This is a genomic window from Micromonospora sp. NPDC007220, assembly GCF_040634035.1.
Lineage (GTDB): Bacteria > Actinomycetota > Actinomycetes > Mycobacteriales > Micromonosporaceae > Micromonospora > Micromonospora reichwaldensis.
Map to the genome: position 1 here is coordinate 1 of NZ_JBEYEU010000023.1, position 54,262 is coordinate 54,262.

The window sequence follows — 54,262 nt, forward strand, 5'->3', positions numbered from 1 at the left end:
CGGAAGCTAAGCCCTCCAGCGCCGATGGTACTGCACTCGGGAGGGTGTGGGAGAGTAGGACACCGCCGGACAATCTTTCAGTTCAGGGTCACCCCGCATGGGGTGGCCCTGAACTGCGTTACGGCCCATTTGAGGCATGGCCGAGAGCCGAATCCTGCGGGGACCGGAGGCCGAGAGCCGGATCCCCCGGGACCGGAGCAGGGTCGATCGGGCGGCGGATTCGTTTTCAGGCCCGGGGCCACGGGTTCCCCCGCCAGGCGCCGGGGACACTCCGCCCGCACCACCTGGACTCCACCCGCACCACCTGGACTCCACCCGCACCACCTAGGCTCGGGCCGCGCCACCAGGGCTTCGCCTGCACCACTTGGACTCGGGCCGCGCCACCTGGCCTCGGGCCGGCGGCCAACGCGTCAGCCTCGGGTCTGGATCTCCTCGCGCATGGCGCGGAACAGCCCGCCAGCGTCGTCGACGGAGCGACCCGGGAACATCGCCATCACCACGCTGCCGTGGTCGGCCCACCCGCAGACCGCGAAGTCGCCGCCGTCGCCGCTGGTCGTGCCGCACTTCATCACGCCGCCGAAGCGCCCGGCGGGCATCTTGCGCAGCCCCGTCACCTTGCCGGTCTCGTCGGTCAGCAGGCCGAAGAGACTGTTCAGGTCCCGCTCCGGCTGCCAGAGCAGGGTCGTCCCCCCGAAGACGAGCACCGAGCGCCTGTCGTCGGCAGGATCCCGGTAGACGGTGCCGAAGCTGCTGTCCAGGTCGATGTCGGCGGCGAATCCGCTGCGCAGGTAGTCGGAGGTGCTGCGGGCCCGGTCGCTGTCGTCGCGTACGAGGCCCGCCACCCGGTCCGGGGTGGCCAGATCAGCGTCCTTCTGCTGGGCGACCCGCCAGCCGGCGGTGCCGAGCACCGCGGCTCCCGCGAGTCCGACCACCGCCGCCACGGCCCACGCCACCCGCCGGCGCCCCGACCACGTCCCCCGCCGCTCCGGGGCGCTCTCCGGGTCCCGGTTGCTGAGCTGGATGGGCTCGTCGGTCAGATCGATCGGTTCGGGCCCGTCGGCGACCGGGCGATCGGTGAGATGTGCGTCGGACATAGCCGACACCGTACGCGAACAGCAGGTGGCGCACGTCGGGTCCCGGGAAGCGCTCCGTAGACTTTCAGGGTGACCGAGAGACTGGATGCCCGACGCCCCGACGCCCCGACCCTTGCCGGCCAGTACCAGCCCGGCGAGGTGGAGCAGCGACGGTACGAGCAGTGGGTAGCCGCCGGCCACTTCCGGGCGTCGGCGGACAGCGACAAGCCCCCCTTCACCATCGTCATCCCGCCGCCCAACGTCACCGGCTCCCTGCACATGGGCCACGCGCTGGACCACACCGTCCAGGACGCGCTGGTGCGGCGCAAGAAGATGCAGGGCCACGAGGCGCTGTGGCTGCCGGGCATGGACCACGCCGGGATCGCCACCCAGAACGTGGTCGAGCGGCAGCTCGCCGGCCAGGGCCTGTCCCGGCACGACCTGGGCCGGGAGAAGTTCGTCGAGCGGGTGTGGCAGTGGAAGGCCGAATCCGGCGGCGCGATCCTCGGCCAGATGCGTCGCCTCGGCGACTCCGTCGACTGGGACCGTGAGCGCTTCACCATGGACGAGGGCCTGTCCCGGGCCGTCCAGACCATGTTCAAGAAGCTCTACGACGACGGGCTGATCTACCGGGCCAACCGGATCATCAACTGGTGTCCGCGCTGCCTGACCGCGCTGTCGGACATCGAGGTGGAGCACACCGACGACGACGGCGAGCTGATCTCGATCCGATACAGCGACGACGTCGTGGTCGCCACGACCCGGGCCGAGACGATGCTCGGTGACACCGCGGTCGCCGTGCACCCGGACGACGAGCGCTACCGGCACCTGATCGGCACCGAGGTGGCCGTGCCGTTGACCGACCGGCGGATCCCGATCGTGGCCGACGAGCACGTCGACCCGAGCTTCGGCACCGGCATGGTCAAGGTGACCCCGGCGCACGACCCGAACGACTTCGAGATCGGCCAGCGGCACGACCTGCCGTCGCTGACGATCATGGACGAGCGGGGCGTCATCACCGCGCACGGCCCGTTCCAGGGCCTGGACCGCTACGAGGCCCGCCCCGCGATCGTCGCCGCGCTGCGCGAGCAGGGCCGGATCGTCGCGGAGAAGCGGCCGTACGTGCACGCGGTGGGGCACTGCTCCCGGTGCCGGACGACCGTCGAGCCGCGGCTGTCGCTCCAGTGGTTCGTCAACACCGCCCCGCTGGCCGAGGCCGCCGGCGACGCGGTGCGTGACGGCCGGGTGAAGATCGAGCCGGCGGAGCTGGCCAAGCGGTACTTCGCCTGGGTCGACAACATGCACGACTGGTGCATCTCCCGCCAGCTCTGGTGGGGTCACCGCATCCCCGTCTGGTACGGCCCGGACGGCGAGATCGTCTGCGTCGGCCCGGACGAGGAGCCGCCGAGCGGCGAGGGCTGGCACCAGGACGAGGACGTCCTGGACACCTGGTTCTCCAGCGGCCTGTGGCCGTTCTCCACGCTCGGCTGGCCGGAGCAGACTCCCGACCTGGCGAAGTTCTACCCGACCAGCGTGCTGGTCACCGGCTACGACATCCTCTTCTTCTGGGTCGCCCGGATGATGATGTTCGGCCTGTACGCGATGGACGGCCGGCCGCCGTTCCACACGGTGGCCCTGCACGGCATGGTCCGCGACCAGCACGGCAAGAAGATGTCCAAGTCGTTCGGCAACGTGGTCGACCCGCTGGACTGGATCGACCGGTACGGCGCCGACGCCACCCGGTTCACGCTCGCCCGGGGTGCCAACCCGGGCGGGGACGTGCCGGTCAGCGAGGACTGGTGCCAGGGCTCCCGCAACTTCTGCAACAAGCTGTGGAACGCCACCCGCTTCGCGCTGCTCAACGGCGCGCACACCGAGGGGCCGCTGCCGGCGGCCGACACGCTGTCGACGGTCGACCGGTGGATCCTGTCCCGGCTGGCGCACGTCACCGCCGCCGTCGACGAGCAGTTCGAGGCGTACGAGTTCGCGAAGGTCTGCGACCTGCTCTACCACTTCGCCTGGGACGACGTCTGCGACTGGTACGTGGAGCTGACCAAGCCGGTGCTCGCCGAGGGCGGCCCGGCCGCCGAGGCGACCCGCCGGGTGCTCGGGCACGTGCTGGACCAGCTGCTGCGGCTGCTGCATCCGGTGATCCCGTTCGTCACCGAGGAGCTGTGGACCGCGCTCACCGGCGGCGAGACGGTGCTGACGGCCGCCTGGCCGGTGGCCGACCGTACCGGAGTCGACGACGCCGCGGAGGTCGAGGTCGGCACCCTCCAGCGGGTGGTGACCGAGATCCGGCGGTTCCGCTCGGACCAGGGGCTGCGCCCGACGCAGCGGGTCGCCGCGCGGCTCGACGGCCTGGCCGCCGCCGGCATCTCCGCGCACGAGCCGCTGATCCGGTCGCTGGTGCGCCTCGACGCGGCCGGCGACGGCTTCCAGGCCAGCGCCACGCTCGCCATGCCCGGCGAAGTCAGCGTGGCCCTGGACACCCGGGGGACGATCGACGTGGCCGCCGAGCGGGCCCGGCTGACCAAGGACCGGGCCGCCGCCGAGAAGGAGGCCGCGCAGGCCCGGGCGAAGCTCGGCAACCCGGCGTTCGTCGACAAGGCGCCGGAGCCGGTGGTCGCCAAGATCCGCGATCGGCTCGCCGTCGCCGAGGCCGACCTCGTCCGCATCGACGCCGCTCTGGAGGCGCTGCCCTCGTGACCGACCGCACCGATTTCGCCGCCGTCGAGGCCGAGCTGGCCGAACGCGGGTTCACCCGCATGGCCTTCGAGCTGGACAAGATCGAGTCGCTGCTGGACCTGCTCGGCAGCCCGCAGCGGGCGTACCCGTCGATCCACCTGACCGGCACCAACGGCAAGACCTCGACGGCCCGGATGATCGACTCGCTGCTGCGGGCGTTCGGGCTGCACACCGGCCGCTACACCAGCCCGCACCTGGAGAACGTCCGGGAGCGGATCAGCCTGGACGGCGAGCCGGTGGACGAGGCACGGTTCGTCGCCACGTACCGGGAGATCGAGCCGCTCGCCCGGCTGGTCGACGAGCGCTCGGCGGAGCCGCTGACGTACTTCGACATGACGACCGCCCTGGCCTTCGCCACCTTCGCCGACGCCCCGGTGGACGTGGCGGTGGTCGAGGTGGGTCTCGGCGGCGCCGAGGACGCCACCAACGTGATCCAGGCCGGGGTGTGCGTGCTCACCCCGGTCGGGCTGGACCACACCGAGTGGCTCGGCGACACCATCCAGGACATCGCGCTGGCCAAGGCGGGAATCATCCACAAGGGCGCGACGGTGATCTCCGCGGCGCAGGAGGAGGAGGCCGCCGGGCCGATCCTGGAGCGCTGTGCCGAGGTCGGCGCGACCATCGCCCGGGAGGGCGCCGAGTTCGGGGTGCTGCGGCGGGCCGTCGCCGTCGGCGGGCAGGTGCTCACCCTCCAGGGCCTCGGCGGCGTCTACGAGGAGGTGTTCATCCCGCTGCACGGCGCCCACCAGGCGCAGAACGCGGCGGTGGCGCTGGCGGCGGTGGAGGCGTTCCTCGGCGCCGGGGCGAAGCGGCAGCTCGACGTCGAGGCGGTCCGGGAGGGCTTCGCCACCGCCAGCTCGCCCGGCCGGCTGGAGCGCGTACGCAGCGCGCCGACCATCCTGCTGGACGGGGCGCACAACCCGCACGGGATGGCCGCCACGGTGGCCGCCCTCCAGGAGGAGTTCGCCTTCAGCAAGCTGGTCGCGGTGGTCGGCGTCCTCGCGGAGAAGGACGCGGCCAGCCTGCTGGAGCTGCTGGAGCCGGTGGTCGACCAGGTCGTGGTGACCCGCAACAGCTCGCCCCGGGCACTGCCCGCCCGGGAGTTGGCCGCGCTGGCGGCGGAGGTCTTCGGACCCGAGCGGGTGGAGGTGGCCGAGGAGATGCCGGACGCGATCGAGGCGGCGGTGGCGATGGCCGAGGAGGACGTACCGGGGGAGCTGAGCGGGGTCGGGGTGCTGGTCACCGGGTCGGTGGTGACGGTGGCCGACGCCCGTCGGCTGCTGAAGCGATGACCGGGCCGGAGCGGGCCACCGCGGGCGACGACCGCCCGACCGGGGCACCCGACGGGCTCCCCGGCGACCTCCCCGCCAGTACCTCGGACGGCACCCCGGACGACGGCGCGGTCCGGGCGGCCGACGGCAACCCCGCGGGGCGCCCGCCGCGCCGCTCCGGGCTGCGCAACCCGGAACGGGCGGTCCGTGGCCTCGGCGCGGGCACGCTCAGCCTGGAGGCGCTGGTGCTGGTGCTGGCCATCCAGCCGATCCGGGTGGTCGGCGGCGACCTGGGCGGCGCCGCGATCGGGGCCGTGGTGGCGCTGGCCGTGGCGGCGGTGCTGCTCGCCGGCATGATGCGTCGGCCGTGGGCCTGGCACGCCGGCACCGCCCTGCAGGGACTGCTCATGCTGGCCGGCCTGCTGCACTGGTCGCTGCTGGTGCTGGGCGTCGTCTTCGCCCTGGTGTGGGGCTACGCCCTGCACGTGCGCCGGGTCATCCTGGGCTGACGGTCAGGCCTCGGCGAGCTGGGCTGACGGGTCAGGCCTCGGCGCGTTCCCGCCACTGGGTGAGGGCGATGCCGTGGCCGTCCGGGTCGCGGAACGCCGCCGCCCACACCTCCAGCTTCGTGCCCCGGTTGACCACGCGGGGGGCGTACGTGAACCGGACGCCCGTGCCGCGCAGCCGCTCGTAGGCGGAGCCGATGTCGTCGACCTCGAGGTTGACGTGCACCAGCCGGCGGCTGATCGGCGCCGCCTCGGTCACCTCGCGCAGCACCAGGCGGGTCGTCCCGGAGGAGAGGACCGCGTTGCCGGAGCCCCGGTCGACCTCGGCGAAGCCCAGGTCGCGGTAGAAGTCCAGCGAGCGGGGCAGGTCGGTGACCAGCAGGGTCAGCCCCACGCCGGCGATCGGCGCCCCGAACTCGTCGCCGGCCGCCGCGGTCTCCCCGGCCTCGTCGTCGGCGTCGGTCGCCGGACCGGGGCCGAAGATCGCCTCGTCCAGTTCCTCCGGGCTGATCCGCTCGTCGCGGACCCGCTCGTCGCGGACCCGGTTGCGCGGCGGGGCGGGATCGTCCAGGGGCAGGTCGAGCGGATCCGCCGGCGCGGACGGGTCGAGGCGCTCGCCGGGCGCGTCGAACCGCTCCTCGGCGGGCGGGCGGGGCGTCGGGGTGGCCCGGCGCGGCAGGGTGCCGGTGGTGGGCTGCTCGACGAGCGTGCCCTCCAGCACGACCGGCCCACCCGGACGCTGGTGCATCACGACGGGCTCGCGCTCCTCGGGCCGCCCGACCCGGTCCCCACCGAGCGGATCGCCCAGCGGATCACCGACGGGATCGCCCAGCGGATCGCCCACCGGCGCCCGGAAGTCGTCCCGGAAGTCGTCGCGGTAGTCGTCCCGGAAGTCGTCGTCCGGCGCCCGGTCCGCCCACGGCGGGGCCTCCTGCTGGATCAGCACGTCGTCCAGCGACTCGGAGCCCGCGTACTCGGGCGGCAGGTCGGCCGCGACGGCGGCGGCGGTCTCCGCGTGGGTGGGCACGTCGTCCCAGAGCACCCGGACGTGGCGCTGGTCGTCCAGGGCCACCCGGATCGGCAGCGTCTGGCCCAGCGACGGCCACTTCGCCACCGGCACCCGCGGCTCGATGATCTTCTTGGACCGGGGCGGCAGCCCCGGGGCGTCGATCACCAGCTGGAGTTCGCAGCGGCCGAAGGCGTACTGCGTGGGCGGCTCGGAGGCGCTGTGCACGTGCCCTTCGCCGATCACCCAGGTGCGACCGCCCCCGCGCACCGTGGCCAGCGCGATGGCCAGCACCAGCAGGGCGACGCCGAGTGCCACGATCGCCCAGCTCGTCATGCCCAGGCCGAACAGGACGACGAAGGTGGCCACGGTGCCCAGCACCGCGGCGATCAGCTTGCGTACCGGTGCGATGGGCCGGTTCCCGCCATTCGCCACAGTGGACCTCCCGAGGGTCAAGGGCCAGGCTAGGCCGGATCGGCCGCCGGAGGAAGGACCGGCCGCCGCGCCGGTGCCGGGACCGGGTCGCTAGGCTGACCGTACCCAGCCCGACCGTCTTCCGCGCACAGGAGGAACCCAGCGTGTCCAGCAGCAGCCCCGATGAGCGCACCCTCGTACTGATCAAGCCCGACGCGGTCCGCCGCGGGCTGGTCGGCGAGGTGATCTCCCGCTTCGAGCGCAAGGGGCTGCGGATCGACGCGATGGTGTCCCGGACGATGGACGCCGCGCTGGCCGACGAGCACTACGCCGAGCACGTCGACAAGCCGTTCTACCCGCCGCTGAAGGACTTCATGACCGGCGGCCCGCTGGTGGCGCTGGTGCTCGCCGGCGACCAGGTCATCGACGTGGTGCGCGGGCTCGTCGGCGCGACCGACGGGCGGCGGGCGGCGGCCGGCACGATCCGCGGCGACCTCTCCCTGTCCAACCGTGAGAACCTGGTGCACGCCTCCGACTCGCCGGACAGCGCGAAGCGCGAGATCGCGCTCTGGTTCCCCGAGCTGGTCTGACGCACCCGCCGCCGCGGGGCCGGTGCGCGTCGCGCGCACCGGCGCCTGCGTCGCGTCGCGGACCGTCACACGTCCGTGGGCAGATCGGTGCGGCAGGTCACGGCGATCCGGTTCCACACGTTGATGGTGGCGATCGCCATCAGCAGGTCGGCGAGTTCCTTCTCGGACCACACCTTCGCCGCCGCGTCCCAGACGTCGTCGGGCACGCCGTGCTCGCCGAGCCGGGTCACCGCGTCGGTGAGCGCCAGCGCGGTCCGCTCCCGCTCGTCGAAGAAGGGCGCCTCCCGCCAGGCGGCGACGGCGAAGAGCCGCCGGTCCGACTCGCCCGACGCCAGCGCGTCCCGGCTGTGCATGTCGACGCAGAACGCACAGCCGTTCAGCATCGACGCCCGCAGCTTCACCAGCTCCAGCACGGTGTGCCCGACGTTCGCCCGGACGTACTTCTCCAGCCCCAGCACGGCCTGGTACGCCTGCGGTGCCACCTCGGCCACGTTGATCCGTTGCATGACGGTCCTCCTCGGTCCGGTCTGTGTCGACACCCATCCGACGAAGCGCGCAGGCGCGGCGTGACACCGGCGGACGTGAGCCCGGTCACGCCGCTCGTCACCCTGGGTAACCGGTCACCGGGCGGGTTTACTCGGCGGCGATCTTCGTGCGTGGTCGGGTAACCTTGGCGGTCGTAAGGCGATGACCCGGCCATCACCGGTGAGCCTCCGGAAGAACAGCCGGTTCACCCCGGCCCAGTAGAACCGGACGGGTCCGGCCCGTCACAGCCGGCCAACGAGCGGGCGGTCGATCCTGGCCGCCAAGCGGGGTGGTACCGCGGGCCTGCCCGGGGGCGCCGTCGAGGCGTACCCGAGAAGGCTCGTCCTCGCAGACCCACACGACAGTGAGCTGCGCGAGGAGAGCGACCCCCGATGGTCTATCCGTTGCACGAACCGACCGCCGCCGGCGTCCCGGCGAGCCCGGACCTGCCCGCGGTCGAGCGCCGCGTCCTGGAGCACTGGACGGCCGACAAGACCTTCGAGGCCTCCGTCGAGGCCCGGCCGGCCTCCGGCCGGCGACCGGAGAGCACGGACGCGGCCGGAGGCGGCGTCGCGGGCGACGCCGACAACGAGTACGTGTTCTACGACGGCCCGCCGTTCGCCAACGGCCTGCCGCACTACGGCCACCTCTTCACCGGTTACGTGAAGGACGTCGTGCCGCGCTACCAGACGATGCGCGGTCGGCGGGTGGAGCGGCGCTTCGGCTGGGACTGCCACGGCCTGCCCGCCGAGGTGGTCGCCGAGAAGCAGCTCGGCATCACCAGCAAGGCGGAGATCCTCGACCTCGGCGTGGCCCGGTTCAACGAGGCGTGCCGCACCTCGGTGCTGGAGTTCACCCACGACTGGGAGCGCTACGTCACCCGGCAGGCCCGCTGGGTCGACTTCGCCAACGACTACAAGACCCTCGACCTGGACTACATGGAAAGCGTCATGTGGGCCTTCAAGACCCTGCACGACAAGGGCCTGGTCTACGAGGGCTTCCGGGTGCTGGCGTACTGCTGGCGCTGCGAGACGCCGCTGTCGAACACCGAGACCCGGATGGACGACGTCTACCGGGACCGGCACGACCCGACGCTGTCGGTCTGGTTCGCGCTGACTCCCGACGAGAGCGCGCCGGAGCTGCTGCGCGGGCCGGTGCGCCTCGGCGTCTGGACCACCACGCCGTGGACCCTGCCGTCCAACCTGGCGCTCGCCGTCGGCCCCGACATCGAGTACGCCGTGCTGGAGCGCGACGGCCAGCGGTACGTGGTCGGGGCGGCGCGGCTGGCTGCGTACGCCAAGGAGCTGGAGGGCTACGAGCAGGTCGGCACCGTCTCCGGCCGTGACCTGGCCGGGCGCCGCTACACCCCGCTGTTCGACTTCCTCGTCGAGCAGGCCGGCCCGAACGCCTACCAGGTGCTCGGCGCGGAGTTCGTCACCACCGAGGACGGCACCGGGATCGTCCACCTGGCCCCGGCCTTCGGCGAGGACGACCAGAACGTCTGCAACGCGGCCGGCATCCCCACCATCGTCACGGTCGACGACCACACCCGGTTCACCGCGCTGGTGCCGCCCTACGAGGGCGAGCAGGTCTTCGACGTCAACAAGCCGGTGATCCGGGAGCTGAAGGAGCGGGGGGTCGTCCTCAAGCAGGACACCTACACCCACTCGTACCCGCACTGCTGGCGCTGCGACACCCCGCTGGTCTACAAGGCGGTGTCGTCGTGGTTCGTCGCGGTGACGAAGTTCAAGGACCGGATGGTCGAGCTGAACCAGCAGATCAACTGGACGCCGGGGCACATCAAGGACGGCTCGTTCGGCAAGTGGCTGGCCAACGCCCGCGACTGGTCGATCAGCCGGAACCGGTTCTGGGGCTCGCCGATCCCGGCGTGGAAGTCCGACGACCCGAACTATCCCCGGCTCGACGTCTACGGCTCGCTTGAGGAGATCGAGCGGGACTTCGGCGTACGCCTGAGCGACCTGCACCGGCCGGCGGTGGACGACCTGGTCCGCCCCAACCCGGACGACCCGACGGGGAAGTCGATGATGCGCCGGGTGCCGGAGGTGCTGGACTGCTGGTTCGAGTCCGGCTCGATGCCGTTCGCCCAGGTGCACTACCCGTTCGAGAACCGCGACTGGTTCGAGCACCACTACCCGGGCGACTTCATCGTCGAGTACATCGGGCAGACCCGCGGCTGGTTCTACACCATGCACGTGCTGGCCACCGCGCTGTTCGACCGGCCGGCGTTCCGCAACTGCCTCAGCCACGGCATCCTGCTCGGCTCCGACGGGCGCAAGATGTCCAAGAGCCTGCGCAACTACCCGGACGTCTACCACGTGTTCGACTCGTACGGCTCGGACGCGATGCGCTGGATGCTGATGTCCTCGCCGGTGCTACGCGGCGGCGACATGGCCGTGACCGAGCCGGGCATCCGCGACGCCGTCCGGCAGGTGCTGCTGCCGCTGTGGAACGTCTGGTACTTCTTCTCGCTCTACGCCAACGCCGACGGGTACACCGCGAAGCGGAACACGACAAGCACCCACCTGCTCGACCGGTACGTGCTGGCGAAGACGAACGAGCTGGTGTCGACGGTCCAGGAGCAGATGGACGCGTACGACATCTCGGGCGCCTGCGTCACCGTGCGGTCCTACCTGGACGCGCTGACCAACTGGTACGTGCGGCGCTCCCGGGACCGGTTCTGGTCCGGCGACGCCGACGCGTTCGACACTCTGTGGACGGTGCTGGAGACGCTGTGCCGGGTGGTGGCGCCGCTGGCGCCGCTGACCGCCGAGGAGATCTGGCGCGGCCTCACCGGCGAGCGGTCGGTGCACCTGACCGACTGGCCGTCCGCCGGGGAGTTCCCGGCCGACCACGAGCTGGTCGCCGCGATGGACGCCACCCGGGAGGTCTGCTCGGCGGCGCTATCGCTGCGCAAGGCCAAGGGCCTGCGGGTGCGCCTGCCGCTGTCGACGCTGACCGTGGCCTCGCCCGTCGCGGCGCAGCTGCGGCCCTTCGGCGACCTGGTCGCCGACGAGGTCAACGTGAAGGCGGTGGAGTTCACCGACGAGGTGTCGGCGTACTGCCAGCAGGTGCTGACCGTGGTGCCGCGCGCGCTCGGCCCCCGCGTCGGCAAGCAGGTGCAGCAGGTCATCAGGGCGGTCAAGGCGGGGGAGTGGGAGCTGGTCGACGGCGCCCCGGTCGCCGCCGGCGTCACCCTCGCCGAGGGCGAGTACGAGCTGCGCCTGGTCGCCGCCGACGCCGAGCACTCCGCGCCGCTGCCCGGCGGCGAGGGCGTGGTCGTGCTGGACACCGAGGTCACCCCCGAGCTGGCCGCCGAGGGGCTGGCCCGGGACGTCGTCCGGGTGGTGCAGCAGGCCCGCCGCGACGCCGACCTGGACGTCTCCGACCGGATCGTGGTGGCGTTGTCGGCCGGCGAGGAGGTGCGTGCGGCGGTGGCCGCGTACACCGACTTCGTGGCCCGCGAGGTGCTGGCCGACTCCGTCGACTTCGCCGACGGGGTGGACGGCTTCACCGGGGAGGTCGGCGAGGGCGAGCGGGTGACCGTGGCCGTCCGCAGGGTATGAGTCGGTGAGACGGGGGCGGTCTGGCGGAGTGTCGCCGGACCGCCCCCACTGGCCCCGACAGGCCCGCTCACCAGGCGGTCGACCCGCCACCCGGGCGACGACGGGTGGACCCGTCGGTTACGGTGACACCGCCTGTTCGCACACACTCCGCCGGAGGACCAGTGCCCCTGCTCTACACCATCGGCAAGCTCACCGTGGCGCCCGCGCTCCGGCTGGCCTTCCGTCCGACCGTGGAGGGGTTGGAGCACATTCCGGACGCGGGGGGTGCGATCTTCGCGGGCAACCACCTCTCGGTCGCCGACGAGCTGTTCCTCGGCACCGTGGTCCCCCGGCACCTGGCGTTCTGGGCCAAGTCGGAGTACTTCAAGGGCACCGGCCCGAAGGGCGCCCTCTCCAAGCACGTGCTCACCGGCCTGGGCGCCATCCCGGTCGAGCGGGCCGGCGGTCGGGCGGCGCTGTCCGCATTCGACGCCGCCATCCCGGTGCTCAGGGCCGGCGACCTGGTCGCGGTCTATCCGGAGGGGACCCGGTCGCCGGACGGCCGGCTCTACCGGGGGCGCACCGGGGCGGTCCGGCTGGCCGTGGCGGCCGGTGTGCCGGTCATCCCGGTCGGTATGACCGGCACCGACAAGGCCCAGCCCATCGGCACCCGGGTGCCCCGTCCCGGCCGCGCCAAGATCACCATCCGGTTCGGCAAGCCGCTCGACTTCACCGGCCGGTCGGACGACCGCACGTCGCTGCGCGAGATGACCGACGAGGTCATGGCCGAGATCCAGAAGCTCACCGGCCAGGAGTACGTGCCCCGCTACGCCCCGCCGCGCGGGCACTCCGCCACCCCGGGCGACGCCCCGGCCTGAGCCCGGGCGCGGGGCGGCCGGAGCCGCGCCGCTGCCCCGTCGCGGACGTGGGACCGCAGCGACGCCGTCGACCGGGCCGCCGGGCCCGCTCGACGGCGTCGAGCCGGTGGAGCCGCTACTTCTGGCTGGTCGTGACCATCTGCTCCCGCAGGGTGCCGAGCAGGGTGGCGCTGTCGTCGAGGGAGAGCCGGGTGAAGACCGCGGTGGCGATGCTGCCGTGGTCGACCGAGGTGCACACCACCACGTCCTGGCCGTCGGCGCGCCCCACCGCGCAACGCTGGTGCCGGCCGCGTACGCCGGTGTCGACCACCTGGGCCTCGCCGAGGGAGTACTGCGCGGTGAGCCGGGTGATCTCGTCCTCCGCGTCGGACTCCGGGGTGAACCGGAAGCCGGTGCCGCCGAAGACCGTCACCCGCTTGCCGGCGGGCGTGGCGTAGACGCCGGCGAAGGTCTTCTCGGCCAGCCAGTGCGCCTTGCGCACGTCCGCCTCCAACTGCTTGGCGGTCGCCTTGCTGGTGTTGTCGTCGCGCAGCCGCAGGTCGGCCACCTCGGCCGGCAGGCTGGCCTCGGCCGGGTACTGCGACGCCATCGGCACCCCGTAGTAGGCCGGGCAGCCGCAGCAGCAGGCCAGCATGAGCAGCAGGTACCACGGCCAGCGGCGACGCTTGCGGGCGGGCGTCGGGGCGTACCCCCGGGGGGCCTGCTGGCCGGGTGGCGGCCCGGCCGGCGGCGCCGTCGCCCGACGTTGCCTCGGCGGCGCGGGCGGCGGAGGCGGGGGTGACGCCGGCCGCGCCGGGCCGGGCGCCCGGGAGACCGGCGGCGGGGAGACGGGGTACGCCGACTGCGGCGGGGCGGCCGGGTACGCGACCCGCGGCGGCGCGGGACGCGGTGGCTCCGGCGGCGCGGGGGAGTGCACGGGTGGGGTCGGCGGCGCGGGGGAGTGCACGGGTGGTGCCGGTGGCCCGGAGTACGGCCTGGGCGACGGCGCGGCGGGGTAGGGCAACGTCGGCGAGGGCGGCGGGGGCGGCGGGAGGTCCCACCCGCCGGTGTCCGCGCCCGCCCACGGGTCGACCGGCGTGCGGTGCTCGGCGGACTGCTCGGGCGGGGGCGCCGGCGGAGGCGCCGGCACCGGGGGGATCACGGCCGACTCGCCCCAGGCCCGCTTGCGCGGCTTCGGCGGGGGCACCGCCGCCGAACCGCTCCACCGGGGCGCGGGCGGTTCGGCCGGTAGCTCGTCGGGGGAGAACATCCGGGTGCCCTGCGGTCCCACGGCCGGTCGCTCGTCGCCGGGGAACATCCGGGTGCCCTGCGGTCCCACGGCCGGCGGGCCGTCGTCGGGCAGCAGGCGGGTGCCCTCCGGGCCGGTGCCGGCGACCCGCCCGGGCCCGGCGTCCCGGGTGTCCTCGGCCCCGGCGTCGTCGGCGTCCTGCGGCGCGGTGGCGTCGCCCGGGTCTGGCCGGCCGGCGGCGTCGCCCGAGACGTGCGGCGCGGCGGCGTCGCCCGTGTCCGGCAGCGCGGCGTCGGCCCCGGCGTCGTCCGGGTCCTGCCCGATGTCGGACGTCGCGGTCGGCTCGGGGTCTTCGGTGGGCAGCTCACGGGTGCCCTCCGGGCCCGTGCCGCCGGCGGGGGCGGGCGTTGCGGGGGAGGTCGGGGGCTCCTCGGTGACCGCCGGATCCGGACCCTGGTCCTGACCCGGGGGGCTCCCGTCGGCCGGCCGGTCCGTGCCCGGCTGCGGCTGCGGCATCGCGGCAATCTCCTCTCGCGCCGGTCCGAGGTTAGTACCGATGCGCCAGCGGGGCGATTCCGGCCACCGCCGTCGCCGGTACCGCAAGGCCGGACGGGCGCCGCGACGTGCCGAGGGCGCGGCGACCGGCGCCCCGAGGGCGTGGCGACCGGCGTGCGCGCGGTGGCCGCCGCCGGGCCGCGTACCCTTGGGCATCATGAGCGTCCCGTCCACCACGCCGCGCCCCGCCGCGGCCAATTCCGTCTGGCCCCGGCTGGAGCCGCTGCTGCCCCAGGTGACCAAGCCCATCCAGTACGTCGGTGGCGAGCTGGGCGCGGTGGTCAAGGACTGGGACGCGGCGGCCGTGCGCTGGGCGTTGATGTACCCCGACGCCTACGAGGTCGGCCTGCCCAACCAGGGCGTGCAGATCCTCTACGAGGTGCTCAACGAGCTGCCCGACGTGCTCGCCGAGCGGACCTACGCGGTCTGGCCGGACCTGGAGAAGCTGATGCGCGCCCACGGCGTGCCGCAGTTCACCGTCGACGCGCACCGCTCCGTGCGCGACTTCGACGTCTTCGGCGTCTCCTTCTCCACCGAGCTGGGCTACACCAACCTGCTCACCGCGGTCGACCTGGCCGGCATCCCGCTGCTCGCCGCCGACCGCACCGACGCCGACCCGGTGATCGTGGCCGGCGGCCACGCCGCGTTCAACCCGGAGCCGATCGCCGACTTCGTCGACGCCGCCGTGCTGGGCGACGGCGAGGAGGCGGTCCTGGAGATCACCGGGATCGTGCGGGAGTGGAAGGCCGAGGGCTCCCCGGGCGGGCGCGACGAGCTGCTGCTGCGCCTGGCCCGCACCGAGAGCGTCTACGTGCCGCGCTTCTACGACGTGGACTACCTCCCCGACGGCCGCATCCAGCGGGTCGTGCCGAACCGGGCGGACGTGCCGTTCCGGGTGCACAAGCGCACGACCATGGACCTGGACGCCTGGCCGTACCCGAAGAAGCCCCTGGTCCCGCTGGCCGAGACCGTGCACGAGCGGTACGCCGTGGAGATCTTCCGGGGCTGCACCCGGGGCTGCCGGTTCTGCCAGGCCGGCATGATCACCCGCCCGGTGCGCGAGCGCTCCATCACCACCGTCGGGCAGATGGTGCGGGAGGGGCTGGAGTTCTCCGGCTTCCACGAGGTGGGCCTGCTGTCGCTGTCGTCGGCCGACCACTCCGAGATCGGCGACATGTGCTCCGGCCTGGCCCAGCAGTACGAGGGCACCAACGTGTCGCTCTCGCTGCCGTCGACCCGGGTGGACGCGTTCAACATCGACCTCGCGCAGGAGCTGTCCCGCAACGGGCGGCGCACCGGCCTGACCTTCGCCCCCGAGGGCGGGTCGGAGCGGATCCGCAAGGTCATCAACAAGATGGTGTCGAAGGAAGACCTGATCCGCACCGTCGTCACCGCGTACACGAACGGCTGGCGGCAGGTGAAGCTGTACTTCATGTGCGGCCTGCCCACCGAGACCGACGAGGACGTCCTCGAGATCGCGGACATGGCCCACGAGGTCATCCGGGCCGGCCGGGCCGCCACCGGCTCGAAGGACATCCGCTGCACGGTCTCCATCGGCGGGTTCGTGCCGAAGCCGCACACCCCGTTCCAGTGGGCGTCAATGGAGCGGCCGGAGGTCATCGACGGCCGGCTCAAGATGCTCAAGCAGGCGATCAACGCGGACCGGTCGCTCGGCCGGGCGATCGGCTTCCGCTACCACGACGGCGAGCCGTCGCTGATCGAGGGCCTGCTCAGCCGGGGTGACCGGCGGGTCGGCGCGGTGATCCGGCGGGTGTGGGAGAACGGCGGCCGGTTCGACGGCTGGAGCGAGCACTTCTCCTACCAGCGCTGGGTGGAGGCGGCGACCGAGGTCCTGCCGGCCTTCGGCGTCGACCTCGACTGGTACACCACCCGCCAGCGCGACGAGCTGGAGGTCCTGCCCTGGGACCACCTGGACTCGGGCCTGGACAAGGACTGGCTCTGGCAGGACTGGCAGGACTCGCTCAGCGAGTACGAGCAGGACGACTGCCGGTGGACCCCGTGCTTCGACTGCGGCGTCTGCCCGTCGATGGACACCGAGATCCAGATCGGCCCGACCGGGAAGAAGCTTCTCCCGCTCACCCCGATCAACGGTCTGAAGCTCCCCACCGGCGCCCAGCAGTAGCTCCGGCGCACGGCGGGCACGCCCGCCGTGCGCCGGGTTGATCATGTGGTTATCGTCAGCGGCACGCGAGTCGCGAGCAGTGCCGTCACGATCAACCGGTTCCGACACGAGGAGCACGACGATCAGTAGGAAACCACAGCCAGAGGGCGGCCAGGCACCCGTCGTGCAGCGGGTCCGGATCCGGTACGCCAAGCGCGGCCCGCTGCGCTTCACCTCGCACCGGGACTTTGCCCGGGCGTTCGAGCGGGCGCTGCGCCGGGCGGGCGTGCCGATCGCCTTCTCCCAGGGCTTCACCCCGCACCCCAAGATCTCGTACGCCAGCGCGGCCCCGACGGGCGTGGCGAGCGAGGCGGAATACCTGGAGATCGGCCTCCGCGAGCAGGTCGACCCGGCGGAGCTGCGCGCCGCGCTGGACGCGGCCCTCTCGCCCGGTCTCGACGTGCTCGACGCCGTCGTGGCCGCTGGCGGGAGTCTTGCCGACCGGATCGAGGCGTCGCACTGGCGCATCGAGCTGCCCGAGGTCGACCCAGCCGTCCTGCAACGGGCGGTTTCCGCCTTCACGGCCGCCGAGGAAGTGCTGGTCGAGCGGATGACCAAGCAGGGCCGGCGCACCTTCGACGCCCGGGCAGCGGTGATCCGCATCGATGTGATCGCGTCGCCGGAGACGCCTTCCGGGGCGCCGGCCGTACCGTGTGCGATACTCGAACTGGTCGTGCGGCAGGTCACCCCCTCCGTGCGGCCCGATGACGTCCTTTCCGGCCTCCGCGTGGTGGCCGACCTGGAGCCGCCGGTCTCGCCGAGGGTGATCCGGCTGGCACAGGGCACGCTGACCGCGCAGGATGCGATCGCGGATCCGTTGGAAGCGGACCGCGACGGGGCAACCATCGGTGAACGCTGACCGTCGGTCGACGTTCAGGTAGGCAGACTTCGGCGGTCGCGCACCGTGCGCGCCCGGCGGAAACACTTTTGCGGCGACCCTGCGTGGCAGCGCTCACCCGCGCCCGGGGCAGCCAGAACTGGAGAACGTCCATGCTCGAGAACGAGCCCGAGGGCGGCGAACGGACCGGTTCACAGCCGGCCGACGAGACCGCTGACAGCAGCACCGTCGAGAACACCGCCGGGGCGGAGAACGCCGCCGGCACCGCCGACGCCGACGCTGGCGGGGCCGAGCAGGCCCCGGCCGCGCCGGTCCGAAGGCGTACGACCCGGCGGCGGGCCACGCCGCTGAACCAGCCGGAGCAGACCGAAGTGCCGGTCGAGGCGTCGACGGCGCCCGTGCCGGGCAGCGGCGAGGCGCTCCAGGCCGAGGTGTTCGCCCCCGTCTCCGGCGACCTCGACGCCGCCCCGAAGGCGACGCGCCGCCGCCGCAAGGCCACCACCGCGAAGGCCGCCGAGGAGGCCACCGCGCCGCCCGCCGAGGCCGCCGGGCCGGCCCCCGAGGTCGCCGCGCCGCCCGCCGCGGAGGCTCCGGCCGAGGCGGACCAGGCGCCCGCCGAGCCGGCTGCGCCGCCGGCCAAGGCGACGCGTACCCGTCGGAAGAAGGCGGCCCCCGCCGCGGCCGAGCCGGCCGCGGAGACCCCGAGCGACGCCCTCGGGGCCGACCGGACCGGCGCCGCGCCCACTGAGCAGCCGCCGGCCGCCGCCGGCATCGAGCCGGAGGCCGGCACCGGGTTCGGCGCCGCCGCCCCGCCCGCCGCGGTCAGCGGTGCGGAGAGCCGTTCCGGCGAGGTCCCGCCCGGCGTGGCGGTCACCCCGCCCGCCGAGGAGGAGCCGACCGAGGCCGTCGAGCCCGAGCCGGCCGTCGAGCCGGAGCCGGTCGTCGAGCCCGAGCCGGTTGTCGAGCCCGAGCCGCGCACCCGCCGCCGGCGGGCCGCGCTCTCCGCGCCCACCGTGCTGTTCATGGCCCCGCAGCCGGAGGACGTCCCGGTCGCCCGGGTCGTGGCTCCCGCTCCGGAGCCGGAGCCGGAGGAGCCCGCCGCCGAGGAGCCGGCCGAGCCGGCGCGCCGCCGCCGGCGTGGCCGCCGCGACGTCGAGGCGGTCGAGGTCGTCGAGCCCGAGGAGCCGACCGAGGAGGCCGAGGAAGCCGCCGAGGACGAAGACGAGGACGAGGACGAGAGCGCCGCGGCCCGCCGCCGGCGCCGCCGTGGCCGCCGTGGACGCGGCCGGGGCAAGGGCGGCGCGGAGGACGCCGAGGACGAGGAGTCCGAGGAGGCCGCGCAGGCCGAGGCGGAGGAGTCCGAGGGCGACGAGGACGAGGAGGGTGAGGGCGGTGACGGGCTGACCCGCCGCCGTCGTCGTCGCCGCCGTCGGGGCGCCGGTGACGTCGAGGCGGGCGCCGACGACGGCGTGCCGACCGTCGTCAAGATCCGCGAGCCGCGCAAGACCGTCGACGAGGTGCAGGGCGTCTCCGGCTCCACCCGGCTGGAGGCCAAGCGGCAGCGCCGCCGCGACGGCCGCGAGCAGCGCCGGACCCGGCCGCCGATCCTCAGCGAGTCGGAGTTCCTGGCCCGCCGGGAGGCCGTCGACCGGGTGATGGCGGTACGCCAGCGCGGCGACCGGACCCAGATCGCCGTCCTGGAGGACGGGGTGCTCGTCGAGCACTACGTCACCCGCAACTCCTCCGGCACCATGGCCGGCAACGTCTACCTGGGCAAGGTGCAGAACGTCCTGCCCAGCATGGAGGCGGCGTTCGTCGACATCGGGCGCGGCCGCAACGCCGTCCTCTACGCCGGCGAGGTCAACTGGGACACCACCGGCCTGGAGGGGCGGGCCCGCTCCATCGAGCAGGCGCTGCGCTCCGGCGACTCGGTGCTGGTGCAGGTCACCAAGGACCCGATCGGCCACAAGGGCGCCCGGCTGACCAGCCACATCGCGCTCTCCGGCCGGCACCTGGTCTACGTGCCCCACGGCAACGCCTCCGGCATCAGCCGCAAGCTGCCCGACACCGAGCGCAAGCGGCTGCGGGACGTGCTGAAGAAGCTGGTGCCGGACGGCGCGGGCGTGATCGTCCGGACCGCCGCCGAGGGCGCCAGCGAGGACGAGCTGGCGCGCGACGTCAAGCGGCTCCAGGCGCAGTGGGAGGACATCCAGGCCAAGGCGGCCGAGGGCGGCGCCCCGGTGCTGCTCTACGAGGAGCCGGACCTGGTCATCCGGGTCGTTCGGGACCTGTTCAACGAGGACTTCCGCGAGCTGGTGATCGAGGGCGAGCAGTCGTACGACATCGTCGAGTCGTACCTGTCGCACGTCTCGCCGGACCTGGTCGCCCGGCTGCGCCGGCACGTCGGCACCACGGACGTCTTCGCCGAGTACCGGATCGACGAGCAGATCATCAAGGGGCTGGACCGCAAGGTCTTCCTCCCCTCGGGCGGCTCGCTGGTGATCGACCGGACCGAGGCGATGACGGTCATCGACGTCAACACCGGCAAGTACACCGGCTCCGGGGGCAACCTGGAGGAGACGGTCACCCGGAACAACCTGGAGGCGGCCGAGGAGATCGTCCGCCAGCTCCGGTTGCGCGACCTCGGCGGCATCGTGGTGATCGACTTCATCGACATGGTGCTGGAGTCCAACCGTGAGCTGGTGCTGCGCCGGCTGACCGAGTGCCTGGGCCGGGACCGGACCAAGCACCAGGTCACCGAGATCACCTCGCTCGGGCTGGTGCAGATGACCCGCAAGCGGATCGGCGCGGGCCTGCTGGAGGCGTTCAGCGAGACCTGCGAGTGCTGCAAGGGCCGGGGCCTGATCATGCACACCGAGCCGGTGCCGGAGAAGCCGCGTTCCGGCGGTGGCGGTGCGGGGGAGAAGGTCAAGGCGGTCGCCTCGGCCGTGGCCGCCCCGGCGGCGGCGGAGCAGGGCGCCGGCACCTCCCGGCGGCGGGCGCGCAAGAGCGCGCCGGCCGAGCGCACCGTGGCCGAGGTCACCGAGACCGACGCCGACGCCGCCCCGAACGCCGAGTACCACGACACCATGGGCTACGACCTGTCCCGCTACGAGGCGGACACGGCCGCCGCCGGAGAGGTCGCCGACAGCCAGACGGGCGAGTCGGCGCGGCTGGCCGCCCCGGACGACCCGGACGCGCTCTCCGACGCCGACGGCGACGAGTCGGAGGGGGGCTCCGGCCGGCGCCGGTCCCGCCGCAGCGGCGCGCGGCGGCGTACCCGGCCGTGACCGGCTGACCGACCCGACGTGTGACAGGGCCCCTTCCCGGTGATGTCCGGCGGGAGGGGCCCTGTCGTATGGTCGATCCCCGGCCACGATCGGCCGCCTGCGGTCAGGAGAAGAACGATGCGCCGTATGCTCGCCGTCACCGCGCTCACCGCCGTCCTGCTCTCCGGCACCGGGTGCGCGGCCGAGCGCCCGGAGCGGGCCGGCCCACCCGGCGGCGCACCTAGCGGTGGCGTCACGCCGGGCGGTTCCGTCGGCGGCGGGGCGCCGGGGGCCGGCAGCGGGGCGGCCGGCGGCAACGCGCCCGAGGTGTGTGCCGCGGCACAGCGGGCCGGCGAGACGGCCGTACGGACGTACGTCGAGGAGCTCGGCAAGATGGTCGCGGCGGTCGGGTCGGACGACGCCGCGGCGGCCCGGACCGCCCGGGACCGCATCTCCACCGCGCTGACCGACTGGCGCAGCACGCTGCGGCGCGAGTCGACCCGGGCCGAGGACGCCCAGCTCAAGACCCTCCTCGCGGACATGGCGGCGGAGGTCGGCACGCTGGGCACCGACGTCGACTCGATCGACGAGACCGGGCTCGACCGGCTCCGGCAGCGCCTCGACCAGCTCTGCGCCCGCTGACCGGCGGGGCCCGGTTTGGGTGTGGGCCCTCCGATGGCGTACGCTGGCCGGCGGTGCACTTTGGTGTACCGAGTTCTCGCGTGCCCGCGCCGCCGTGCCTCTGCTACCCGGCGAGCCGCCGCGGGAACACCCGCCAGCAGCCTCAACGACAGGGAGTCCGCCTCCGATGTACGCGATCGTCAAGACCGGCGGCAAGCAGTACAAGGTCGCCGAGGGCGACGTGATCGAGGTCGAGAAGCTCGTCGGTGCCCCCGGCGACGCGGTGAAGCTCACCGCGGTGCTCCTCGTCGACGGTGACGACCTGGTGACCGACGCGGCGAAGCTTGCCAAGGTCGCGGTGTCCGGCGAGATCGCCGCGCACACCAAGGGCCCGAAGATCCGGATCCACAAGTTCAAGAACAAGACCGGCTACCACAAGCGCCAGGGTCACCGCCAGCCGTTGACCCAGGTCAAGGTGACCGGCATCTCCAGCGGGAAGTAGGTCGTCCTCAGATGGCTCACAAAAAGGGTGCGTCCAGCTCGCGCAACGGCCGTGACTCCGCGGCGCAGCGGCTCGGCGTGAAGCGCTTCGGTGGTCAGGTCGTCAGCGCGGGTGAGATCCTCATCCGTCAGCGTGGCACCAAGTTCCACCCCGGTGACCTGGTCGGCCGCGGCGGAGACGACACGCTCTTCGCGCTGGCCGCCGGTTCGGTCCAGTTCGGCACCAAGCGCGGTCGCAAGACCGTCAGCATCGTGCCGCAGCAGTAGTTCGAAGGCGTTGCGGGCCGCGGACCTCGTGTCCCGGCCCGCTTCGCTTTTTTCGTGCGGGGCGTGACCCTCGCTGGAAGGATTGACGCCCGTGGCGACGTTCGTTGACCGGGTCGTCCTGCACCTGCAGGCCGGCGATGGTGGGCACGGTTGTGTCTCGATCCACCGGGAGAAGTTCAAGCCGTTCGGCGGCCCCGACGGCGGCAACGGCGGGCACGGCGGCAGCGTGTCCCTGGTGGTCGACCCGCAGGTGACGACGCTGCTGGACTTCCACTTCCGCCCGCACGTGAAGGCCGAGAACGGCAAGGGTGGCGCCGGGTCGAACCGGGACGGCGCGAACGGCCGCAACCTTGTGCTCAAGGTGCCGAACGGCACCGTGGTGCAGGCCCCCGACGGCACGGTCCTGGCCGACATGGTCGGCACCGGCACGACCTTCGAGGTGGCCCGGGGCGGGCGCGGCGGCCGGGGCAACGCGTCGCTGGCCAACGCCCGGCGCAAGGCCCCCGGCTTCGCCGAGCTGGGCGAGCCCGGCGAGCAGCTCGACGCGGTGCTGGAGCTCAAGAGCGTCGCCGACGTCGGGCTGGTGGGCTTCCCGTCGGCCGGCAAGTCGTCGCTGATCTCGGTGATCTCCGCCGCCAAGCCGAAGATCGCCGACTACCCCTTCACCACCCTGGTGCCCAACCTGGGCGTGGTCCGGCTGGACAACCACACCTTCACCGTCGCCGACGTGCCCGGCCTGATCCCCGGGGCGGCCGCCGGCAAGGGCCTCGGCCTGGAGTTCCTGCGGCACATCGAGCGCTGCGCGGTGCTGGTGCACGTCATCGACACCGCCACCCTGGAGCCCGGCCGGGACCCGGTCGCTGACATCGACACCATTGAGGCCGAGCTGACCGAGTACGGGGGCCTGGCCGACCGTCCCCGGCTGGTGGCGCTCAACAAGGTCGACGTGCCCGACGGCCGGGACCTCGCCGAGATCGTCCGCCCCGACCTGGAGGAGCGCGGTTTCCGGGTGTTCGAGGTCTCCGCGGCGACCCGGGAGGGGCTCAAGGAGCTCATGTACGCCATGGCGGAGCTGGTGGAGCAGGGACGCAAGGCCGCGCCGCCGGCCGAGGCGACCCGGATCGTGATCCGCCCCCGGGCGGTCGACGACGCCGGCTTCACCATCGAGGCCGCGCCGGACGGCGCCTGGGTCGTGCACGGTGTCCGTCCCGAGCGGTGGGTGCGGCAGACGAACTTCGACAACGACGAGGCCGTCGGCTACCTGGCCGACCGGCTGGCCCGCCTGGGTGTCGAGGAGAAGCTGGGCAAGGCCGGCGCGGAACCGGGCGACCTGGTCCGGATCGGCGAGCGGGAGTTCGACTGGCAGCCGACCCTCTACGCCGGGGCCGACTTCATCCCCGGCAACCGGGGCACCGACGTCCGGCTGGAGGAGAAGTCCACCCGGGCGTCCGCCGCGGAGCGGCTGGCGGCCCGCAAGGCCCGCCGGCAGCGCCCGGAGGACGACGTCGAGGGCACCGACGCCGACGTCTCCGACGACGTCGCCCCGGCGGACGGCTTCGGCGACGCCGGGCCGGTCCGGGAGGCTGACCCGTCCGACGGGCCCGGTGCCTCCCAGGGGCCCGGCCCGTCCCGCATCGCGGCGGCGGGCGACGCCGAACAGTCCGCCCAGGCGGGCGACGCCGAACAGTCCGCCCAGGCGGGCGACGCCGAATAGCCCGCCCAGGCGGGCGACGCCGAATAGCCCGCCCAGGCGGGCGACGCCGAATGGCTCGTCGCGCTCCGTGCGTGGGTCGACTGCCGGAAACCTGCCCGAAATCCCCGCCGCCTAGCGTGGCCTGATGCTGATCGAGTCGCGCCCCGCCACCGATGCGGAGATCGACGCCCTGGTCACCGCCCAGCAGCGCGAGCTGCGGGCGGCCGACGGCGGGCTGGACGGCCAGGCGACCGTCACCCACGACGACATCCGCTACCTGGTGGTGGTCGCCGACGGGCGGGCGGTCGCCTGCGGCGGGATCCAGGCGCTCGACGCCGGCACCGGCGAGGTGAAGCGGATGTACGTCCGCCCGGCCCACCGGGGGCGGGGCATCGCCCGGCAGTTGCTGACCGCGCTGGAGGAGTTGGCCTTCCAGCAGGGGTACGCGGTGCTCCGCCTGGAGACCGGCACGTACCTGCCGGCCGCGATCGGGCTCTACACCTCCAGCGGGTACGAGCCGATCCCGGTCTACGGCGAGTACGTCGGCAACCCGTACAGCGTGTGCTTCGCCAAGCGGCTGCGCGTGCCGGCCTGACGGGGCCGGGCGGTCAGTCGCCGGTGTGCGCGTGTACGGCGGTGACCGGCTTCGACTCCGGCGACGCGTGCTGACGCAGGAAGATGCTCAGCACGATCAGCGTGCCGACGGCGAGGAACTCGCTCTGCCAGTTCTGCATCGACTGGAACCAGAAGTCGCTCGTGCCGAGGAACTCCCACACGCCGATCGGCGGCGCGTCGCTCTGCAGCGCCTGCTGCTGGTTGTAGTCGGCGGTCCCGCCGAGCAGGTGGCCGACGAACGAGCCGGCGAAGATCAGCAGCAGCGCGATGGAGAGGCTGTTGCGGTAGACCACCAGGGGCAGCCCGCCGGCGCGTACGGGCCAGGGGGAGTCCGGGGTGGCCCGCCGCTCGTCGTCCTCGGGCCGGTCGGTCTGCCCCACCGGCTTCGACTCCGCCGACCCGCGCTGCACCAGGTAGGCGGTGAGCAGGACGTAGCCGCCCATCTGGAGGAACTCCGACTCCCAGTTCTCGAAGACCGACTCCATGAAGTGCCCGGTGCCCAGGTACGCCGGCCAGCTGGTCGGCGCGGCCCCGAACTCGGCCAGCTCCTGGTTGTACGTCTGCCAACCGAACACGCTCTGCAACACCAGGAAGACGAGAAAAGCGCCGAACATCGCCACGGTCAGCGCGTTGTCACGCAACCACCTCGGCATGACGCCCTCCTCGTCGACGGCCTCCGACCTCCGTGCCCGGAGGGCGCGGCGGGCAAACGCCGCCACGCGGCGCGGGTCAGGGGCGGTCGAAGGGGTCGTCGGCCCGGGTGCCCGTGCCCACCTGGTTGGAGAGCAGCAGCCCGAAGGCGAGCATGCCGAAGCCGAGGACCAGGTGCAGCCAGTTGTCGGCGTCGTTGACCGGGATGAAGTTCGCCGCGCTCTCCCGGTCGATCGCGAAGCCGTACAGCCACAGGCCGAGGTAGAGGGCGCCGCCGCCGGCGAGGAAGACCCGGGCCCCGGCGACGCTGCGGGCCAGCAGCAGACCGGCCAGTCCGAAGCCCAGGTGCAGCGCGTTGTGCAGGATCGACACCTGGAACAGGCCGAGCAGCCGGGCCTCGGAGTGGTGGCCGGCGAACGTCATGTCGGCGTAGTTGATGGTGATGCCGGGGATGAACCCGAGCACTCCGATCAGGGTGAAGACCCCGGCCGCGGCCACGGCGGCGAGCTGCACCTTCGGCTTCGGGCCCGCCGGGCCGCCGCGTGCATGTCGTGCCATCGATTCACCTCCGTGGACCTGCGGAACGCCCTGCCCGCGGCGCCGGCGGCGGGGGAGCGTCGGACACTGTGCGTGACAAGGACGACACGCGATCCGCCGATCCTCCATTTTGTAGCGGCCCGGCGGCGGCCCGCAGGGAAAGTCACGAAGGAGGTATGGAACCGGCAACGCAGGGTAGGTCAAGAGGTGCGACGGCAGTAACGGCCGACGCATCCCCCCAGCACACACCCGCGGAGACTTTCCGAGCGGAAGGGAAATCATGACCTACGATCTGTCACCCACGACTTCCACGTACGGGCAGGAGTCGAGCAACGGCAGCGGCGTCCGCGAGCAGGCCCGTCAGGTCGGCTCGGAGGCCAAGCACGCCGGTGGCGCCGTCGCCGGGACGGCCAAGGAGCAGGGCCGGGAGGTCGTCGGCGAGGCGAAGCTCCAGGCGCGCAACCTCTATGGCGAGGCCCGCAGCCAGCTCGCCAGCCAGGCCGGCGACCAGCAGCGGCGTGCCGCCGGCGGGCTCCGTTCGCTGGCCGACGAGATGCGCTCGATGGCCGAGCAGGGCGGCCAGGCCGGCCCGGTGAGCGAGATCGCCCGCCAGGCCGCCGACCGGGTGCACGGCGTGGCCGGCTGGCTGGAGCAGCGCGAGCCCGGCGACCTCATCGCCGAGGTGCGCGACTACGCGCGTCGCAACCCGGGCACCTTCCTGGTCGGCGCCGCCGTGCTGGGTGTGCTCGCCGGCCGGCTGACCAAGAACATCTCGGCCGCCGGCGACGGCCAGGGTGGCAACGGCTACCCCGCGTACGGCTCGGGCGCCGGCTACGACCCGGAGCGGACCGCGGTCATCCCGACCCCGCCGGCCCCGCGTGCGGTGCCGGACGCCGTACCGCCGGGCGGCTACCTCGACCCGACCCCGGGCGCGTACGCCGACCCGCAGACCACCACCAGCTACGCCGACCCCGCCGGTGGCGTCGGCCAGCCGCTGCCGCCGGTGAGCCAGACCGACCCGCTGCCGGGCGTGCCGTCGACCGGGACCACCCGTCCGTGAGCCCAGGAATCACCCGAAGGGAGGCGGCGGCATGAGCATGCCGACGCAGGGGGCGGGGCTGGACTCCGGCTACCACCCCCACGACGCGGACGAGGTCAGGGGCAGCTCGATCGGTGAGCTGATGCGCCAGGTCACCAGCGACCTGTCGACCCTGATGCGGCAGGAGGTCGAGCTGGCCAAGGCCGAGATCCGCCAGGAGGGCAAGAAGGCGGGCAAGACCGCCGGCTTCTTCGGCGGCGCCGGCTTCGGCGGCTACATGGTGGCCCTCTTCCTGTCGCTGGCCCTCTGGGCCGGGCTGTCCAACGTGATGGACGCCGGCTGGGCGGCCCTGATCGTGGCCGTCATCTGGGGCGCGATCGCCGCGGTCCTCTACACCAAGGCCAAGAAGAGCGCCGAGCACATCCGCGGCCTCAAGCAGACCAACGACAGCGTGCAGCGGATCCCCGACGCGCTCAAGCCCCACCCGCAGGAGGTCGCCCGATGAGCACCGACCCGGACCAGATCCGCCGGGAGATCGAAGCCACCCGGAACAACCTGAGTTCCGACGTGGACGCGCTGGCGTACAAGGTCAGCCCCGCCCGCATCGTCGACGACCGCAAGCAGCGGGCCCGCAACGCACTGCAGAATGTGAGGGACAAGGTGATGGGAAGCGCTTCCGACCTGGGTCACAGCACCAAGCACGGCGCCCACGCGGTGGGCGACCATGCCTCCTCGGCAGCATCGACCGTGAGTGACAAGGCCCACTCGGCCGCCTCGACGGTCAGCGACAAGGCACACTCGGCGGCCTCGACGGTCAGCGACGCCGCGCAGCGGGCGCCGCACGTGATCCGGCAGAAGTCCGAGGGCAACCCGCTGGCCGCCGGCCTGATCGCCTTCGGCGTCGGCTGGCTCGCCTCCTCGCTGATCCCGTCGACCCGCCGCGAGCAGCAGGTGGCGTCGCAGGTCAAGGAGAAGGCCGGCGAGCACGCCGGGGTGGTGAAGGAGAAGCTGGGCGAGGTCGCCAACGAGCTGAAGGAGGAGCTGCGCGAGCCGGCGCAGCACGCCACCCAGTCGGTGCGCTCCACCGCCCAGGACGCGGTGCACGCCGTCAAGGACGACACCCGTTCGGCCGCGCACGACGTGAAGGACCAGGCGCAGCACTCCCGCGAACAGGTGCGGTACTGACCAGCCCGATCACCGTACGCCGCAGCTCGCGGCCACTCCCGGAGCACCGTCCGGGCAGTGGCCGCGAGCTGTCGTGTGCGTCCCGGGCGGGTGACGGTGCGGGAAGTCAGCGCAGGTGGCGGCGGAGGGTGCGTTCGAAGTGGGCGGCGCGACGCACCCGGCCGCCCGCGTATCGGACCCCGCCGAGGAGCAGGCGCCGGCCGACGGCGAGCCAGCCGCACACGCCGCGCTCCAGCAACCAGAGCGGGGCCGCCAGGGCGGTGGCCGGCGGGAAGACCGCAGCGCCCCCGCCCCGGCGCCGGCCCGCCTCGGCGAGCGCCACCGTGGTCACGGCCGCCCCGAACAGCAGCCTCGGCCGCCGGGTCGCGACCGCCGCGGCCAGCGCCGGCAGGACCGCGAGCGAGGTGACCAGGCGGGCCGGCTGGGCCAGGTCGTCGTACGCCTGGCGGACCCGTTGGCCCAGGAAGTGGGCGGTGTCCGGCGGCAGCCGGCGTACGTGCAGCCAGGCGGGTGCCGCCTCGGTCCCCCCGTACGCGCGCACGGTGCGGATCAGCTCCAGGTTCTCGAAGAGCACGTCCGGGTCGTACCCGCCCATGGCGAGGAAGGTGCTCCGGCGTACCGCCAGGGTGCCGGGGTAGTCGGCGCCGAGCGCCCGGTTGAGCAGGGTGCGCCCCGTGTCCCACCACGCGTGCCAGGGCAGCGGGTCGAAGTAGTTCTGCGGCCGGACCAGGTCCACCCGGTCGAGCAGCCGGTGCACGGCGAGCAGCCCCGCCTCGTCGTACCGGACGTCGTCGTCGGCGATCACCACGTGCTCGTGCCGGGCCGCGCCGACGCCGGTGAGCACCCCGGTCACCTTGCCGTTGACGCCGCGCAGGGCGGGATCCGGCCGCAGGTGCCGGACCAGGCCGCGCCAGGCCTCCGCGTGCCGGGCGAACACCTCCGGCGGCGACCCGTCGACCACGGTCACGTCGACCCGGGCGCTCAGCCGCCGCAGGTAGGCGGTCAGTTCGGCCAGCCCGGCGTCGTCGGTCCAGCGCAGCGGCAGCACGTACGCCAGGGGAAGCCGACGCTCGCCGGCGCTCCCGGCCGTCGGCGCGCCGGTGCCGCGGCCGTCGCCGCCGGGAGCGGCACCGGCCGGGCGGGCCGGGGCGCTCACGCCTGCTCCGGGCGGCGGTAGACGGAGACGTGCTCGCGGCTGTGGTCGGTGAACGGCCGGCCGCTCCAGTCCTCCCACCGGTGCTCGCGGCGCAGCCCGGCCAGTTGGGCCATCAGGTCAAGCTCCGCCGGCCAGGCGTAGCGGTGGTTGGCGGGCAGCAGGCGCACCCCGTCGTTGCCGATCCGGACCTTCGTGGTGGTCATCCGCTGCTCGGCGGGGTGCAGCAGGGCCGCCTCCAGCAGCACCACGTCCTCCGCCACCCGCACCGGCCGCAGCGCGCCGCCGGCGCGGAAGGCGCCCGGGTCGGGCACCCACGCCTCGACGACGAACCGGCCGCCGGGGCGCAGGTGGGCGGCGGCGTTGCGGAAGCAGGCCACCTGGGCGGCCTGGTCCGGCAGCGCGAAGATCGTGTTGAACGCGAGCACCACCAGGGCGAACTCGCCGGGCACCCGGGTCTCGGCGAAGTCGCCGACGGCCACCTCGACCGCGTCCCCGCCGGGCTTGGCGCGCAGCCCGGCGGCCATCTCCGGGGAGCCCTCGACACCGGCGACGGTCAGTCCCCGGGCGGCCAGCGGCAGGGCGAGCCGGCCGGTGCCGATGCCGAACTCGCACACCGGGCCGCCGTCGGCGAGCGCGGCGAGCCGCTCCACCGCCGCGTCCGGTGCCAGGTGCGCGTACGTCTCGTCGTAGACGTCCGCGGCGTGCCGGCCGTACTCGCTGGCGTCGAAGGACACGGTGCCTCCCGGTGGCGGTGGGTGCCCGCAGCAGGTGCCCGGTTATCGACCGGGCAAACCGGCCCGTCGTTTCGGTGGGGCGGTCCCGGGTAGCGCAACTGGTGCGGGTGGTCGATTCCCGGGCACCCGGGTGGAGGAGACGAGATGACCAGCAACGGAACGAGGTGGGCGCTGCTCGGCGCCACCACCGTGACCGTGGTCGGCGTCGGCCGGGCGGTGGCCCGTCGACGACGCCGGCACCAGCCCGAGCGCCGCGACGGCTGGTACGTGGTGCGGCGCGGGGTGACGATCGACCGGCCGGCGGCGGCGGTCATCGGCTTCTGGACCGACCGGGAGCGGATGGACCGGGCGCTGGCCGGGTGGGCGACCCTGGAGCGGCTCGACGACGACCGGTGGCGCTGCGTGGCGCGGGACCCGGCCGGCGGGGGCACCGAGTGGCGGGCGGAGATCACCGTCGAGGGACCCGGGCGGCTGCGCTGGCGGGTCACCGACGGGCCGGAGCAGGAGGGCACGGTCCACCTGACGCCGGCGCCCCAGGACCGGGGCACGGAGGTCCGCGCCGAGCTGCGGTGGCGCTCCGGGCCGCTGCGCCGGGCGTTCGGACTCCTCGGCGGCGACGACCCGGACCAGGCCCTGCGGGACGCGCTGCGCCGGGTGAAGGCGCTGGTCGAGTGCGGCCAGGTCATCGACACCCGGCGGGACCCGTCCGGGCGCGGCCCGGCCCAGGAGAAGGCGACAGACAAGGTGCGGGAGAGGCTGAGGACGGGAGGGCGGGCATGAGGGCGCTCTGCTGGGAAGGCGTCGGCAAGCTGGCCGTGCGCGACGTGCCGGAGCCGCGGATCCGCGCCGAGGGCGACATCATCGTCAAGGTCGGCGCCAGCAGCGTGTGCGGCTCCGACCTGCACCTGATCAACGGCTTCCTGCCGGCGATGCGGGAGGGCGACGTCCTCGGCCACGAGTTCATGGGCGAGGTCGTGGAGACCGGTCCCGGCGTACGGCGGCTGCGCGTCGGCGACCGCGTCGTGGTCGGCTCGGTGGTGGCCTGCGGCGGCTGCTGGTACTGCCGCACCGAGCAGTACTCGCTCTGCGACAACTCCAACCCGCAGCCGGTCTTCACCGAGAAGCTCTGGGGCCACTCGCCGGCCGGCATCCTCGGTTACTCGCACGCCGCCGGTGGCTACTCCGGCAGCCACGCCGAGTACGTCCGCGTGCCCTTCGGCGACATCGGGGCGTTCCAGGTGCCGGACGGGGTGCCCGACGACTCGGTGGTGTTCGCCTCCGACGCCATGCCCACCGGCTGGATGGCCGCCGACTTCTGCGCGCTGAAGGGCGGCGAGGTGGTCGCGGTCTGGGGCGCCGGCGGGGTCGGCCAGATGGCGGCCCGCTCCGCCCAGCTCCTCGGCGCCGAGCGGGTGATCGTGATCGACCGGCTGCCGGAGCGGCTCGCCACCGCCGCCGACCGGCTCGGCGTGGAGACGGTCAACTACGCCGAGACCGACGTGCTGGAGGCGCTGCGGGAGATGACTGCCGGCCGGGGGCCGGACGCGTGCATCGAGGCCGTCGGCATGGAGTCGCACGACGTCGGGCCGGTGTACGCGTACGACAGGGCGAAGCAGACGGCCCGGCTGCAGACCGACCGCCCCACGTCGGTCCGGCAGGCGATCATGGCCTGCCGCAAGGGCGGCACGGTGAGCATCGTCGGCGTCTACGCCGGCCTGGTGGACAAGTTCCCGCTCGGCGCGGCGATGAACAAGGCGCTGGTGCTGCGGATGGGGCAGATGCACGCCCAGCGCTACATCCCGATGCTGCTGGACCGGATCGCGGCCGGCGAGATCGATCCCGGTTACCTGGCCACCCACCCGATGTCGCTGGAGCAGGGCGCGCGGGGCTACGAGATGTTCGAGAAGAAGGAGGACGGCTGCCTGCGCAGCGTCCTGCACCCGGCCTGAGCCCGTCGCGACCGCACCGCCCCGGGGCCGTCGAGGTCCCCGGGGCGGTGTCGTGTTCAGGCCGTGCGGCGGACGTTGGTGACCAGGAACCCGCTCGGCGGCAGCGCCGGCATCCGGTGCAGGCTCAACGCCAGGTCCTGCGGTGGCACGTCGTACCGCATCGTCGTGGTCAGGTTCGTCACCGCCCGCTTCATCAGCTCGATCGTGATCCACTCCCCGGCGCAGCGGTGACCGGTCAGGTGCTCGCCGCCGCCCTGCGGCACGAGGGCGAACGGGTCGCCCCGCCAACCGGTGAAGCGCTCCGGCCGGAACCGCTCCGGCTCCGGCCAGAGCGCCGGGTGGTGGTTGGTGCCGTACAGGTCGAGCAGCACCCGCCGGCCGCGCGGGAAGTGGTAGCCCTGCCAGTCGAACGAGCGCCGGACCCGGGCGGCGGCCACGGGGAAGAAGGGGTAGTAGCGGCGTACCTCCTGCACGAAGCTCTCGGCGGCCTCGTCGCTCTCCCGGACCCGTTCCCGCCAGGCCGGGTGGTCGTGCAGGGCCAGCGCGGCGAAGACGATGAAGCGGTCGACGGCGACCGTGGGCCGCAGCACGTTGAGCAGCTCGACGGCCGCGATCCGGCGGGGGAGCAGCCGCCTGTGGGCGTCGCGGTGCTCGGCGACCACCCGCAGCGCGCTGCCCTCGGGGGCGGGGAGCGTGCCGGCGCGCTGCCGGTCGACGACCTGACCGATCCAGCGTTCGCCCCGGCGGCGGCCCCACAGGCCACGCCAGTGCTGGGGGCCGAGCGCCGCCGGCCCTTCGATCATCGCGTGCAGCTCGGCGGTACGCCGGTCCACCTCGGAGTTCGCGAGCGGCACGCCGGCCCAGGCGCAGACCGCGCGGGTCAGCATCCGGCCGACCTCGTCGTAGAGCACCACCGGCTTGCCCGACTCCCAGGACGGGACGCGGGCCCGCCACTCGTCGTCGAAGAGCTGCGCGAGCTGCCGGACCGCGGTCGGCGTCATGATCGACATGAACATGGCCTTGCGGTCGGCGTGGTCCGCCCCGTCGAGGCCCTGCACACCGCCGCGGCCGGTGAGGGTGCGCTGCGCCCGCTTCGGCATGGCGCCCGCCCGGACGAAGCGCTCGGTGTCGTAGAAGAGCTCCGCCGCCGCCCGGCCGCGCAGGCAGATGGTGGGCTCCAGCAGCAGCCGGGCCTGGAAGATGTCGGTGCCGTGGCGGTCGCAGCGTCGGCCGACGAAGCGGTAGCCGTCGCGCAGGAACGCCACCGAGCTGTCCGGGCTGCGCTCCGTCGGGATGGTCGCCATCGGGCCTCCTGACCGAAGGTGGCGGCCGTTGCCGGCCGGGTCCTGTCCGTACCTCTGCGTCTACCCGGGCCGGCGTGCCTGAACCCCGCCGCCGGGTCGGCCGCGGCGCGGGGCGGGCGGCGGGTGGTGCCCGGGGGAGGGGCCAGCGGACGACGTGTCTGCTGGCCCCTCCCAGGGGCGCGGCGAGCTGGTTGTCTCGGGAGAGCGGTCCGCGCCGGTCCGCCGCCGGCACGACCGCGGCGGTGGCCGGGACGGAACGCGGGCGGTCCACCGCAGGACGAGGCCGCCCACGATCGCCACGGGGAGGACACATGCGTGACAACAGGCCGGCGTACTGGCGGCAACGGCAGGCGCGGGAGGCGCTCGGCGCGGCCGGGGAGGTCGCCCGCGCCTCGTTGATCGCGCCGCCCCGCCGTTCTGCCCGGCCGGGCCGGTTCTTCACGGTGCACCTCGGCTTCACCGCCGCCGACCTGGCGTCGGCCCGGGAGTTGGCCGTCGGGTACGCGGAGGCGCTGAGTCTGCTGCGGTCCGAGGTGGCCCTGGGCGCGTCGGCGCTGTCGCCGGCCGAGGCGTGGCAGCAGGCCGAGCGGTTGTTCTGCGGCGCGTCCGGCCCGGACGGCGAGCGCTGCGCCGACGTCGCCGGCCATCCCGGCTTCCATCACGCTCCGGGGCCGGGCGGGCTCGGCTGGGGCGACGGCGACTAGCCCGCCATTCGAGATCACCGATGCCGCAGTCGCGCGTGCGGGCGATGGGAAAGATCGACCCGTGCGCGGCTGTCGGATACCCGTCGCGGACGTGAATCCGGGAGCGGGGACATCGCATTTGCCGTCATCGAAGAAATGCCGTGCCAGGAATCCCGCCAGCGGCTCATTTCGAAGCGGCGACAGCTCTGCTGAGGAATTGATCTCAAGATCCGTGTCGGAGCAACCTCTTCGCCAGTCGCCCGTTTTGTGGCTATTTAGCGGTCGAATTCGCAGCGCCGGCGACGCCGAAAGGTCGGCCCCGATCACCAATGCCGGAAGTGCCTCGTTTGTTCACCGAGGCAACCGCGCCAGGTGATCCGGAGGTTGACTCCCCACCAGGCGGAAAACGACCGCTCCTGCGAGTTCGGGGGAATCGCACATGCACGTGATGCTGGCCTGGTTCGCCGACGACAATCCGTCGGAGAGCGCCCGGCGCGCCGCGAGACATCGCTTTGAAACGGCCGTCGCCGACGTGGTGCCCGACAGTTTCGTACGACACGAATTCGGCGCCGACGACTGGGGCGTGACCGTCCTGCACCGCAGCGACCGGGGCGCCTACCGGTGGCCGACCGTCGACACCGTCGGGCCGGTCACCGCCGTGTCGCTCGGGCTGCCCGTGGGGGTCGACGTGACGGGCGGCCCGGCGGCGCTGGCCGGGCGCCTGCTGGTGGGCGAGGAGGTGCACCGCGAGGTGGTGCCACCGTTCGGCCTGCTGGCCCTCGACGCGGCCGGGAACTTCGCCCTGCAACAGGACTGGATCGGCATGTGCCGGGTCTTCACGGGCCGGTCGGCCGGCCTGACGGCCTTCTGCACCCGGCCCAGCCTGCTGGCCGCGTTCCTGCACGGCGACCTGCGGCCCGACCTGGACGGCTGGGCGTCGTACACCCTCTGCGGGCACTTCGGCGGCGACAGCTCCCCGGTGCGGGGCGCCCGACTGCTCCGCCCCGGCGAGCGGGTGACCGGCCGCCGGCGCGACGGCGGCGGGTGGCAGCTCACCACCACCACGAAGTACGCGACCGACGACGTGGTGCGGGACGGGCTGGCGGCGCAGGGGCGACCGGTGACCGAGCTGCTGGACCGCGCCGCCGCCGCCATCACGACCACTGCGGCCAGCATCCACGGCCTCTACGACGAGGACATCACCCTCGGGCTGTCCGGCGGGAAGGACTCCCGGCTCATCGCCGCGTCGCTGATCGCGGCCGGCCGGACCCCCAGGTTCCTGACCAACGAGGACACCCGCGCCGAGGGCGAGGTCGCCCGCGAACTGGTGCGGATCCTGCGCGACAAGCGGGGACTGCACCCCGAGCACACGCTCCGGCTCGCCGGGGCGCGGGCCAACGTGCTCGGGACCGGCCTGTACGAGCGGGCCCGGCGACTGCAACAGCTGACCGACCACCAGTTCCCCTCCAGCTACCTGGTGCGCCCCGCCGGCCCCGGGCGTCTGGTCGACCAGGCCGGCCCGGCGACCTTCACCGGTGCCGCCGGAGAGCTCGCCACCGAATACTGGTATCCCCCGACGGACGACGACGGCGAGCCGTCCCCGCAGGAGACCGCCCTGGCCCGGCTGCTGAACGCCGTGCCGACGGGCGTGGCCGACGCGGCCGTCGGCACCGCGGAGCGGGAGAGGATCCGCGGCCTGCTCGACCACGGCAGCGGGCTCGGCCTGCACGACCTGCGCCTGGTCGACTACATCTACCTGGTGGAGCGGGCCCGCCGCTGGTACACCTCCGCCTACGCGATCGGGATGGTCACCCCGTTCCTCTCGCCCGGCTTCGTCGCCGCCACCTTCGCGTTGACTCCCGGGCAGAAGCGCGAGCGGCTGCTGCACACCGGGCTGATCGCCCGCCTGGTGCCCGAGTGGGCGCAGGTCCCGTTCGTGAGCGTCTCCACCGGCCCGTCCACCGCCACCCGGGTGTGGGAGGGTGACGGCCTCCAGGCGATGGCCGAACTGCTGGACACCGCCCACGGCCCGCTGACCGGTCTCGTCCGGCGGCCCGCCGTGGAGAAGGCGCTCCGCACCGCGGCCCGGGGCGGCCGACCCGACCAGCGGACGCTGCAACAGTTCACCTGGCTGGCGCTCGCCTCCGAGCAGCTCGAACCGGGCACTACCCGGCCCGCCACCGGCGCCGCGTACGCCCGGATCACCGCGCCCCCGCAGCAACGCCAGCCGGCCGGCGGCGCGGTCGCCCGACTGCGCTGGGTCAAACGGACCCGGCTCGGTGGCCGGCTCTGGTCGGCGGTGGCCAAGCGGGTGCGGCCACGGCGACCGAGCCAGTGAGCGGGCCCGCCAGCGTCACCTGGCCCCGCCCCGCCACCTGACCGACCACCGGTACGGGGCCGGGTACGCGGAGCGCCCGGTCCCGTACCGCCGCCGGCCGGGGGAACAGCCGACCCATCGACGACGTCCTATTGCGAAGCCTGTGTGACCACGAGTAGCTTGGCACCGTTGCAGAGCCGAGCCGGCCTCGCACCCGTACGTCGCACTCGTCACGAGCGCGCCGCGCACCGCCATCCGCGTGCGCCTGGGCAGGCGTGCCTGTGCCCCGATCCGTCGGGGCCTCACCCTGAGGTAGGCCATGAAGAGAAGACTTCTCTCCGTCGGCGCCGCGTTGCTCGCCGTCGCCGCGTCCGTCCTGATGTTCGTCAAGCCGGCGGACGCGGCGGTGGGACTGCACGTCGAGGGACGCAACATCGTCGAGGCGAACGGCCAGCCGTTCGTCATGCGAGGCGTCAACCATCCCCACGTCTGGTACACGGGCGAGACCGACTCGTTCGCCGACGTCAAGGCGCTCGGCGCCAACACCGTGCGGGTGGTGCTGGGCAGCGGCAAGCGCTGGGGCCCGTCCACCGACGTCGCCGACGTGATCTCACTGTGCAAGCAGAACCGGCTGATCTGCGTACTGGAGGTCCACGACACCACCGGCTACGGCGAGGAGGGCACCGCCGCGTCGCTCGACGAGGCGGTCGACTACTGGATCAGCCAGAAGAGCGCGCTCGTCGGCCAGGAGAACCACGTCGTCATCAACATCGGCAACGAGCCGATCGGCAACGTCAACGCCGGTCAGTGGACCGCCGCGACCACCGCCGCGATCACGAAGATGCGGGCCAACGGCTTCGAGCACCTGCTCATGGTCGACGGGCCGAACTGGGGCCAGGACTGGCAGTACGTCATGCGGGACAACGCGCAGGCGATCCTGGACGCCGACAGCCGGCACAACACCGTGCTCTCCATCCACATGTACGCGGTGTTCAACACGGCCGCAGCCATCACCGACTACCTGGACCGGTTCGAGGACAACGGCTGGCCGCTGGTCATCGGCGAGTTCGGCTGGCGGTTCAACGCCAACGAGGTCGACCACGAGACGATCCTGGCCGAGTCGCAGGCCCGTGGCCTGGGTTACCTCGGCTGGTCCTGGAGCGGCAACACCGACCCGATCCTGGACATGGCCACCAGCTTCGACCCCACGCGGCTCACCACCTGGGGCGAGCGGATCTTCAACGGCGCCAACGGCATCAGGGCGACCGCCAGGGAGGCCACGATCTTCGGCGGTGGGCCGAGCCCCACCGCGACGGTGACGCCCACGGTCAGCCCGACGGCTCAGCCCACCCCGACGGCTCAGCCCACCCCGACCCCGACCAGCGGCAGCAAGTCCTGCACCGCCGCCTACCGGATCGTGGGCCAGTGGCCGGGCGGCTTCCAGGGGGAGATCCGGATCACCGCCGGGAGCGCGGCGGTCAGCGGCTGGACCGTGACGTGGGCCCTCGCCTCCGGTCAGGCCGTCAACCAGGCCTGGAACGCGACGGTCACCACCAGCGGATCCGCCGTCGCCGCGCGCAACGTGGGCTACAACGGCAGCCTCGGCCCGGGTGCCGACACGGTCATCGGCTTCCTCGGCTCGTGGAGCGGCACCAACCCCGTACCGCCGCTGACCTGCACCGCCACCTGACGGCCGGGCGTGCGGGCCGGGCGCGGTCAGCCCGGCCCGCACGCTCGGGCAGGCAAGCGGTCAGCCCGACTCAGTCCAGGTCGAACTCGCCGTCCTGGGCGCCGGCGACGAAGGCGTCCCACTCGGCCTGGGTGAAGACCAGGACCGGGCCCTCCGGCTCGGCGGAGTTGCGCATGCCGATCAGGTCGTCGACGAAGGCGACCTCGACGGCGCTCTCGGAGGTGTCGCCGTCGGCCCGCTGCCAGACCGCCCGGGAGAGGTCGAAGTCACCCTTGGGGTGCGAAGCCATCGTTCAGTCCTCCAGTGCCAGGGGGTCATGAGGGAAACACGCACGGTTCCCCATCGGGCAGGATAAGCGGATGCCGAGCCTGACCCGTGTAGAGGCGACCGCGCGTGGCGCGGCGATCACCGTCGAGTCCTATCAGGTGGACCTCGACCTGACCGGCGACGGCGAGCGATTCCGCTCCGACGTCACCATCCGCTTCCGGGCGACCCCCGGCGCGGAGACCTTCGTCGAGGTCCAACCCGCGAAACTGCTGGCGGTACGACTCAACGACCGCGACGTCGACCCGGCCGCGCTGGACGGCAACCGGCTGCCGCTGAGCGGGCTGGCCGAGGCCAACACGCTCACCGTCGCCGCCGAGATGGCGTACTCGAACACCGGGGAGGGGATGCACCGCTTCGTCGACCCCGCCGACGGCGAGACCTACCTCTACGCACTGTCCTTCCTGGACAACGCGCAGCGCATCTTCGCCGCCTTCGACCAGCCCGATTTGAAGGCCCCGGTCACCATGTCGGTCACCGCCCCGCCGGAGTGGACCGTCGCGGCCAACGGCCAGCTCGCCGCCACGCCGCGCCCCGGGCGCTGGGAGTTCGCCCCGACGGCGCCGCTGGCCACGTACTTCGTCTCGCTGATCGCCGGCCCCTGGCACGTCCGGCGCGGCGAGCACGACGGCATCCCGCTCGGCGTCTACTGCCGGCGCTCCCTGGCGGCGCACCTGGACGCCGACGCCGAGGAGATCCTCACGGTCACCGGGCAGTGCCTCGACCGGTTCCACCAGCTCTTCGCCGAGCGCTACCCGTTCGGCAAGTACGACCAGGCGTTCGTGCCGGAGTTCAACGCCGGCGCGATGGAGAACCCGGGTCTCGTCACCTTCCGCGACGACTACGTCTTCCGCTCCGCGGTCACCGACACCGAGCGGGAGCAGCGCGCCACCACCATCGCCCACGAGATGGCGCACATGTGGTTCGGCGACCTGGTCACCATGCGCTGGTGGGACGACCTGTGGCTGAACGAGTCCTTCGCGGAGTACCTCGGCACCCGGGTGACCGCCGAGGCGACCCGTTTCGACCAGGCCTGGACGACCTTCGCCCTGCGGCGCAAGGCCTGGGGCTACGCGGCCGACCAACGCCCCTCGACCCACCCCGTGGCGCCCGAGGAGGTCGCCGACGCCGCCGAGGGCCTGCTCAACTTCGACGGCATCTCGTACGCCAAGGGCGCCAGCGTGCTGCGGCAACTGGTCGCCTGGCTCGGCGACGACGCCTTCCTCGCAGGCCTCAACGCCCACTTCGCGAAGCACCGGTTCGGCAACGCCACCCTGACCGACCTGCTCGGCAGCCTCGCCGCAGCCGCCGGGCGGGACCTGTCCGGCTGGGCGGAACGCTGGCTGCGTACGGCGCAGGTCGACACGCTGCGCGCCGAGGTCAGCATCGACTTGGACGGCCGCTACACCCAGGTGGCGATCCGGCAGAGCGCCCCCGACTCGCACCCGGTGCTGCGCCCGCACCGCATCGGCGTCGGCCGGTACGCCGCCGACGGGACGGTCGTCCGGACCGAGGTCGACCTCGACCCGGACGCCGACGGCGGCCGTACGGTGCTGACCGGGCTGGTCGGCGAGCCGGCGGCCCGGCTGCTGCTGCCCAACGACGGCGACCTGACGTTCGCCAAGATCCGGCTCGATCCCGCGTCGGCGGACGCCGTGCCGCTGGTGCTGCCCGGCCTGGCCGACCCGCTGGCCCGGGCACTGCTCTGGGGCGAGGCGCTGGATGCCGCCACCGACGGGGAGCGCCCGGTCGCCGGCCTGGTGGCCCTGATCGCCGCCGCCCTCCCCGCCGAGACCGAGGTGATCATCGCCGAGGACGTGCTCACGCTCAGCCGCTCGCTGGTCGACCGCTACCTCGACCCGCCCGCCCGCGAGGCCGCCCTGGCGCAGGTCGCCGCCGCCTGCCGGAAACTGCTCGACGGCGCCCCGGCGGGCGGCTCGCTCCAGCTCGCGGCGGCCCGGGGCTGGATCGCCGCCAGCACCGACGCGGACCGGCTGGCCGGCTGGCTCGCCGGCCGGGACGTCCCGCCGGGGCTGGCGGTCGACGCCGAGCTGCGCTGGGCGCTGCTGCTGCGGCTGGTGGTGCTCGGCGCGGCCGGCGCGGCGCAGGTCGCCGCCGAGGCCGCGGCCGACCCGAGCGCCGCCGGTGCCGAGCGGGCCGCCCGCTGCCGCGCGGCGCTGCCCGACCCGGCCGCCAAGCGGGCCGCATGGGAGATCGTCGTGTCGAACACCGAGCTGTCGAACCGACTCGTCGAGGCGACCGCGGAGGGGTTCTGGCAGCCGGAGCAGGCCGAGCTGACCGCCGGCTACGTGGCGCGCTACTTCGCCGACATGCCGGCCGCCGCGCGGGCGCGTACGCCCTGGGTGGCCGACCATGTCGCGAGACTGGCCTTCCCCCGGCACGCCGTCGCGCAGCCCACCCGGGAGGCGGCCGCGGCGCTGCTCGCCCGCGACGACGTCACCCCAGGCCTGCGCCGCGTGGTGACCGACGCCGACGACGACCTGCGCCGCGCCCTGGTCGCCCGGACGGCGGTCGCCGCGGCGGCGGCCTGACGCCCGAAGAGGGTGGTCGCCGGCGGCCACCGTGAGCGCGCCGGGGCCGGGTCGCCGGACGGGACGGTCCGGCGACCCCTCGGGGCCGCCGGTTCCGCCCGGCCTAGGATCGCGGGGTGGAGGAAGACATCCGGCGGGTCGGGATCATGGGCGGCACCTTCGACCCGATCCACCACGGGCACCTCGTCGCGGCCAGCGAGGTGGCGGACCGGTTCGGGCTGGACGAGGTGGTCTTCGTCCCCACCGGCCAGCCGTGGCAGAAGGCGGACGAGCCGGTCAGCCCGGCGGAGGACCGCTACCTGATGACGGTCATCGCCACCGCCTCCAACCCCCGCTTCCAGGTCAGCCGGGTGGACATCGACCGGGGCGGGCCCACCTACACCGTCGACACCCTGCGTGACCTGCACGCCGAGTACGGCCCGAAGGTGCAGCTGTTCTTCATCACCGGGGCGGACGCGCTGGAGCGGATCCTCTCCTGGAAGGACCTGGACGAGATCTTCGAACTGGCCCACTTCATCGGGGTGACCCGGCCTGGCTTCGAATTGACCGCCGCGCACCTGCCGGCCGACACGGTGAGCCTGGTGCAGGTCCCGGCCATGGCCATCTCGTCCACGGACTGCCGGGCCCGGGTCGCCCGAGGGGAGCCGGTCTGGTATCTGGTGCCGGACGGTGTGGTGCAGTACATCGCCAAGCGACGCCTCTATCAGACGTGATTCGGCCCGGTATGGGGCGGTTCGGGCGGGTAACGCGCCAGAACTGACGAGTCGGGATTCCACCGGGTGTGAGACGCTTGGAGGATCGCACGGTTGATCGAAGGAGAACGGTGACAATTTCCGAACGCGCCCACGAGTTGGCCATCGCCGCCGCCCAGGCCGCGGCCGACAAGAAGGCGCAGGACATCGTCATCATCGACGTGGGCGACCAGCTCGCCATCACCGACGCGTTCCTGCTCGCCGCGGCTCCCAACGAGCGTCAGGTGCTCGCCATCGTCGATGCCATCGAGGAGCGGCTGCTGGAGCTGCCGGAGAAGGCCAAGCCGATCCGGCGCGAGGGCGAGCGGGGCGGCCGGTGGGTGCTGCTCGACTACGTCGACATCGTGGTGCACGTCCAGCACACCGAGGAGCGCGAGTTCTACGCCCTCGACCGGCTCTGGAAGGACTGCCCGACGATCCCGTTCGTCGACCGCGACCTCGTCGACGCCGAGTCCGGCACCGGCTCCACCACCGCGGAATGACCCGCCTGATCATCTGGCGGCACGGCAACACCGACTGGAACGCCGCCAGCCGGGTCCAGGGGCAGACCGACGTACCGCTCAACGACCTCGGCCGCGAGCAGGCCCGCACCGCGGCGCCCCTGCTGGCCGGGCTGCGGCCCGACGCCATCGTGGCCAGCGACCTGAGCCGCGCGGCGGACACCGCCGGCGCGCTGGCCGCGCTGACCGGGCTGCCGGTGCGCACCGACCCACGGCTGCGGGAGCGGCACTTCGGTTCCTGGCAGGGGCTGGCCCTCACCGAGGCCGCCGAGCGCCATCCCGCCGAGTTCGCCCGCTGGCGGGCCGGCGACCCGGACCCGGGCGCCGGCATCGAGACCCTGGACGACCTCGGCAAGCGGATGGGCGCGGCCCTGTCCGACGCCGCCGACGCCGTGCCCGGCGGCACCGTGGTGGTCGCCACCCACGGCGGCGCGGCCCGGCAGGGCTGCGGCCACCTGCTCGGCTGGGAGCACGCCGTCCTGCGCACCATCGGCTCGCTGCAGAACTGCCACTGGACCGAGCTGCGCCACGACGCCGCCCGGGGCTGGCACCTGCGCGCCCACAACGTCGGCCTGATCACCGTCCCGGCCACCGAGGCCGTCTGACCCGGGCGTTCCCCGACGACATCGGCTAGCGTGCCGGGCATGCCCGTCGCGGTCGTCACCGACTCCACCGCCTATCTCCCGCCCGAGCTGCTGCGCGTGCACCGGCTGACGGTGGTGCCGCTGGCCGTCGTGCTCAACGGCGCCGAAGGGCTGGAGGGGGTGGAGACCACCCCTGCCGACGCCACCCGGGTGCTCGGCGGCCGGCGCGTCTCGGTGAGCACCTCGCGCCCCGCGCCGGAGCAGTTCGCCCAGACGTACCGGGAGCTGTTCGACGCGGGCGCCGACGGGATCGTCTCGGTGCACCTGTCGGCCGAACTCTCCGGCACGGTGGAGGCCGCCCGGCTGGCCGCCGCCGGGTTCGACGACCGGGTCGCCGTGGTCGACAGCCGCTCGACCGGCATGGGCCTCGGCTTCCCCGCCGTCGCCGCCGCCACGGCCGCCGAGCGGGGCGAGGACCTGTCGGCGGTACGCGACGCCGCCGTCGACGCCATCGCCCGTACCAGCATCTGGTTCTACGTCGACACGCTGGAGTTCCTCCGCCGGGGCGGCCGGATCGGCGCCGCCGAGGCGCTGCTCGGCACGGCCCTGTCGGTCAAGCCGATCATGCACATGCCGGACGGCGCGATCGTCCTCAGGGACAAGGTGCGTACGGCCAGCCGGGGCGTGGCGCGGCTGGCCGACCTGGCCGTCGAGGCCGCCGGGGACGCCGACGTCGACCTGGCCGTGCACCACCTCGCCGCGCCGCAGCGGGCGGAGGCGCTGCTGGAGGCGCTGACGGCCCGGCTGGGCGACCGCCTGCACGACTCGTACGTCTCGGAGGCCGGCGCGGTGGTCGCCGCGCACGCCGGGCCCGGCCTGGCCTGCGTCGTCGTGCACCGCCGCCCGCCGGTCAGCGACTAGGGTGTCCTGTCGACCGTGATCGCTGTCGATCACGCGGGGCAGCGCCGACACCCGTCCGGGTGCCATCGTGACCCGATGAAGGACGACCTGCACAGTTACCTGAAGGGCGGCCGTGACGCGCTGCTGTGGAAGCTCGACGGGCTCAGCGAGTACGACGCCCGGCGCCCGCTGACCCCGACCGCGACCAACCTGCTCGGCCTGGTGAAGCACGCGGCGGCCATGGAGATCCTCTACTTCGGCGTCGTGTTCGGCCGGCCGTTCGAGCAGGAGCTGCCGTACGTCGGCGACGGCGCCGAGACCAATGCCGACATGTGGGCGACCGCGGACGAGAGTCGCGAAGAGATCGTCGCGTTGTACCGTCGCGCCAGCTCCCACGCCGACACCACCATCGAAGCCCTCGCGCTCGACGACATCGGCCGGGTGCCGTGGTGGGGCGATGCCGCGGTCACACTGCACCGCGTCCTGGTCCACGTCGTCGCGGAGACACAACGGCACGCCGGCCACGCGGACATCGTGCGCGAGCTGGTCGACGGCGCGGCCGGGCTGCTGCCGAGTAACGACAACCTGCCACCCGCTGACGAGCCGTGGTGGCGGGACCACCGCCAGCGGGTGGAGCAGGCTGCCCTCGACGCCAGCAACCGCTGAGCTGCCGTTCTTCGCCGCCCTAGCACATCACCCGCATGATCAGGCGGTTGTCCACAGGCGGTGCCGTCATCCACAGCCGTGCCCCGGCCGGCCGCGCGCCCCGGGCTCGCGGACCTAGCTTCGCGTCGTGTCAGAAGACGAGGAGACGGTGGTCCGGGAACGACTGCGCCAGCTCGTGGCGGGCTGGCCGTCGAGCGCCGCACCGGCGCACCTCGGCGAGTCCGCCGATCCCCTGGAACGGACCGGCGAACCCGCCGGGCAGTTCGACGACCGTCAGGGGCCGGCCGGGCCGTTCGGCGACCGTAACGGGCCGGCCGGGCTGTCCGGCGATCATCGGAGGCTCGCCGGACTGTCCGTCGACGGTCCGGGCTCGGTCGGGGTGCCGGAGCCGGTCGTGGCGCTGCCGCCCCGCACACCGGCGTTTCCGTCCCGCGCACCGGCGTCGCCGGCCGGCGCGACGGGGCCGCCGGAACCCGACCCGCCGACCCGGGCCGTCGATGCCGGCGTGGCGTCCCGGTTGCCGGGGCCCGGGGCGTTCGACCCCGGCCGGCGGGGAGTGCGGGCGCTGGCCGTCGTCGCCGTGCTGGTGGTGCTCGGGGCCGGCTTCTGGGCCTGGCGGTCCCGGCCGCAGACCGAGCCGGTCCGCCCGGTCGCCACCGCCGAGGCATCCGATGCGACGGTGACCGGCCTCGCGGAACCGGCCGCCACGTCGGCCGGCGAGCTGGTGGTCGCGGTCGCCGGCAAGGTACGCCGTCCCGGGCTGGTCCGGGTGCCGGCCGGCGCGCGGGTCGCCGACGCCGTGGAGGCGGCCGGCGGGGCGCTGCCGGGGGTGGACGTGGCCCTGCTCAACCCCGCCCGCAAGGTCACCGACGGGGAACTGATCCTGGTCGGCGTCGCGGCACCGCCGGGCGCGGCACCCCCGCCCGGGGCAGTTTCCGGCGGTGCGCCGGGGGTGCCCGGCGCGGGCGGCCGGCTCAACCTGAACACCGCGACGCTCGCGCAGCTCGACGCGCTGCCGGGCGTCGGGCCGGTGCTCGCCCAGCGCATCCTCACCCACCGCGACCAGCAGGGTGGCTTCCGCTCGGTCGGCGACCTGCGCCAGGTGGACGGCATCGGCGACGCCCGCTACGAGCAGCTCAAGGACCTGGTGACGGTGTGACGACCGGCGGCGCGCTCGGCCCGTCCGGCACTGGCCCTGGCCTCGGCTCGTCCGGCTCCGGCCCGGCCGGCCCCGCGGCCCCCGGCGTCGACGCCGGGGGCGAGCGGGTCGCGGCGGCCATCGACCTGCGGCTGGCCGGACTGGCGGTGGCCACCTGGCTCGCCGCGCTGGCCGGGCTGCACCTGACCGTCGGCCGGACCCTGCTCCTGGCGGCGGTGGCGGCCGGAGGGTCGGTGCTGGGCGGGCTGCACCTGGCCGGCGTCCTCGGGCGGCCGGCCGCCCCCGTCCGGCGGTACGGCTGGATCGCCGTCGCCGTGCTGCTCGGCGTGGTCTGCGGCGCGACGGCCACCGCCGCGCGGCTGTCCGTCCGCGACTCCGGTCCCGTCCGCGCCCTGGTCGAGGAGCGGGCGGTCGTCACCGCCGAACTGGTCGTCCGCGACGACCCCCGCCCCGTACGCGGCGTCGCCGGGCGCCCGGCCACCCTGCTCGTGCCGGCCGAGCTGACCTGGTTCACCGGCCCGGACGGACGCCGGGTCGCGATGCCAGCCCACGTGCTGGTCCTCGCCACCGATCCCGCCTGGCGGGGGCAGTTGCCCGGTCAGCGGCTGACCGCCGAAGGACGGCTCGCCGCCCCGCGCGGCGGCGACCTGACCGCGGCGGTGCTGAGCGCGGCCGGACCGCCGGTGCCGCACGGGGCCGCCCCGTCGCCGCAGCGCGCCGCCGGATCGTTGCGGGCCGGCCTGCAACGCGCCTGCCTGCCGCTCCCCGACGAGCAGGGCGGGCTGCTGCCCGGCCTGGTGGTCGGCGACACGAGCCGGCTGCCGCCCACCGTCGAGGAGGACTTCCTCGCCACCGGCATGACCCACCTGAACGCGGTCTCCGGCTCCAACGTGGCCATCGTCGTCGGGGCGGTGCTGCTGCTGGCCCGGTGGGCGCGGGCCGGGCCGTGGCTGGCCGCCGGGCTCTGCGGGTTGGCGCTGGTGGGCTTCGTCATCCTGGTCCGTCCCTCACCGAGCGTGGTGCGCGCCGCCACCATGGGCGCCATCGGGCTGGCGGCGTTGGCGGCCGGACGTCCCCGGGCGGCGCTGCCCGCCCTCTCCGCCGGGGTGGCCGTGCTGGTGCTGGTCGACCCGGAGCTGGCCGGCGACGCCGGCTTCGCGCTCTCCGTGCTGGCCACCGGTGGTCTGCTGCTGCTCGCCCCGAGGTGGCGCGACGGGCTCCGTCGGCGCGGGGTGCCGGCCGGGCTCGCCGAGGCGTTGGCCGTGCCGGCGGCCGCGCAGCTCGCCTGCGCCCCGGTGGTGGCCGGGATCTCGGGCACGGTGAGCCTGGTCGCCGTGCCGGCGAACCTGCTGGCGGTGCCGGCGATCGCGCCCGCCACGGTGCTCGGGGTGCTGGCGGCGGCGGTGTCGCCCGTCTGGCCGGCCGGGGCGGAGTTCGTCGCGTGGCTGGCCAGCTGGCCGGCCTGGTGGCTGGTCATGGTGGCGCGGCACGGCGCGCGGCTGCCGGCGGGCACGCTGCCGTGGCCGGGCGGGGTGCCGGGGGCCCTGCTGCTGACCGGGCTGACCGTCGCGCTGCTGGTGGCCACCCGGCACCCGGTCGTCCGCCGGCTGGTGGCGGTGGTCGTCGTCGCCGTCGTGGTCGGCACGCTGCCCGTACGGCTGGCCGCCCCCGGCTGGCCCCCGGCGGGCTGGGTGGTCGCCGCCTGCGCGGTCGGCCAGGGCGACACCGTCGTGCTGCCGGTGGCGGCCGGCCGGGCGGTGGTGGTCGACGCCGGGCCGGACCCGGGGGCGGCGGACGGCTGCCTGCGTCGGCTGGGCGTACGGGAGGTCGCGCTGCTGGTGGTCAGCCACTTCCACGTCGACCACACCGGCGGCGTGGCGGGCGTGTTCCGGGGTCGACCGGTGGGTGCCGTGCTCACCCCGCAGTGGTCCGAGCCCGCCGCCGGGCGGGAACTGGTCCTCGCCGAGGCCGCGGCGCACTCCGTCGACGTGGTGGCGGGCGCGGCCGGGTGGCGGTACCGGGAGGGTGGCGTCGAGTTCACCGTCATCGGCCCGCCCCGCCCGATGCGCGGCACCCGGTCGGATCCCAACAACAACTCGCTGATGCTGCTCGCCACCGTCTCCGGCGTACGGATCCTGCTCGCCGGGGACGCCGAGACCGAGGAGCAGCGGGCGCTGCTGGACGACAGCTCGCCGGGCGGCCTGCGGGCCGAGGTGCTGAAGGTCGCGCACCACGGGTCGGCCTACCAGGACCCGGCCTTCCTGGACGCGGTGCGTCCCCTGGTGGCCCTGGTGCCGGTGGGGACGGGCAACACCTACGGGCACCCCAATCCGGCGGTGCTCGGGCGGCTGGCCCGGGGCGGGGCGCGGGTGCTGCGTACCGACACGGAGGGGGACGTGGCGGCGGTGCTCGGCCGGGCCGGCCTGGGGGTGGCGACACGAGGCACGCCGCCGGGCCGACAACGGTAGGAATCGACGCCGATTATTCGCTTTAGCGGTGTACTGAGGTAAATGTCTGGATTTGCGCTGAGTGCGGGCTCCGCAACCGGAGTGCGGACGAGCAGACTGGATCCGGCCGCCGGCCGTGCGAATATGGGCGGCGTGACCGCCGCCAGCTTCGCTCCTATTCTGCTCGTCCTCGGCGACGAGGAGCTGCTCGCCACGCGCGCGGTCACCGAAGCCGTCGTGAAGGCCTGCAGCGTCGACCCCGACGTGGACGTCCGCGAATACCAGGCCGGCGCCCTCGTCGTCGGCGAGATCGCCGAGATGCTCAGCCCGTCCCTCTTCGGCGGGCGACGGGTGCTGGTGCTGCGCGCCGGCCAGGACGCCCGCAAGGACCTGGTGGCGGCCCTGCTGGCGTACGCGAAGAATCCCGACCCGGACGTGCAGCTGATCGTGCTGCACCTCGGCGGGGCCAAGGGCAAGGCGTTCGCCGACGGGCTGAAGGCGGCCGGGGCGACGGTGGTGCCGGCGGCAAAGCTCAAGGGGCACCGCGACCGGGTGGCCTTCGTCCGGGACGAGATCCGCCGGGCTGGCGGGAAGTGCACCGACGACGCGGCCGAGACGCTCATCGCGGCGGTCGGCAACGACCTGCGCGAGCTGGCCGCCGCCTGCTCCCAGCTGATGGCCGACACCGACGGGCGCATCGGCGCCGACACGGTCGCCCGCTACTACCGGGGGCGGGTCGAGGTGACCGGCTTCACCGTCGCCGACGCCGCCATGGTGGGCGACGTGCCGGCGGCACTGGAGGCGCTGCGCTGGGCGCTGCATGTGGGGGTCGACCCGGTGCCGATCGCCGACGCGATCGCCGACGGCGTCCGCACCGTGGCCCGGGTCGCCGCCGCCGGTCGGGGCGACCCCTTCCAGTTGGCGAGCACCCTCGGCATGCCGGCGTGGAAGATCAGGTCCGCTCAGCAGCGGGCCCGTGGCTGGACGCCCGAAGGGCTGGTCGAGGCGATGCGGGCCGCGGCCGAGTGCAACGCGGCCGTCAAGGGCGGCTCGGACGACCGCGCGTACGCGCTGGAGCGGGCCGTGTTCTCGGTCGCCGCCGCCCGGCAGGGTGGCGCCCGGTGAGCGGAGCACCCCGCGGCTCGTGGGCCACGATCCCCGCCGACGAGGAGCGGTACCGTCCGCTCTACGCGCGCCTGCTCCGGCTGCGCTTCGTCAACCCGGGCGGGGTGCTCTGCTTCCTCTTCTTCGAGGGCGCCGTCGCGCTCGCCGCGCTGCTCGCCCTCGCCGAGCTGGTCACCTGGTGGTCGGTGCTCGTCCTGCCCGCCACGGTGGCCGCGATGGTGAAGCTCAACGACATGGTGGCCGCGATGGTGGTCCGCACCGCCGCCCTCGTGCCCGAGCAGGAACGGGACCGCTTCCGCCAGCAGATGGAGCCGGTGGTCGGGCGGGCCAGGGTCGACTGGGTCGCGCACACCGTGCAGGGCGTCGTCGTCACGGCGTCGCCGGTGCCGCACACCGCGCGGGCCGTACGCGACCGGCAGGTGTACCTGGACGCGCAGTACGGCACGGGGGAGCGCGACGGTGGCCGCGCGGACGCCGAGTTCGGCCCGCAGCGTGCCCACCCCGATTCGCTGGGCTGACGATCCGCCGCCGACCGACCCGACGGCGACTCGCCGACCGACCGACGGCGGCCCGCCGACCGATCCGCGCCCGGCAGGCCGTGGCCCACCCGAGGCCGCCCCGCTCGAGATCTTGGAAGGAAACGGCCCCGGTGAGGGCCTGTTCCCGCCAAGATCTGCTGTGCGAGCCACGGCGAGCCGCGGTGAGCCGCAGCGAACGGCGCCCGGTCACGGCGGACGACGCCAGGCCACGGCGGACGACGCCAGGCCACGGCGGACGACGCCAGGCCACGGCGAACGGCGGCGCGTTCGCAGCGCAGCGCGTGAAAAGCAGACAGCCGGAAGCCCCGGGTCGTGCCCGGGGCTTCCGGTCAGGTCTGAGGTCGCCTCGTCAGGCGGAGAGCGACACCACGCGCCGGGCGATCGCGGACTTGCGGTTCGCGGCCTGGTTCGAGTGGATCACGCCCTTGCTGACCGCCTTGTCCAGCTTGCGCGAGGCGTCCCGCATGAGGATGGTGGCCTTCTCGACGTCACCGGCCTCAGCGGCCTCGTTGAACTTCCGGACGGCGGTCTTCAGCGACGACTTGACCGACTTGTTACGCAGCCGGCGCTTCTCGTTCTGCCGGTTGCGCTTGATCTGGGACTTGATGTTCGCCACGCGACAGCCTCGTCTTGATAGCTCGGGTTGGTCTGCATTCCGCGCGCGACGAGCATGCGTCATCGCTGCGCGAAGAGCCAGGTTACCAGGTCGCCCGGGACGAGCCAAAACGGCTCGGTCCCCGCCCTGGTGGGCGCCGCGCCCCACGGCGAACGGTCAGGTCCAGCCCTGCCGGCGGGCGAGCCAGCCGAGTGACTGCTCGCCGCTCCACCGCTGGTGCGCCGGGAGGTGCGGTGACGCGGTACCGGGCGCCGAGGCGGCGGTGGTGAGGAAGTAGCCGGAGAGGGCGGCGAGGCTGGCGTCCAGCGCGTCGGGAGGCGCGCCCGCCGATGCCGGGTGCCGGGCGAAGAGCGCGTCGGCGTCCAGGCCGTCGGCGTACGCGGTGAGCAGCAGGGTCACCAGGTCGAACCAGGGCGGCCCCTGGCAGAGCCACGTCCAGTCGCAGAACCAGGCCCGCCCCGCCCCGTCGATCAGCACGTTGTCCAGCCGCAGGTCGCCGTGGATCAGGCCGGTGGCGCCGGCGGCGTACGCGGGGAGGCGGGACTCCAGCGCGACCAGCTCGGGCAGGCGGTCCCGGAGCGGCGCGGGCAGCGGCGGTGCCGGCTCCCGGCCGGCGGCCACCTCGCCCCACCAGAGGATGTCGTCGCGGGCCAGGTCGGCGAGGTGGGGCAGCCCGAGTTCGCGCAGTCCGGCCGGCGCACCGGCCAGCGCGGCGGCGACGTCGGCGTACCCGGTCAGGGTCGCGGTCAGCTCGGCGGGGTCCCAGGGCAGTCGGGGTGTGTGCCCGTCGACGGCGTCGAGGCAGAGCGCGAACCAGCCGGCCTCGTACAGGGTCCACCGGGGGCGGGGCGCCGGCAGCCCGGCCGGGAGCCGGTCGAGGATCGCGGCCTCCCGGGCGTACCAGTCGACCAGTCGCGGTTGCTCGGCGGTGGCCGCGGCCTTGACGAAGGCCCGGTCCCCGGCGGCGGTGCGGAGCACGGCGGCGAAGCCGCGGGTGAAGCCGGCGCCGGCGACCGGGGCCGCGACCACGGGCGCGCCGAGGCGGTCGCCGATGGCGGTACGCAGCGCCGCCGGCAGCGTCGCCCACTCCGGCCGGCGGGCGGTCGCGTGGTACGGCACGGGCGGCGGGGACGTCGGGGTCACGCCACCATGCTGCCTGGCGGGGCATCGGCCCGCACCGCCACTGCGCCCGGCGCCCGCGACCCGCCGTGCCTCCCTTGGCGGGGCGGGAGCGGCGCGAGGTCTGCCAGACTGCCAGGCCATGAGGACCGACGACTTCTGGCAGTTGATCGACCGGGCCCGGGCCGGCGGCGGGGGAGAGCCGCACGCGGTCGCCGCGCGGGCCGTCGCCCTGCTCGCCGAGCGCGACCCGGAGGACATCGTCGGGTACGCCCGCCACCAGGCGCGGGTGCTGTCCGCCTCGCACAAGGTCGACCTCTGGGGTGCCGCCTACCTGATCAACGGTGGTGTGTCCGACGAGGGCTTCCACCACTTCCGGGGCTGGCTGATGACCCAGGGTCGCGAGGTGTTCGCACGTGCCGTCGCCGACCCGGACTCGCTGGCCGGGCTGTCCCAGGTCAGGGCGGCCTCGCTCAGCGGTGAGGAGTTCTCGGCCGCCGAGATGCTGGCGGCGCCGTGGGACGCGTACCGCCGGGTCACCGCCACCGAGCTGCCGGCGGCCCCGGAGCCGGCGCCGGTGCCCGACCTCAACGACTTCTGGGACTTCGACGACGAGGAGGAGGCGAAGCGGCGGCTGCCCAAGCTCGCCGCCCTCTTCGTCGAGCCCCCCGCCGAGTGACCCCGCTCGCCCCTCCGCCGCTCGCCCCTTCGCCGCTCGGCGCGGCGCGGGAGGCGACGCCGGGTGAGGGGGCGGTGCTCGCGACGCCGGGCGAGGCGGCGCTCGCGGGGCGGTCCCGGCGGCGGGGATCGCCCGCGCAGCGGACGCGCGGCGGCGACGTGGGAGCATAGAGGGAGCCGGCGTCGTGCCGGCCTGCTCACGTCAGCCGACCAGAACGGACCGCTGTGCCACCGACGCTCGATTCCGGCGCGAACGCTCCTGGTGCCACCGACCCGGCGCGCATCCGGAACTTCTGCATCATCGCCCACATCGACCACGGGAAGTCGACCCTGGCCGACCGGATGTTGCAGCTCACCGGCGTGGTCGACCCCCGGCAGATGCGTGCGCAGTACCTCGACCGGATGGACATCGAGCGCGAGCGCGGCATCACGATCAAGAGCCAGGCCGTCCGGATGCCCTGGACCATCCGGGAGGGCGACCGGGCCGGCGAGACCGCCGTGCTCAACATGATCGACACCCCGGGCCACGTCGACTTCACCTACGAGGTGTCCCGGTCGCTGGCCGCCTGCGAGGGCGCGATCCTGCTGGTCGACGCCGCGCAGGGCATCGAGGCGCAGACCCTGGCGAACCTCTACCTGGCGCTCGAGAACGACCTGCACGTCATCCCGGTGCTCAACAAGATCGACCTGCCGGCCGCCCAGCCGGAGAAGTACGCCGAGGAGCTGGCGCACCTGATCGGCGGCGACCCGGCGGACTGCATCAAGGTGTCCGGCAAGACCGGCGAGGGCGTGCCGTACCTGCTCGACGAGATCGTCCGGCAGTTCAAGCCCCCGGTCGGCGACGCGGAGGCACCCGCCCGCGCCATGATCTTCGACTCGGTCTACGACGTCTACCGGGGCGTGGTCACCTACGTCCGGGTCATCGACGGGCGGATCAGCGCCCGCGACCGGATCAAGATGATGTCGACCGCCGCCGTGCACGAGCTGCTGGAGATCGGCGTCATCTCGCCCGAGATGGTGAAGGGCGACGCGCTCGGCGTCGGCGAGGTGGGTTACCTGATCACCGGCGTGAAGGACGTCCGCCAGTCCCGGGTCGGTGACACGATCACCATCAACTCCCGGCCGGCGAAGGAGGCCCTCGGCGGCTACAAGGACCCGAAGCCGATGGTCTACTCGGGCCTCTACCCGATCGACGGCTCCGACTATCCCAACCTGCGCGAGGCGCTGGACAAGCTCAAGCTCAACGACGCCGCGCTCGACTACGAGCCGGAGACGTCCGGCGCGCTCGGCTTCGGCTTCCGGTGCGGCTTCCTCGGCCTGCTGCACCTGGAGATCATCCGGGAACGGCTGGAGCGCGAGTACAACCTCGACCTCATCTCCACCGCCCCGAACGTGGTCTACCGGGCCATCACGGAGGACGGCGAGGAGATCGTCGTGACGAACCCGAGCGAGTACCCCACGGGCAAGATCGCCGAGGTGTACGAGCCGGTCGTGCGCGCCACGGTGCTCACCCCGAACGACTACGTCGGCGCGGTGATGGAGCTCTGCCAGGGCCGCCGGGGCAGCCTGCTCGGCATGGACTACCTCTCCGCCGACCGGGTGGAACTGCGCTACACGCTGCCCCTCGCGGAGATCATCTTCGACTTCTTCGACCAGTTGAAGAGCCGTACCAAGGGCTACGCCTCGCTGGACTACGAGCCCTCCACCGAACAGGCGTCCGACCTGGTGAAGGTCGACATCCTGCTGCACGGTGAGCCGGTGGACGCGTTCAGCGCGATCGTGCACAAGGACAAGGCGTACAACTACGGCGTCACGATCGCGGCGAAGCTGCGCAACCTGATCCCGCGCCAGCAGTTCGAGGTGCCGATCCAGGCGGCGATCGGCAGCCGGGTGATCGCCCGGGAGACCATCCGGGCGATCCGCAAGGACGTGCTCGCCAAGTGCTACGGCGGTGACATCAGCCGCAAGCGCAAGCTGCTGGAGAAGCAGAAGGAGGGCAAGAAGCGGATGAAGATGGTGGGCCGGGTGGAGGTCCCCCAGGAGGCCTTCATCGCCGCGCTCTCCTCCGACTCCGGCGACGGGAAGGCCCCCGGCAAGAAGTGACCTGCCGCCGGTGCGTCCGGCGGATGACGACGTACGACGGCCGGCGCCCCGGCCGGGCTGCGGACCCTCGGTGGTCCCGCCCGACCCGGGGCGCCGGCCGTTCGCGTCGGAGGAATTTTTCGGCCCCGTGGCCCCCGGGCTCCGCCCGCCGGGCAGAAGGGCGCCACCTGCGCGAATGATCGCGCGGGTGCGGTCACCGCCGGTGCGCCATTGATGTACGACGTCGTCTTCGTCGGTCGAACCGGTTTGGGTTTTCTGCGGGTCGGGAACTTAGCGGTCACGACAGGAACACCACAGACAGTGGAACTGATTCTTTTTGAAGGAGGAGGGCGACGTGGAGCTCACCGTTTGGGGCATCGTCACTGCGCTCATCGTTGGTCTTATCATCGGCGCTCTGGGTCGCCTGCTCGTGCCGGGCCGCCAGAACATGCCGATGTGGCTGCACATGCTGATCGGTGTCGGCGCCGCGCTGCTGGGCACCGTGCTGGCCCGGGCGATGGGTATCGCCACGGAGACCGCCGGTGTCGACTGGGGCGAGCTGCTGGTCCAGGTGGTGCTGGCTGCGATCGCCGTGGCGCTGGTCGCCGGTGTGGGTCGTCGCCGCAGCGTC

The 54,262-nt window shown here is 73.8% G+C and carries 46 protein-coding genes and 1 pseudogene; 35 read left to right on the plus strand and 12 right to left on the minus strand.

Annotation, left to right across the window (positions count from 1 at the left end):
* Positions 1 to 410: 410 nt before the first annotated feature.
* Entirely contained in the window at positions 411 to 1,094 is a 684-nt protein-coding gene (locus tag ABZ573_RS26690; protein WP_151457321.1) for a hypothetical protein, read from the minus strand.
* 69 nt (positions 1,095 to 1,163) lie between these two features.
* Here ABZ573_RS26690 and ABZ573_RS26695 point away from each other — a divergent pair, with 69 nt between their 5' ends.
* The 3 genes from ABZ573_RS26695 to ABZ573_RS26705 are packed head-to-tail and all read left to right on the plus strand — an operon-like array spanning position 1,164 to position 5,601.
* On the plus strand, positions 1,164 to 3,782 hold the full coding sequence (locus ABZ573_RS26695; protein WP_358121753.1) for a valine--tRNA ligase: 2,619 nt from the start codon (positions 1,164 to 1,166) through the stop codon (positions 3,780 to 3,782).
* Complete coding sequence (locus ABZ573_RS26700) at positions 3,779 to 5,113, plus strand: folylpolyglutamate synthase/dihydrofolate synthase family protein (protein WP_151457323.1); 1,335 nt, start codon at positions 3,779 to 3,781, stop codon at positions 5,111 to 5,113. Before ABZ573_RS26695 ends, ABZ573_RS26700 begins: the two co-directional genes overlap by 4 nt.
* Entirely contained in the window at positions 5,110 to 5,601 is a 492-nt protein-coding gene (locus tag ABZ573_RS26705; protein WP_225852503.1) for a DUF4233 domain-containing protein, read from the plus strand. The genes ABZ573_RS26700 and ABZ573_RS26705 overlap by 4 nt, the downstream gene beginning before the upstream one ends.
* A gap of 31 nt (positions 5,602 to 5,632) precedes the next feature.
* Here the strand turns inward: ABZ573_RS26705 and ABZ573_RS26710 are convergent, their stop codons facing one another.
* On the minus strand, positions 5,633 to 7,039 hold the full coding sequence (locus tag ABZ573_RS26710; RefSeq protein ID WP_358121755.1) for a VOC family protein: 1,407 nt from the start codon (positions 7,037 to 7,039) through the stop codon (positions 5,633 to 5,635).
* A 143-nt stretch (positions 7,040 to 7,182) separates the two neighbouring features.
* Here ABZ573_RS26710 and ndk point away from each other — a divergent pair, with 143 nt between their 5' ends.
* Entirely contained in the window at positions 7,183 to 7,608 is a 426-nt protein-coding gene (ndk, locus tag ABZ573_RS26715; RefSeq protein ID WP_151457163.1) for a nucleoside-diphosphate kinase, read from the plus strand.
* 65 nt (positions 7,609 to 7,673) lie between these two features.
* On the opposite strand, the gene ABZ573_RS26720 is transcribed toward ndk, so the two are convergent.
* Positions 7,674 to 8,114, minus strand: a complete 441-nt coding sequence (locus ABZ573_RS26720; protein ID WP_151457162.1) for a carboxymuconolactone decarboxylase family protein — start codon at positions 8,112 to 8,114, stop codon at positions 7,674 to 7,676.
* 411 nt (positions 8,115 to 8,525) lie between these two features.
* Between ABZ573_RS26720 and ileS the strand changes: the two genes are divergently transcribed.
* Together ileS and ABZ573_RS26730 are read left to right on the plus strand one after the other, a co-directional pair.
* Positions 8,526 to 11,717 (plus strand): isoleucine--tRNA ligase, encoded by a 3,192-nt coding sequence (gene ileS / locus ABZ573_RS26725; RefSeq protein WP_358121758.1) that lies wholly within the window; start codon positions 8,526 to 8,528, stop codon positions 11,715 to 11,717.
* Positions 11,718 to 11,878: 161 nt separating this feature from the next.
* Complete coding sequence (locus ABZ573_RS26730; protein ID WP_151457160.1) at positions 11,879 to 12,574, plus strand: lysophospholipid acyltransferase family protein; 696 nt, start codon at positions 11,879 to 11,881, stop codon at positions 12,572 to 12,574.
* A 115-nt stretch (positions 12,575 to 12,689) separates the two neighbouring features.
* Here ABZ573_RS26730 and ABZ573_RS26735 read toward each other — a convergent pair whose 3' ends face one another.
* The gene (locus ABZ573_RS26735) at positions 12,690 to 13,871 is read right to left on the minus strand and encodes a hypothetical protein (protein WP_358121829.1); all 1,182 of its coding nucleotides are present in this window, start codon (positions 13,869 to 13,871) and stop codon (positions 12,690 to 12,692) included.
* A gap of 643 nt (positions 13,872 to 14,514) precedes the next feature.
* Here ABZ573_RS26735 and ABZ573_RS26740 point away from each other — a divergent pair.
* The 8 genes and pseudogenes from ABZ573_RS26740 to ABZ573_RS26775 all read left to right on the plus strand — a co-directional run bounded on the left by ABZ573_RS26740 (position 14,515) and on the right by ABZ573_RS26775 (position 24,323).
* Complete coding sequence (locus tag ABZ573_RS26740; RefSeq protein WP_151457262.1) at positions 14,515 to 16,500, plus strand: TIGR03960 family B12-binding radical SAM protein; 1,986 nt, start codon at positions 14,515 to 14,517, stop codon at positions 16,498 to 16,500.
* Positions 16,501 to 16,663: 163 nt separating this feature from the next.
* A complete protein-coding gene (locus ABZ573_RS26745) occupies positions 16,664 to 17,398 on the plus strand; it encodes a TIGR03936 family radical SAM-associated protein (protein ID WP_311413759.1) in 735 nt (244 codons plus the stop codon).
* A gap of 131 nt (positions 17,399 to 17,529) precedes the next feature.
* Positions 17,530 to 20,667, plus strand: a complete 3,138-nt coding sequence (locus tag ABZ573_RS26750; RefSeq protein ID WP_358121761.1) for an Rne/Rng family ribonuclease — start codon at positions 17,530 to 17,532, stop codon at positions 20,665 to 20,667.
* A 117-nt stretch (positions 20,668 to 20,784) separates the two neighbouring features.
* Positions 20,785 to 21,288 carry a hypothetical protein gene (locus ABZ573_RS26755; protein WP_358121763.1) on the plus strand — a complete coding sequence of 168 codons (504 nt, stop codon included), beginning with the start codon at positions 20,785 to 20,787 and terminating at the stop codon, positions 21,286 to 21,288.
* A gap of 166 nt (positions 21,289 to 21,454) precedes the next feature.
* Positions 21,455 to 21,769, plus strand: coding sequence for a 50S ribosomal protein L21 (rplU, locus tag ABZ573_RS26760; protein ID WP_088975625.1), 315 nt, complete (start codon positions 21,455 to 21,457; stop codon positions 21,767 to 21,769).
* Positions 21,770 to 21,780: 11 nt separating this feature from the next.
* On the plus strand, positions 21,781 to 22,035 hold the full coding sequence (rpmA, locus tag ABZ573_RS26765) for a 50S ribosomal protein L27 (protein ID WP_013288010.1): 255 nt from the start codon (positions 21,781 to 21,783) through the stop codon (positions 22,033 to 22,035).
* A 91-nt stretch (positions 22,036 to 22,126) separates the two neighbouring features.
* Positions 22,127 to 23,545: pseudogene (gene obgE, locus ABZ573_RS26770) on the plus strand (GTPase ObgE); the annotation flags it as partial.
* A gap of 328 nt (positions 23,546 to 23,873) precedes the next feature.
* Positions 23,874 to 24,323, plus strand: a complete 450-nt coding sequence (locus ABZ573_RS26775; RefSeq protein ID WP_132240444.1) for a GNAT family N-acetyltransferase — start codon at positions 23,874 to 23,876, stop codon at positions 24,321 to 24,323.
* 13 nt (positions 24,324 to 24,336) lie between these two features.
* On the opposite strand, the gene ABZ573_RS26780 is transcribed toward ABZ573_RS26775, so the two are convergent.
* Positions 24,337 to 24,996 carry a DUF6766 family protein gene (locus ABZ573_RS26780; RefSeq protein ID WP_327029338.1) on the minus strand — a complete coding sequence of 220 codons (660 nt, stop codon included), beginning with the start codon at positions 24,994 to 24,996 and terminating at the stop codon, positions 24,337 to 24,339.
* Positions 24,997 to 25,072: 76 nt separating this feature from the next.
* Positions 25,073 to 25,552, minus strand: a complete 480-nt coding sequence (locus ABZ573_RS26785; protein ID WP_151456422.1) for a DUF4383 domain-containing protein — start codon at positions 25,550 to 25,552, stop codon at positions 25,073 to 25,075.
* Between the two features lie 259 nt (positions 25,553 to 25,811).
* Between ABZ573_RS26785 and ABZ573_RS26790 the strand changes: the two genes are divergently transcribed.
* Genes ABZ573_RS26790 through ABZ573_RS26800 form a run of 3 tightly spaced genes read left to right on the plus strand, consistent with a single transcriptional unit; the run spans position 25,812 to position 27,755 of the window.
* On the plus strand, positions 25,812 to 26,591 hold the full coding sequence (locus tag ABZ573_RS26790) for a hypothetical protein (protein ID WP_327029337.1): 780 nt from the start codon (positions 25,812 to 25,814) through the stop codon (positions 26,589 to 26,591).
* 31 nt (positions 26,592 to 26,622) lie between these two features.
* Positions 26,623 to 27,075, plus strand: a complete 453-nt coding sequence (locus tag ABZ573_RS26795) for a phage holin family protein (protein ID WP_151456424.1) — start codon at positions 26,623 to 26,625, stop codon at positions 27,073 to 27,075.
* A complete protein-coding gene (locus tag ABZ573_RS26800; protein ID WP_151456425.1) occupies positions 27,072 to 27,755 on the plus strand; it encodes a DUF3618 domain-containing protein in 684 nt (227 codons plus the stop codon). The genes ABZ573_RS26795 and ABZ573_RS26800 overlap by 4 nt, the downstream gene beginning before the upstream one ends.
* 106 nt (positions 27,756 to 27,861) lie before the next feature.
* Here ABZ573_RS26800 and ABZ573_RS26805 read toward each other — a convergent pair whose 3' ends face one another.
* Entirely contained in the window at positions 27,862 to 28,911 is a 1,050-nt protein-coding gene (locus ABZ573_RS26805; protein WP_358121767.1) for a glycosyltransferase, read from the minus strand.
* On the minus strand, positions 28,908 to 29,645 hold the full coding sequence (locus tag ABZ573_RS26810) for a class I SAM-dependent methyltransferase (RefSeq protein ID WP_358121769.1): 738 nt from the start codon (positions 29,643 to 29,645) through the stop codon (positions 28,908 to 28,910). Before ABZ573_RS26810 ends, ABZ573_RS26805 begins: the two co-directional genes overlap by 4 nt.
* A 144-nt stretch (positions 29,646 to 29,789) precedes the next feature.
* On the opposite strand from ABZ573_RS26810, the gene ABZ573_RS26815 reads away from it, so the two are divergent.
* Both ABZ573_RS26815 and ABZ573_RS26820 read left to right on the plus strand, forming a co-directional pair.
* Positions 29,790 to 30,425, plus strand: a complete 636-nt coding sequence (locus tag ABZ573_RS26815) for a cyclase (RefSeq protein WP_132240437.1) — start codon at positions 29,790 to 29,792, stop codon at positions 30,423 to 30,425.
* Positions 30,422 to 31,594, plus strand: a complete 1,173-nt coding sequence (locus tag ABZ573_RS26820) for a zinc-dependent alcohol dehydrogenase (protein WP_358121771.1) — start codon at positions 30,422 to 30,424, stop codon at positions 31,592 to 31,594. The genes ABZ573_RS26815 and ABZ573_RS26820 overlap by 4 nt, the downstream gene beginning before the upstream one ends.
* A gap of 56 nt (positions 31,595 to 31,650) precedes the next feature.
* Here ABZ573_RS26820 and ABZ573_RS26825 read toward each other — a convergent pair whose 3' ends face one another.
* Positions 31,651 to 32,898: a cytochrome P450 gene (locus ABZ573_RS26825; protein WP_358121774.1), complete on the minus strand. Its 1,248-nt coding sequence runs from the start codon at positions 32,896 to 32,898 to the stop codon at positions 31,651 to 31,653.
* Positions 32,899 to 33,209: 311 nt separating this feature from the next.
* Between ABZ573_RS26825 and ABZ573_RS26830 the strand changes: the two genes are divergently transcribed.
* The 3 genes from ABZ573_RS26830 (at position 33,210) to ABZ573_RS26840 (ending at position 37,588) form a co-directional block, all read left to right on the plus strand.
* Complete coding sequence (locus ABZ573_RS26830; protein WP_151452792.1) at positions 33,210 to 33,602, plus strand: hypothetical protein; 393 nt, start codon at positions 33,210 to 33,212, stop codon at positions 33,600 to 33,602.
* 418 nt (positions 33,603 to 34,020) lie between these two features.
* Entirely contained in the window at positions 34,021 to 35,919 is a 1,899-nt protein-coding gene (locus tag ABZ573_RS26835) for a hypothetical protein (protein ID WP_358121776.1), read from the plus strand.
* Positions 35,920 to 36,217: 298 nt separating this feature from the next.
* Positions 36,218 to 37,588 (plus strand): cellulase family glycosylhydrolase, encoded by a 1,371-nt coding sequence (locus ABZ573_RS26840; protein ID WP_358121778.1) that lies wholly within the window; start codon positions 36,218 to 36,220, stop codon positions 37,586 to 37,588.
* Between the two features lie 70 nt (positions 37,589 to 37,658).
* Here ABZ573_RS26840 and ABZ573_RS26845 read toward each other — a convergent pair whose 3' ends face one another.
* Positions 37,659 to 37,877, minus strand: coding sequence for a DUF397 domain-containing protein (locus ABZ573_RS26845; RefSeq protein ID WP_358121780.1), 219 nt, complete (start codon positions 37,875 to 37,877; stop codon positions 37,659 to 37,661).
* A gap of 70 nt (positions 37,878 to 37,947) precedes the next feature.
* On the opposite strand from ABZ573_RS26845, the gene pepN reads away from it, so the two are divergent.
* The 10 genes from pepN (at position 37,948) to ABZ573_RS26895 (ending at position 49,115) form a co-directional block, all read left to right on the plus strand.
* Complete coding sequence (pepN, locus tag ABZ573_RS26850; RefSeq protein ID WP_358121782.1) at positions 37,948 to 40,464, plus strand: aminopeptidase N; 2,517 nt, start codon at positions 37,948 to 37,950, stop codon at positions 40,462 to 40,464.
* A gap of 116 nt (positions 40,465 to 40,580) precedes the next feature.
* Positions 40,581 to 41,177, plus strand: coding sequence for a nicotinate-nucleotide adenylyltransferase (nadD, locus tag ABZ573_RS26855; RefSeq protein ID WP_151452797.1), 597 nt, complete (start codon positions 40,581 to 40,583; stop codon positions 41,175 to 41,177).
* Positions 41,178 to 41,287: 110 nt separating this feature from the next.
* Positions 41,288 to 41,698, plus strand: a complete 411-nt coding sequence (rsfS, locus tag ABZ573_RS26860) for a ribosome silencing factor (protein ID WP_132240430.1) — start codon at positions 41,288 to 41,290, stop codon at positions 41,696 to 41,698.
* Positions 41,695 to 42,321 (plus strand): histidine phosphatase family protein, encoded by a 627-nt coding sequence (locus ABZ573_RS26865; RefSeq protein ID WP_151452798.1) that lies wholly within the window; start codon positions 41,695 to 41,697, stop codon positions 42,319 to 42,321. The genes rsfS and ABZ573_RS26865 overlap by 4 nt, the downstream gene beginning before the upstream one ends.
* Before the next feature lie 39 nt (positions 42,322 to 42,360).
* Positions 42,361 to 43,221 (plus strand): DegV family protein, encoded by an 861-nt coding sequence (locus tag ABZ573_RS26870; protein WP_151452799.1) that lies wholly within the window; start codon positions 42,361 to 42,363, stop codon positions 43,219 to 43,221.
* A gap of 75 nt (positions 43,222 to 43,296) precedes the next feature.
* Complete coding sequence (locus ABZ573_RS26875; protein ID WP_327029330.1) at positions 43,297 to 43,866, plus strand: DinB family protein; 570 nt, start codon at positions 43,297 to 43,299, stop codon at positions 43,864 to 43,866.
* Positions 43,867 to 44,245: 379 nt separating this feature from the next.
* The gene (locus ABZ573_RS26880) at positions 44,246 to 45,025 is read left to right on the plus strand and encodes a helix-hairpin-helix domain-containing protein (protein WP_327031283.1); all 780 of its coding nucleotides are present in this window, start codon (positions 44,246 to 44,248) and stop codon (positions 45,023 to 45,025) included.
* Positions 45,022 to 47,493 (plus strand): ComEC/Rec2 family competence protein, encoded by a 2,472-nt coding sequence (locus ABZ573_RS26885; RefSeq protein ID WP_358121786.1) that lies wholly within the window; start codon positions 45,022 to 45,024, stop codon positions 47,491 to 47,493. The genes ABZ573_RS26880 and ABZ573_RS26885 overlap by 4 nt, the downstream gene beginning before the upstream one ends.
* Positions 47,494 to 47,616: 123 nt before the next feature.
* Positions 47,617 to 48,597, plus strand: a complete 981-nt coding sequence (holA, locus tag ABZ573_RS26890) for a DNA polymerase III subunit delta (RefSeq protein WP_358121789.1) — start codon at positions 47,617 to 47,619, stop codon at positions 48,595 to 48,597.
* Positions 48,594 to 49,115, plus strand: a complete 522-nt coding sequence (locus tag ABZ573_RS26895) for a hypothetical protein (RefSeq protein ID WP_225851941.1) — start codon at positions 48,594 to 48,596, stop codon at positions 49,113 to 49,115. The genes holA and ABZ573_RS26895 overlap by 4 nt, the downstream gene beginning before the upstream one ends.
* Positions 49,116 to 49,485: 370 nt before the next feature.
* Here the strand turns inward: ABZ573_RS26895 and rpsT are convergent, their stop codons facing one another.
* Both rpsT and ABZ573_RS26905 read right to left on the minus strand, forming a co-directional pair.
* Positions 49,486 to 49,752 carry a 30S ribosomal protein S20 gene (rpsT, locus tag ABZ573_RS26900; protein WP_132240425.1) on the minus strand — a complete coding sequence of 89 codons (267 nt, stop codon included), beginning with the start codon at positions 49,750 to 49,752 and terminating at the stop codon, positions 49,486 to 49,488.
* Positions 49,753 to 49,908: 156 nt separating this feature from the next.
* Positions 49,909 to 50,895 (minus strand): phosphotransferase, encoded by a 987-nt coding sequence (locus ABZ573_RS26905; RefSeq protein ID WP_358121791.1) that lies wholly within the window; start codon positions 50,893 to 50,895, stop codon positions 49,909 to 49,911.
* 118 nt (positions 50,896 to 51,013) lie between these two features.
* On the opposite strand from ABZ573_RS26905, the gene ABZ573_RS26910 reads away from it, so the two are divergent.
* The 3 genes from ABZ573_RS26910 to ABZ573_RS26920 all read left to right on the plus strand — a co-directional run.
* Positions 51,014 to 51,550: a DUF4240 domain-containing protein gene (locus tag ABZ573_RS26910; RefSeq protein ID WP_358121793.1), complete on the plus strand. Its 537-nt coding sequence runs from the start codon at positions 51,014 to 51,016 to the stop codon at positions 51,548 to 51,550.
* A 224-nt stretch (positions 51,551 to 51,774) separates the two neighbouring features.
* On the plus strand, positions 51,775 to 53,652 hold the full coding sequence (gene lepA, locus ABZ573_RS26915; protein ID WP_151452804.1) for a translation elongation factor 4: 1,878 nt from the start codon (positions 51,775 to 51,777) through the stop codon (positions 53,650 to 53,652).
* 334 nt (positions 53,653 to 53,986) lie between these two features.
* A partial coding sequence (locus ABZ573_RS26920; RefSeq protein ID WP_358121795.1) for a GlsB/YeaQ/YmgE family stress response membrane protein occupies positions 53,987 to 54,262 on the plus strand: 276 nt, incomplete at its 3' end.

What these genes read in the sequence shown, in the direction of transcription:
- ABZ573_RS26690 (WP_151457321.1), bottom strand. Translation starts at nt 1,094, where the DNA reads ATGTCCGACGCACATCTCACCGATCGCCCGGTCGCCGACGGGCCCGAA.
- ABZ573_RS26705 (WP_225852503.1), top strand. Translation starts at nt 5,110, where the DNA reads ATGACCGGGCCGGAGCGGGCCACCGCGGGCGACGACCGCCCGACCGGG.
- ABZ573_RS26720 (WP_151457162.1), bottom strand. Translation starts at nt 8,114, where the DNA reads ATGCAACGGATCAACGTGGCCGAGGTGGCACCGCAGGCGTACCAGGCC.
- ileS (WP_358121758.1), top strand. Translation starts at nt 8,526, where the DNA reads ATGGTCTATCCGTTGCACGAACCGACCGCCGCCGGCGTCCCGGCGAGC.
- ABZ573_RS26735 (WP_358121829.1), bottom strand. Translation starts at nt 13,871, where the DNA reads ATGTTCCCCGGCGACGAGCGACCGGCCGTGGGACCGCAGGGCACCCGG.
- ABZ573_RS26740 (WP_151457262.1), top strand. Translation starts at nt 14,515, where the DNA reads ATGAGCGTCCCGTCCACCACGCCGCGCCCCGCCGCGGCCAATTCCGTC.
- ABZ573_RS26750 (WP_358121761.1), top strand. Translation starts at nt 17,530, where the DNA reads ATGCTCGAGAACGAGCCCGAGGGCGGCGAACGGACCGGTTCACAGCCG.
- ABZ573_RS26755 (WP_358121763.1), top strand. Translation starts at nt 20,785, where the DNA reads ATGCGCCGTATGCTCGCCGTCACCGCGCTCACCGCCGTCCTGCTCTCC.
- rplU (WP_088975625.1), top strand. Translation starts at nt 21,455, where the DNA reads ATGTACGCGATCGTCAAGACCGGCGGCAAGCAGTACAAGGTCGCCGAG.
- rpmA (WP_013288010.1), top strand. Translation starts at nt 21,781, where the DNA reads ATGGCTCACAAAAAGGGTGCGTCCAGCTCGCGCAACGGCCGTGACTCC.
- ABZ573_RS26775 (WP_132240444.1), top strand. Translation starts at nt 23,874, where the DNA reads ATGCTGATCGAGTCGCGCCCCGCCACCGATGCGGAGATCGACGCCCTG.
- ABZ573_RS26780 (WP_327029338.1), bottom strand. Translation starts at nt 24,996, where the DNA reads ATGCCGAGGTGGTTGCGTGACAACGCGCTGACCGTGGCGATGTTCGGC.
- ABZ573_RS26785 (WP_151456422.1), bottom strand. Translation starts at nt 25,552, where the DNA reads ATGGCACGACATGCACGCGGCGGCCCGGCGGGCCCGAAGCCGAAGGTG.
- ABZ573_RS26790 (WP_327029337.1), top strand. Translation starts at nt 25,812, where the DNA reads ATGACCTACGATCTGTCACCCACGACTTCCACGTACGGGCAGGAGTCG.
- ABZ573_RS26795 (WP_151456424.1), top strand. Translation starts at nt 26,623, where the DNA reads ATGAGCATGCCGACGCAGGGGGCGGGGCTGGACTCCGGCTACCACCCC.
- ABZ573_RS26800 (WP_151456425.1), top strand. Translation starts at nt 27,072, where the DNA reads ATGAGCACCGACCCGGACCAGATCCGCCGGGAGATCGAAGCCACCCGG.
- ABZ573_RS26815 (WP_132240437.1), top strand. Translation starts at nt 29,790, where the DNA reads ATGACCAGCAACGGAACGAGGTGGGCGCTGCTCGGCGCCACCACCGTG.
- ABZ573_RS26820 (WP_358121771.1), top strand. Translation starts at nt 30,422, where the DNA reads ATGAGGGCGCTCTGCTGGGAAGGCGTCGGCAAGCTGGCCGTGCGCGAC.
- ABZ573_RS26825 (WP_358121774.1), bottom strand. Translation starts at nt 32,898, where the DNA reads ATGGCGACCATCCCGACGGAGCGCAGCCCGGACAGCTCGGTGGCGTTC.
- ABZ573_RS26830 (WP_151452792.1), top strand. Translation starts at nt 33,210, where the DNA reads ATGCGTGACAACAGGCCGGCGTACTGGCGGCAACGGCAGGCGCGGGAG.
- ABZ573_RS26835 (WP_358121776.1), top strand. Translation starts at nt 34,021, where the DNA reads ATGCACGTGATGCTGGCCTGGTTCGCCGACGACAATCCGTCGGAGAGC.
- ABZ573_RS26840 (WP_358121778.1), top strand. Translation starts at nt 36,218, where the DNA reads ATGAAGAGAAGACTTCTCTCCGTCGGCGCCGCGTTGCTCGCCGTCGCC.
- ABZ573_RS26845 (WP_358121780.1), bottom strand. Translation starts at nt 37,877, where the DNA reads ATGGCTTCGCACCCCAAGGGTGACTTCGACCTCTCCCGGGCGGTCTGG.
- pepN (WP_358121782.1), top strand. Translation starts at nt 37,948, where the DNA reads ATGCCGAGCCTGACCCGTGTAGAGGCGACCGCGCGTGGCGCGGCGATC.
- ABZ573_RS26865 (WP_151452798.1), top strand. Translation starts at nt 41,695, where the DNA reads ATGACCCGCCTGATCATCTGGCGGCACGGCAACACCGACTGGAACGCC.
- ABZ573_RS26870 (WP_151452799.1), top strand. Translation starts at nt 42,361, where the DNA reads ATGCCCGTCGCGGTCGTCACCGACTCCACCGCCTATCTCCCGCCCGAG.
- ABZ573_RS26875 (WP_327029330.1), top strand. Translation starts at nt 43,297, where the DNA reads ATGAAGGACGACCTGCACAGTTACCTGAAGGGCGGCCGTGACGCGCTG.
- holA (WP_358121789.1), top strand. Translation starts at nt 47,617, where the DNA reads ATGGGCGGCGTGACCGCCGCCAGCTTCGCTCCTATTCTGCTCGTCCTC.
- ABZ573_RS26910 (WP_358121793.1), top strand. Translation starts at nt 51,014, where the DNA reads ATGAGGACCGACGACTTCTGGCAGTTGATCGACCGGGCCCGGGCCGGC.